Source organism: Actinomadura sp. RB99 (assembly GCF_014706005.1).
GTDB lineage: Bacteria > Actinomycetota > Actinomycetes > Streptosporangiales > Streptosporangiaceae > Spirillospora.
In genome coordinates, this window is record NZ_JABMCA010000080.1 from 1 (window position 1) to 42,405 (window position 42,405).

Here is a 42,405-nt window from a genome sequence, read left to right on the forward strand (position 1 = left end):
GCGGGCGGCGGCCCGGCGTAGCGCGGCGCGGCGGCCCCGGCCGCCCGGGCCCGCCACCGCGACGGCGGCACCGACGCGACGAGCAGCCCGACGCCGAGCAGCAGGAACACGCCGAACGTGGCGAGGTTCAGGTACGCCATGGTGAGGTCGTCGGGGAAGGACTTCTTGGCCGTATTCTGCATCGCCCACTGGGCGTCGGCGATCCACAGCAGGCCGACGGCCGTGTAGATGACGCCGGGGATCAGCGAGGCGATCGGCGACACCCGCGATCCCACGACGAGCCCGAGCACGACCGCCGCGACCACGAGGAGCCCGGCGCCGACCCACAGTTCACTGCCGTGATAGTTGCGGAAGGTCGCGGCATAGTAGCGCTGCGTCATGGACATCTTGTAGGTGCCCATGGTCAGGCAGTACGTGAGTACCGCGGTCGCGACGAGCCCGACCACCGCGCCGATTCCGTGGCGTGCGCCGTTGGACATGGCAACCTCCTCGCGTCCGGCGGGCGTGATCCCGTCGAACCTAACCCTGAGACGTGCGGGAACGCACGAGGGTTCAGGGCAGTTCTGCCGGATTTCGCCGCTACACCACCGGTTCGCCGGGTTTGGCGGGCGCCGGCTGGCCGAGCCGCGGCGGGCTGGTCAGGAACCCGACCCCCCAGGTCACGTGCATGGTCGCGAAGACCAGCGGGAGCCGGACCCAGGCGGACGGCGACAGCCCGCGCCCCTCGACGGCGGCGCCCACGATCATCGCGGCCGCGTACCCGCCGGGCAGGAGCCAGCCGGGCCAGAACCCGAACGCCCCGGCGACCACGCCCGCCGTCATCGCGACCACGGCGATCGGCGGCGCGAGGTAGCGCAGGTTGAGGGTGCCCTGGTGCTCGCGGCCGACGACGCGGCGCCACCGCCCGGTGTGGAAGTACTGCTTGGCGAGGGCGCGCAGGTTGGGCCGGGGGCGGTAGGTGACGCGCATCCGCGGGGTGAAGAAGATCCGCCCGCCGGTCTGCCGGATGCGGTGGTTCATCTCCCAGTCCTGGGCGCGGGTGAAGGTCTCGTCGTAGCCGCCGACCCGGTCGAGTGCGCTGCGCCGGAACGTGCCGAGGTAGACGGTCTCGACCTCGCCGGCCTCGCCGCCGGTGTGGAAGCGGGCGTTGCCGACGCCGATCCGGGACGTCATGGCGCGGGCGACGGCCTGCTCGAAGGGGGTGACGCCCTCGGCGGCCATGATGCCGCCGACGTTGTCGGCGCCGGTCTCCTCCATCGTCTCGACCGCGGCGCGGACGTAGTCGGGCGGCAGCAGCGAGTGCCCGTCCACCCGGACGATGATCGAGTACTGCGACGCCCTGATCGCGATGTTGAGGCCCTGCGGGGTGCGCCCGGTGGGGTTGGCGACCACGACGATGCGGGAGTCCTCGCCGGCGAGCCGGCGGGCGATCTCCTCGGTGCGGTCGCGGGACGGCCCGACGGCGAGCACGAGCTCCATCTCGCCGGGGTAGTCCTGGGTCATGATCCGCCGGACGGCGTCCGTCAGGTGGCGCTGCTCGTTGAGGACCGGCATGACCACCGACACCGCGGGCCAGGTGCGTTCGCCGCCGGTGCGCCGCTGCGTTCCGTGCCGTGTCGTGCGCTGGGCGTGGGGAGATGGATTCATGTGGGCTCGCGGGCGCACCTCGACCGTGGCGACGGGGTGCCGCGGCCGGAGGGGTGCCCCCCTTCCTCTCTCTCGCTTGCTTGTCTGACGCAGCCCACGCCACCCAGGTTTGCGTGCGGGCCGCCGGGGTGTGGTCAAGACGGCGCCACGTTACTGCAAGGACACGAGGTCCAGGTAGCGAACGGACGGGTGTTCCCCACTTTAGAGTGGTGTGGACCCACGCGAGAACGAGGTCTTCGGGAGGCGGGCGTCGGCATGGTGGACGGGCACGACTCGGGACGCGGCGACGCCGACCCGCTGGAGCGCTACTTCCGGCCCAGACCCGCAGGTGGGGCGGCCGAGGGCCCCGCCGACGACGGCGACATCGAGGGCGTCACCATCGACGGGATGCCGGCGCCGCGGGTGAAGGTGGACGGGCGCGGGCCGAGGCGCCCGGGCCGCCGGATCAGCCCGCGGGCGGCGATGAGCGCCCGTCGGCAGAAGCGTTTCCTCACGCTGACCGGGACGATGTCGGCGTTCGTGCTGCTGACCTCGGGCGGCGCGTGGGCGTTCCAGAACTACGTGACGGGCGCGATCGACAAGGTGCACGTCGGCGGGCTCGGCAAGGGCAAGGACGGCCCGAAGGGCGCGATGACGATCCTGGTGGCCGGGGTCGACCGCCGCGAGGGGCTGACGAAGGCGCAGCAGAAGGCGGCGAAGCTGGGCCACGATCCGGGCGAGCGCTCCGACACGATGGAGCTGGTGCACGTGTCCCGGAACCACGACCGGGTGTCGATCGTGAGCCTGCCGCGCGACTCGTACGTGACGATCCCGGCGCACCGGTCGAACGGCTCGGAGGGGGCGAAGGGGCAGCAGATCGGCGCCCGTCCCGGCAAGCTGACCTGGGCGTACCAGTTCGGCGGCCCCGACCTCACGGTGGCGACGATCAAGCAGGCGACGGGCGTGTCGATCGACCACTACATCGAGGTGAACTTCTACGGGTTCGTCAACATGGTGGACGCGCTCGGCGGCGTGGACGTGTGCACCGAGCAGGCGGTCGACGACCCGAAGAGCGGGCTGAAGCTGCCGCAGGGCAAGTCGCACGTGGACGGGCTGAAGGCGCTGGCGTTCGCGCGGGCCCGGTACACGCTGACCGGCGGCACCGACCTCGGCCGGATCGACCGGCAGCAGCAGTTCATGGCGTCGATGATGAAGCAGGCGCTGTCGTCGAAGACGCTGAGCGACCCGGTGAAGTCGACGAAGTTCCTGAACGCGGCGCTGAAGTCGCTGCGGGTGGACCCGGAGCTCGCCAAGAGCCTGCCGAAGCTCGCCGACCAGATGAAGGACCTGTCGACCGACAGCCTGACGTTCGCGAACGTGCCGCTGGCGAACCCGGGGTACAACGCGCAGCTGTGGAACTCGCCGACGCCGCAGTCGACCGTCCAGTGGGACGAGGCGAAGTCGAACGACCTGTTCGGCCGGATCCGGCACGACGAGCCGCTGACCGAGACGAAGGCGCCGAAGCCGAGCGCGTCGCCGTCGAAGAAGCCGTCGGACGGCCCGACCGTGCCGCCGGACGACATCAGCGTCCGCGTCCTGAACGCGATCGGGACGCCGGGGCTGGCGACGCGCGCGGGCTCCCAGCTGACGAAGGACGGCTTCCACGTCACGGTGGTGCCGGGGGTCGCGCGGCGCGGCCTGCAGCACACGCAGATCCAGTACGGCCCGGGCCGCGAGGACTCGGCGAAGACCCTGGCGGCGGCGATCCCGAACGCGAAGCTGAAGGAGGTCTCGTCGCTGGGGTCGCGGGTGCAGGTGATGGTGGGCGCCGACTGGGACGGCGTGAAGAAGGTGAAGGTGGCCTCGCCGTCGCCGGCGGCGTCGCCCGCGTCCGGTTCCTCGCTCGACTCCGGCACCGCCACGGAGAAGCTCTGCCACTGACGATCTAGAATATCGTTCTAGACAGTGGAGAGGAGCAGAGCGGTGGACGGTGACCTCCCCGAGGCGTTCTACGAGCCGCTCGGCGGCGGCCGGTTTCGCAGCACCCCGGCCACGGCGGGCCCGTGGTCGCCGTCGCTGCAGCACGCCGGCCCGGTCGCCGGCCTGATGGGACGGGTGTTCGAGCGCACCGACCCGGTACCCGGCACCCGGGTCGCGCGGGTGACGGTCGAGATCCTCTCCCCCGTCCCGGTCGCCGAGCTGGAGGTGACCGCGCGGGTCGTCCGCCCGGGGCGGCGGATCGCCCTGCTGGAGGGCGAGATGACCCACGAGGGGCGGCCGGTCGTCCGGGCCACCGCCTGGCGGATCCTGGCGGCGCCCGCCGGGGTGCCCGAGACCGTCCACGCGCCCGCCGCGCCGCCGCTGCCGGACGCCTCCCGGGCGTTCACGGCCGCGCCGGAGCTGCACACGCACGGCTACCTGTCGGCGATGGAGTGGCGGCTCGTCGAGGGCTCGTTCTTCGTGCCGGGCCCCGGGACGACCTGGGCCCGCGCCCGCGTCCCGCTGGTCGCCGGGGAGACCGACTCGCCGCTGGTGCGCGCGCTCACCCTGGCCGACAGCGCGTCCGGGATCGGCAGCCAGCTCGACCTGTCCAAGTGGATGATCATCAACACCGACCTCACCGTCGCGCTGCACCGCGACCCGGACGGGGAGTGGCTGTGCATGGGCGCGTCGCTGAGCGTCAGCCCGTACGGCAGCGCGCTGTGCGAGGCGACCCTCGCCGACGGTCACGGAGAGTTCGGCCGGGTGCTCCAGACCTTGATCGTGGACGAGCAGCCAACCTCCTGACCTGGGTCGATGGCCGCCCGGATGATCGGCGTCCGATTCTTGATCGACTACTCTGGGTAGTGAAAGGCGTGCACAGAGAAGTCACCGTCAGGAGTCCAGAGAATGTCGACAAGGTTTCTCGGCCTGATCAGCTCGACCGCCGTCGCCGCGCTCGCGGTGACCGGCTGCGCGGCGCGGACCGACGCGCGGCTCACCGCCGCGGAGGCGCCCGTCCCGTCGCCGAGCGCGTCCGCCGGGGCGGCCGGCGCGGCCGCGCCCGCCGCGGCCCCGAAGGGCAAGAAGAGCGAGGCGAAGGACGGCACCGACCTCAACGCCTGCCTCGACGCCGACTGCGAGGTGGAGGTGAAGAGCGGGCAGCGGATCCCGCTCGACCCGAAGTACGGCGTGGACGGCATCGACGTCCGCACCGACGGCCCGCGGGTCGTCTTCACCGCGAACGGCCGCGACAGCAAGATGGTCACCTCGATGGACGCCACGTGGGCGGGCACCGGCTCGTCCTCGACCGTCAACGGCCTGACCTTCCGCCCGCGCATGACCAGGGACGGGAAGATCATCGTCCAGGTCAGCCACGACTGACCGGCCGGCCCGGCGGGCGGCCACCGGACGTCCCGGTGGCCGCCCGCCGGCGTCTCAGCGGTTCGAGGCGAGGACCGGGCCGGCGGGGCTCGGCGCCGGGGCGGCCGCGCGGCCCGGGATCGCCAGCGCCGCGACCGCGCCGGCCAGCGACAGCGCCGCGCCGACCCCGATCGCGCCGCCGAAGCCGTCGCTGAAGGCGGACGGTCCCGCGTAGCCGCCGGCCTTGGCGAACGCCAGGGCGAGGACGGCGACGCCGAACACCCCGCCGAGCTGCCGTCCGGTGTTGAACACCCCGGACGCCTTGCCGATCTGCTGCGGCGCGACCGCGTTGAGCACGGCGGACTGCGCGGCGGGCATCGCCATGCTGACCCCGGCGCCCGCGATCAGCATCGGCGCGATCAGCTCCCAGTACGGCACGGACGGCGTCGCGGCGAGCGCGAGCCAGCCCATCCCCGCCGCCTGCATGGCCAGCCCCAGCGCCGCCAGCGGCCGGGCGCCGACCCGGTTCACCAGCCGGCCCGCGGTCGGGGCGACGACCGTCACCGCCGCGGTCCAGGCGAGCAGGTGCAGGCCCGCGGCGAGCGGCCGGTCGCCGCGTCCGGTCTGGAAGTACTGCGCCGCGAAGAACAGTGCCCCGTAGAGCGAGGCGTACAGGAACACCCCGGCGGCGTTCCCCGCCGCGAAGCCCCGCAGCCGGAACAGCCCCAGCGGCACCATCGGCCGCGCCGCGACCCGCTCCCAGGCCACGAAGGCGACGCCGCAGACCGCGCCCGCGGCCAGCGTGCCCGCGACCTCGGCGCTCCCCCATCCGGCGGCGTCCGAGCGGATCAGGCCCCACACCAGGCCGAGGGCGGCGCCGGTCACCAGCACCAGCCCGGCCGCGTCCACGCCGTCGCCGCCACCGCGGCTCTCCGGGACGCGGCGCAGCACCAGCGGCATGATCACCAGCCCGATCGGCACGTTCAGCCAGAAGATCCACTCCCAGGCGAGGCCCTGCGTGACGGCGCCGCCGACCACCGGGCCGCCGACCACCGCCAGCCCCGTCAGCCCGGCGAACAGCCCCAGCGCCTTCGGCCGGTCCGGCGGCGGATAGGCCGCGCTGAGCAGCGCCATCGCCAGCGGCATCACCAGGGCCGCGCCGGCCCCCTGCACCACCCGAGCCGCGATCAGCCAGCCCGCGTCCGGCGCCAGCGCGCACGCCGCCGACGCGGCGGTGAACAGCCCCAGCCCGGCCGTGAACACCAGCCGCCGCCCGAACCGGTCGCCCAGCACGGCACCGGTCATCAGCAGGACGGCGAAGCTCAGGCTGTAGGCGTTCACCGTCCATTCGAGCTGCTCCATCGAGGTGCCGAGATCCACCCGGATCCGGCTCAACGCCGTCGTCACCACGGTGGCGTCCAGCGCCACCATCACCGAGCCCGCCGAGGCGAGCCCCATCACCCATTTCCTGTTCATGTCCGTACCGACCCGCGGCCCGGCGGAATCGGCCGGTCCGGACCCGATGAATTCGGCGGCCCCGCGGGTCTGTACAAGAAAGGGAGGAGCGCGGAGTGACCGTGATCGAGCAACCGAGCGACGAGTTCGTCCGGCTGGCCGGGCCGTTCCGGCGCGAGCTGCTGACCCACTGCTACCGGATGCTGGGGTCGGTGCAGGACGCCGAGGACCTCGTCCAGGAGACCTACCTGCGGGCCTGGCGGGCGTACGAGGACTTCGAGGGCCGCGCGTCGATGCGGACGTGGCTCTACCGGATCGCCACCAACGCCTGCCTCAACGCGCTGCGGAACGGCGGCCGGCGGGTGCTGCCCGCCGGGCTGGGCGGGCCCATCTCCGACCCGGCCGCGATCGGCCCGCGCGATCCGGAGATCACGTGGCTGGAGCCGATCGCCGACGAGCAGGCCGATCCGGCGGCGATCGTGGCGGGGCGGGCGGGGCTGCGGCTGGCCCTCATCGCGGCGCTGCAGCACCTGCCTCCGCGGCAGCGGACGGTGCTGATCCTGCGGGACGTGCTGGCCTGGTCGGCGGAGGAGACGGGCGACGCGCTCGGCATCAGCGCGACCGCGGTGCACAGCACCCTGCAGCGCGCCCGGGCCAGGCTCGACCGGCTCGATCCGGCGATCGACGAGATCGCCGAGCCCGCGGAGCCGGAGCGCCGCGACCTCCTCGACCGGTACGCCGACGCGTTCGAGCGGGCCGACATGGGCGCGCTGGCCCGGCTGCTCACCGAGGACGCGGTCTGGGAGATGCCGCCGAACCCCTCGTGGTTCGCGGGCCGCGACGCCGTCCTGCGGCTGCTCGAAGCCCGGCTGTCGGCCAAGCGGAGCAGGCTGGTGCCGGTCCGGGCCAACGGGCAGCCGGGGTTCGCGATGTACGTGGACGGCGAGGCGTTCGCCGTGCAGGTCGTCACGCTGCGCGGCCCCGCCATCGCGGCGGTGACCGCGTTCCACGACGCCGACCTGGTCCAGCGCTTCGGCCTGCCGCGACGCCTGTGACCGCCGCTGCGGTCGCGGCCGATCCCACGGCGGCCGACGAGCGACACCCCCGCGCCCGGGATGGCGGGCGCGGGGGCGTGGGATGCTCTGGGGCTACTTGAGGAGCTGGCGGGCGATGACCATGCGCTGGATCTGGTTGGTGCCCTCGTAGATCTGGGTGATCTTGGCGTCGCGCATCATCCGCTCCACCGGGAACTCCCGCGTGTACCCGTACCCGCCCAACAGCTGCACCGCGTCGGTGGTGACGTCCATCGCCACATCCGAGGCCAGCGCCTTGCACGCCGAGGAGACGAACGTCAGGTCCGCGACCTTCTCACCGTGCATCGCCCGCTCGGACTTGATCGCCGCGTGGTAGGTCAGCTGCCGCGCCCCCTCCAGCCGCATCGCCATGTCCGCCAGCATGAACTGCACACCCTGGAAATCAGAGATCGGCTTGCCGAACTGCCTGCGCTCCTTGACATAGCCGAGCGCGAAGTCCAGCGCGCCCTGCGCGATCCCCAGCGCCTGGGCCGCGATGGTGATCCGGGTGTGGTCCAGCGTGGCCAGCGCCGTCTTGAACCCGGTGCCCTCGGCACCGATGATCCGATCCGCCGGGATCCGCACGTCCTCCAGGATCACCTGACGGGTCGGGGACCCCTTGATGCCCAGCTTGCGCTCCTTGGGCCCGAACGACACCCCCGGATCGGACTTCTCCACCACGAACGCCGAGATCCCCCGCGCCCCCGCAGAGGGGTCGGTGACGGCCATGACCGTGTAGTACTCCGACACCCCCGCGTTGGTGATCCACATCTTCGCGCCGTTGAGCACCCAGTGGTCACCGTCGCGGACCGCGCGGGTCTTCATCCCGCCCGCGTCCGACCCCGCATCGGCCTCCGACAACGCATAGGAGAACATCGCCTCCCCCCGCGCCACCGGCCCCAGGTACCTCTTCTTCAGCTCCTCCGAGCCCGACAGCAGCACCGGCACCGTGCCCAGCTTGTTCACCGCCGGGATCAACGACGACGACGCGCACGCCCGCGCGACCTCCTCGATCACGATCACCGTCGCCAAAGCGTCCGCCCCCGCACCCCCGTACACCTCGGGCACGTGCACCGCGTGCAGGTCATTGGCGACCAACGCGTCCAACGCCTCCTGCGGGAAACGCGACTCCTCGTCCACCTCCGCCGCGAACGGCGCGATCTTGGCATCCGCCAGCTCACGCACCGTCGCCCGCAGCAACTCCTGCTCCTCCGACGGCGCGTACGCGGGAAAGTCATGGCTCATGCCGCAAATGCTACCGGCCAGTAGACTCCGCTGCGCCCCCGCCGGTACCGGGCAGCACTTCGGGGAAGGTTGACTAGGGCGTACGACGGCGGCAGCGAACCGGAAGGAGCCCGCCTTGACCCAGCGGCTGACGGTCATCGGAACCGGTTACCTCGGCACCACCCATGCGGCCTGCATGGCCGACCTGGGCTTCGAGGTGCTCGGCCTGGACGCCGACAAGGACAAGATCGCCCGGCTCGCGGCCGGTGACCTGCCGTTCTACGAACCCGGGCTCGAACCCGTGCTGCGCCGCAGCCTGGCGAGCGGGCGGCTGCGGTTCACCACGTCCTACGAGGAGATCGCCGAGTTCGGCGACGTCCACTTCCTGTGCGTCGGGACCCCGCAGAAGGCGGGCGAGTACGCCGCCGACCTCGCCTACGTGGACGCGGCGGTCGGCGCGCTCGCGCCGCTGCTGCACCGGCCCTGCCTGATCGTCGGCAAGTCGACGGTGCCGGTGGGGACGGCGGCGCGGCTGGCCGAGACGGTCGCGAGGGAGGCGCCGGTGGGCGGCGACGCCGTCCTGGCGTGGAACCCCGAGTTCCTGCGCGAGGGGTTCGCCGTCGAGGACACCCTGCACCCGGACCGGATCGTCGCCGGGCTGCCCGCCGAGCAGGGCGCCGCCGAGCACGCCGAGAAGGTGCTGCGCGAGATCTACCGGACGATGATCGCCGACGAGACGCCGTTCATCACCGCCGACTACGCCACCGCCGAGCTGGTCAAGGTGTCGGCGAACGCGTTCCTGGCCACCAAGATCTCGTTCATCAACGCGATGGCGGAGGTCTGCGAGGCCGCGCACGCGGACGTGACCAAGCTGTCGGAGGCGCTGTCGTACGACGACCGGATCGGCGGCCGGTTCCTCGGCCCCGGGCTCGGGTTCGGCGGCGGCTGCCTGCCCAAGGACATCCGCGCGTTCATGGCGCGGGCCGGGGAGCTGGGCGCCGACCAGGCGCTGACGTTCCTGCGCGAGGTCGACGAGATCAACATCCGGCGCCGGATCCGGATGGTGGACCTCGCCCGGCAGCTGCTCGGCGGCTCGTTCGCGGACCGGACGGTCGGGGTGCTCGGCGCGGCGTTCAAGCCGAACTCCGACGACGTGCGCGACTCGCCCGCGCTGGACGTCGCGGCGTCGATCCGCGCGCAGGGCGGCCGGGTGACCGTCTACGACCCGCGCGCGATGGAGAACGCCCGCCGCGCCCAGCCGTCGCTGGCCTTCGCGTCGTCGGCGCTGGGCGCGGTCAAGGACGCGCACGTCGTGCTGCTGCTGACCGAATGGCGGGAGTTCCGCGACATGGACCCGGCGGACCTCGCCGCGGCGGTGGCGGAGCGCAACATCGTCGACGGCCGCAACGCCCTGGACCCCGAGCGCTGGCGGGCCGCCGGCTGGAACTACCGGGCCCTCGGCCGCCCCTGAACGGGAACGATCGGGGCGCCGCGGGTGTTGTCGCGGGCATGGGTGATGTCTACGCCGACCCGGACGTGATCAGCCGGCTGCTCAGCGAGTCCAGGACGTGGGCGTTCGTGGGCCTGAGCGACAACCCGGCCCGGGAGGTCCACAACCAGGCGCGGCTGCTGCAGCGGCGCGGCAAGCGGATCGTCCCGGTGCATCCGTCGGGCGCCACGGTGCTGGGAGAGCGGGGCTACGCGTCCCTGGCCGACGTGCCGGACGCGGCGGACGTGGACGTCGTCGGCGTCTACCGGCGCTCCGAGCACGCGGGCGCGGCCGTGGACGAGGCGATCGCGGCGGGCGCGAAGGCCGTGTGGCTGCCCCTCGGCGTGATCGACGAGGCGGCCGCCCGGCGCGCGCAGGACGCCGGGCTCGACGTGGTCATGGACCGCTGCCCCGCCATCGAGTGGAGCCGCCGGCACTGAAGCCCCCGGCCCCCGAGTGAGCCCCGTTCCTGAGTGAGCCCCGTTCCTGAGTGAGCCCGGCACCGGGTAAGCCCCAGCGCCGGGCCGCGCGCCCCTCGCAGGGCCGTCAGAGGCTCTGTCGGAGCCGTTCGCCCTTCGCCTTGGCCTGGTCGTACAGCGACTGCTGGAAGTCCTTCATCTTCGCCTGGAGCGCCTCGTCGGACGCCGCGAGGATGCGGACGGCCAGCAGCCCCGCGTTGCGGGCGGCGCCGACCGCCACCGTCGCGACCGGGACCCCGGCGGGCATCTGCACGATCGACAGCAGCGAGTCCATGCCGTCGAGGTACTTCAGCGGGACGGGCACGCCGATCACCGGCAGCGGCGTCACCGACGCGAGCATGCCGGGCAGGTGCGCGGCGCCGCCGGCGCCCGCGATGATCGCGCGGAGCCCGCGCCCGGCCGCCTGCTCGCCGTAGGCAATCATGTCGTGCGGCATCCGGTGCGCGGACACGACGTCGGCCTCGTAGGGGACGCCGAACTCCTCCAGGGCCTCCCCCGCCGCCTTCATGACCGGCCAGTCGGAATCGCTCCCCATCACCACGCCCACCAGCGCGCTCATGTGTGCTCCTTCATCGCCGTACCCCAGCGCAGGTAGTCCGCCGCGTGCCGGGCGCGCTCCCGCAGCTCGGGCAGGTCGTCCCCGAGCACGGTCACATGGCCGATCTTGCGGCCCGGCCGGGACTCCTTGCCGTACATGTGCACCTTGACGCCCGGGTCGTGCGCCATCACGTGGATGTAGCGGGAGTAGACGTCCGGGTCGTCGCCGCCGAGGACGTTCGCCATCACCGTGTAGGGGGCGGTGGGCTCGGTGGAGCCGAGCGGCAGGTCCAGGACGGCCCGCAGGTGCTGCTCGAACTGGGACGTGCGGGCGCCCTCGATCGTCCAGTGCCCGGAGTTGTGCGGGCGCATCGCCAGCTCGTTCACCAGCAGGCCGCGCCCGCTGCCCTGACGCCCGGTCTTCGGCGCCTCGGTCTCGAACAGCTCGACCGCGAGCAGCCCCGCGACGCCCAGCTCGTCGGCGATCCGCAGCGCGAGGCTCTGCGCCTCGGCGGCCAGCTCGCCGGACAGCCCCGGCGCCGGGGAGATCACCTCGACGCAGATGCCGTCCTTCTGGACGGTCTCCACGATCGGGTACGCGGCGCCCTGCCCGTACGGGGAGCGGGCGACGAGCGCTGCGAGCTCCCGCCGGAACGGAACATGCTGCTCCACCATCAGGGAGACGCCCTCGCCGATCAGCCGCTCCACCAGCTCGACGGTCCCGACGCCGAGGTTGTCGGCGATCCACACGCCCTTGCCGTCGTAGCCGCCGCGGGTCGCCTTCAGCACCACCGGCCAGCCGTGGTCCCGGCCGAACGCCTCCAGGGCGGGCACCGGGTCAGCCGAGGGCAGGGGCGCGTACGGGGGGCAGGGCGCGCCGAACGACGACAGCTTGTCCCGCATGACCAGCTTGTCCTGGGCGTGGGCGAGGGCCGCCGAGCCCGGCCGGCACGGCACCCCCGCCTCCTCCAGTTCCCTGATGTGGGGGCCGGGGACGTGCTCGTGGTCGAACGTCACGACGTCGCACCCCTTGGCGAACGCCGTCAGGTCGTCCAGGGAGCGGTCGTCGCCGACCCGGACGTCCGCGACGACCTTCGCCGCCGACTCGCCCGGCGATCCGGCGAGGACGCGCAGCGGCACGCCGAGGGCGATCGCGGCCTGCTGGGTCATCCGGGCCAGCTGCCCGCCGCCCGCCATCCCGACGACCGGTGTCTGAGGTGGATTGCTCACGTCAGAAGGCTATCGGCCCATGGAACCGAACAATTCCCCCGTTCCGGACGTCGGACCAGGTGTGGGCCTCCGGGCTCGGGGCAGGGAACGCGTGGAAAACGCAGAACGTTCATGTTCCGACGTCACGGGGCCGGGGGCGTCTATCCTCGTTGTGCCCCCGCACCGGCCGCGTCAACGACCGCGGCGCCACCCGCCGAGGTCCGGAAGGACGGTTCCCTTCGTGAACCTGGTCGCCACTCTCAACCGGCGTTTCGCGCACCTGCTGCGCGAGCTCGCCCAGTTCGGCAGCGTGGGCGCGATCGCCTTCGTGATCACGGTCGGCATCGGCAACGGGATGAACAGCGGCCTCGGCATGGGCCCGCTGACCTCCAACGGCGTCGCCACCATCGTCGCGACGACGTTCGCCTACCTCGCCAACCGCTACTGGACGTTCCGGCACCGCGACCGGACCGGGCTCGGCCGCGAGTACGTGCTGTTCTTCGCGCTGAACGGCGTCGGCCTGGTGATCACCGAGGCGTTCATCGGGTTCACGCACTACGTGCTGGGGCTGACGGGCGCGATCCCGTACAACATCTCGCTGGTGATCGGCACCGGCGTCGCCACGCTGTTCCGGTTCTGGTCGTACAAGAAGTGGGTCTTCCTGCCCGCGAGCGCCCCGCCCGTCGACCCGGCGTCCGGGCTGCCCGAGGGGCCCGGGGTGCACGCCGCGACCAGCCCGCACGCCAGGCACGGCGGGGCTGGCCCGGCGGGGCGGCTCGGGCACCCGCTCGACCAGGACGCCGCGGGCGACTACGCCCAGTTCTCCTGACCTCGCACGGCGTTCTGCCGATCTCGCACGGCTCCTGATCTCGCACGGCGTTCTCCCAGCCTCGCGCGCTCTCCGGGCCGCCCCGGGCACCGCCTCTCTGAGCGGCGGCCCCCTCTAGGCGGGCCCCAGGACGACGCGTTCACCGGCCAGCCGGGCCTCCGCGGCCTCGCGCAGGAACACCCCGAACACCGCCGGGCGGGACTGGAGCAGCTCCAGCCGCCCGCCGTCCACCACGGCCAGCGAGCGGGCCAGGTAGAGGCCGAGGCCGGTGCCGCGGCCGCCGCTGACGCTCCGCTCGAAGATCCGCGGCTCCAGTTCCGGCGGTATCCCGGCGCCCTCGTCGCCGACCTCCACCACCACCGAGCTGGCGCCCGGCTTGGTGTGGATGGTGACGGTCCCGGCGCCGTGCATCAGCGAGTTGTCCAGGAGCGTCGCGACGATCTGCGACAGCCCCTCCGGGTTGGTCATGCCGACCAGGCCCTGCTCGCCGACGATCCGCACGTCCCGGCCGTCCCGCCGGAAGATCGGCCGCCACTCCTCCACCTGCTGGCGGATGATGTCGTCGATCGGGGAGGCGACGGCGCCGCCCGTGCGGTCGTGGCGGGCGCGGGCGAGCAGCTGCTCGACGACGGCGACGAGCCGCTCGGCCTGCGCCACGGCCGCGGCGCCCTCCTCGCGGACGACGTCGGGGTAGTCGGCCGCCTCGATCATCTCCTCCAGCCGCATGGACAGCGCGGTCAGCGGGGTGCGCAGCTGGTGGGAGGCGTCGGAGGCGAACTCGCGGCTCGCGGCGAGCAGGTCGGCGATGCGGACGGCGCTGCGGTCCAGCACCTCGGCGACCCGGTCGACCTCCGGGATGCCGTAGCGGCGCCGGCGCGGCCGGGCGTTGCCGGTGCCGAGCCGGTCGGCGGTCTCGGCGAGGTCGCGCAGCGGCAGCGTCAGCTTGCGGGCCTGGACCATCGCCAGGCCGACGGTGACGGCGACGCCGAGCAGCGCGAGGCTGCCGATGAACAGCAGCAGCCGCAGTTCCTGGTCCTTCAGCTGGGAGGCGGGCCGCGACATCCGCACCCGCACGCCCTGCCCGGCCGCGGTCGCGGTGAGCTGCCGCGCGCCCGGACGGGGGCGCGCCCCCGCCTCGACGGCGGCGCCGCCCGGCAGGGTGACCGCGATGTACCGGCCGGGGTACTCCCGCGCGATCGCGGCGCCGGTGACCGGCTGGCGCGATTCGAGGGTGTAGGCGACCCCGCCGGCGATGGCGGACGCCTCCCGGTCGAGGGACTGCCCGGCCTCTTCGTAGATGAGCTTGTGGGCGGCGTAGGCGAGGGGTATGCCGAGCAACAGGATCGCGACCACCGCCACCGCGAGCGTCGACAGGAGGAGTCGGCGCCTCATCTGGGCTCCTTATGGTGGGGCCACGCCCGGGCGGGGCGCCCCGGGCCTCTCGGGAAGGCCCGGGGGCTGACCGCGCGGCCATGGCGGCCGGTACGGGGCTGTCAGTCGCCGCGTTCGAACCGGAAGCCGACGCCCCGCACGGTGGTGATGTAGCGGGGGCTGCCGGCGTCGTCGCCGAGCTTGCGGCGCAGCCAGGAGATGTGCATGTCGAGGGTCTTCGTGGAACCCCACCAGTTGGTGTCCCACACCTCGCGCATGATCTGTTCGCGGGTCACGACCTTCCCGGCGTCCCTGACCAGGACGCGCAGCAGGTCGAACTCCTTGGTGGTGAGCTGCAGTTCCTGGTCGCCCATCCAGGCGCGGCGCGACTCGGCGTCGATCCGCACCCCCTGGACGATCGGGGTCTCGGTGCTGCCGCGGCGCAGCAGCGCGCGGACCCGGGCCAGCAGCTCGGCCAGGCGGAACGGCTTGGTGACGTAGTCGTCGGCGCCCGCGTCGAGACCGACGACGGTGTCGACCTCGTCGGCCCGGGCGGTCAGGATCAGGATGGGCACTCCATGCCCCTCGGCACGGACCCGGCGGGCCACCTCCAGGCCGTCCAGCTCGGGCAGGCCCAGGTCGAGAACAATGAGGTCCACGCCGCCCCCGAGCGCCCGCTCGAGCGCCTGCGGACCGTCCGGGCTGACTTCGACGGTGTACCCCTCGCGACGCAGCGCGCGGGCGAGAGGCTCGGAGATGGACGTGTCGTCCTCGGCGAGCAGTACTGAGGTCATGAACCGATCGTATGACCATTCTTGAACGTTTCCCGGGTGCCGCCGCGCTCTTGACCTGCGGTTTGCCACTCGTAGTACATCCTCGAACACCCATTTTTCGGGTGGTAGCGGGAGTTAGGCGGACATCGCGCTTCGGGCCCTTGTCCGCCGGGCGGCGGGCGCGCCGCCGTGAACGGTCATCCGCAGACGGCGGCCGACGCGCCCGGGAGGACCACGACCGGGATTTTGGAATCGCCGTTGGCGCCGGTTTCCATCCGGATTGCCGGGTCTGACGCGAGCAGCAGGCGGGCCCCTCCCCCGATCCCGGCATCGGCATCGGGGAGTGGGAGCCGGACGGTCCCGTCGCCGAGATTCGCCGCCACGAGCACGCCGCCGCGCCGCATGACGAGCCAGCGGCCGGCCGCGCCGTCGCCGTCCGCCCGGACACCGCCATAGGCGGCGGACTCGCTGGTCACGACGGACGCGGCGGTCAGGCGCGGGTCGTTCAGCTCCGGCCGGGCGCGGCGCAGGGCGATCAGGGACCGGTGCCATTCCAGCAGGTCCGCGTGCGGTTCGGCGGCGGGCTCGGCCCAGTCGAGGACGGACCGGCGGAAGGTATCCACAGCCTGTGGATCGGGGACCTCGCCCGTCCAGCCGTGCCGGGAGAACTCCCTGCGCCGGCCCTCGCTGACGGCCCGCGCCAGTTCCGGGTCCTGGTGGTCGGTGAAGTAGCACCAGGGAGTAGAGGCGCCCCATTCCTCGCCCATGAAGAGCATCGGCGTGAACGGCGCCAGGACGAGCAGCGCCGCGCCGACTTTGAGCAGCCCGGGAGGGAGCCCGGCCCCTGCCAGGACGGCGCCTATACGGTCTCCTGCGCCCCTGTTACCGACCTGGTCGTGGTTCTGCAGAAAACCGAGGAACCGGTGGGCGGGCAGCTTTTCCACGTCCACGGGACGGCCGTGCCTGCGCCCCCGGTACGTCGACATCGTTCCGTCGTGGACGAACACCCTCGTCAATGCTTTCTTGAGGGTTTCCAGAGAGCCGAAGTCGCAGTAATAGCCCTGCCGTTCGCCGGTCAGCGCGGCGTGCAGGCAGTGGTGGAAGTCGTCGCTCCACTGGGCGTCGAGCCCGTATCCGCCCGCCTCCCGCGAGGTGACGAGGCGTGGATCGTTCAGGTCCGATTCCGCTATGAGGAACAGATGCCGTCCCAACTGCGCGGACAGGGCCGACACCGCCTGCGCCATCTCCTCCAGCAGATGGACGGCACTGTGGTCGGTGATGGCATGGACGGCGTCCAGGCGCAGCCCGTCGAAGTGGTAATCCCGCAGCCACATCAACGCGTTCTCTATGGCGAAGGCACGGACCTCGTCCGAGCCCTCCTGGTCGTAGTTGACCGCGTCGCCCCACGGGGTGCTGTGGGCGCTGGTGAAGTAGGGGCCGTAGTCGCCCAGGTGGTTTCCGTCGGGCCCGAGATGGTTGTAGACGACGTCCAGGACGACGGCGAGGCCGCGCGCATGGGCGGCGTCCACGAAACGCTTCAGCGCGTCGGGGCCGCCATAGGGCTCGTGGGGCGCCCATAGGAGAGCACCGTCGTATCCCCATCCGTGGTGGCCGGGAAAGGACGCGACGGGCAGGAGTTCGACGGCGTCGATCCCGAGCGCGACGAGATGGTCCAGCCGCTCGATCGCGGCATCGAACGTCCCCTCGGGCGTGAACGTGCCGACGTGCATCTCGTACAGGACGCTGCCGGGAAGCGGGCGTCCGTGCCAATGCCCGTCCGTCCAGGCGAACCGGTCGTGCTCGTAGACGCGGCTGAGAGCGTGCACGCCGGACGGCTGCCACGGGGAGCGCGGGTCGGGCAGGGGGTCTTCGGCGCCGTCCAGCGCGAACCCGTAGTCCGTCCCGTGGCCCGCGCCGGGCACGTCGGCCGTCCACCAGCCGGGGCGTCCCTCCGCCTCCGCCATGGGACGCCGCTCGCCTGCGACGACGACATCGACGCGCCGGGCCTTGGGGGCCCAGACCTCGAACCGCTGATTCATCGGCCGATCTTCCGGGGACTTCACCTGTCGATCTCCCGGGGGACGATCAGCGCGACGGGCAGATGCGCGAACACCTCGGCGGCGTCCAGGAGCGGGCCCCAGTGGGTGGCGCCGGTGAGGACGTCCCGCCAGCCCTGCCGGCCGACGTCCACCTCCGTCCCGGCCCAGCCGCCCCGTCGCTCCAGGCCGGCGGGGAGCCGGGTGGCGAGCGCGACCGCGCCGCCCCGCCGGAACGCGACGACGTGATCGGCGGCGGGCCCCGCCACCGGGACCGGCTCATAAGCCGCCGACGGCCCGAACCACTGCGGATGGGTGCGGCGCAGCCGCAGCGTCCGCGCCGTGACCAGGAGCTTCTCGTCGTCGACGTCCTTGGGCGGGCGGCCGGTGTCGAGCCGGTGCAGCCGCTCGCGGCGCCGCCCGTAGTCGACCGGCCGCCGGTTGTCGGGGTCGACGAGCGCCAGGCCGGTCAGCTCGCAGCCCTGGTAGACGTCGGGGACGCCCGGCATCGCGAGCTGGACGAGCTTCTGCCCGAGCCCGTTCACCCGCGCGTACGGCTCGAGCCGCGCCACGAACGCGGTCAGGTCGGTGACCAGGCCGGGGTCCTCCAGGACGCGCCGCGCGTACCCGAGCGCCGCGTTCTCGTAGGCGGTGTCCGGCTCGGCCCAGGACGTCCGGGTCTTGGCCTCGCGCATCGCCTTGACGAGGAACTCGTGCAGCCGGTCGGGGGTGATCGGCCAGGCGCCGGCGAGCGTCTGCCAGAGCAGGTACTCCAGGTCGGGTTCCATCGGCGACTCGGCGGGCCCCCACCAGGACCGCCACCGGTGGACCGCGTCGGCCCACTCCTCCGGCAGCTCCGACAGGACGGCCAGCCGCGCCCGCACGTCCTCCTGGCGCTTGGTGTCGTGCGTGGACAGCGTCGTCATCGTGGACGGCCAGTCCCGCGCGAGCCGGATGCAGTGCGCGTGGAAGTCGGCGGGGCTGACGGAGAAGCGCCCCGGGTCGCCGCCCACCTCGTTGAGGGCGGCCATACGGTTCCAGCGGTAGAAGGCGGTGTCCTCGACGCCTTTTGCGGCCAGCGGCGCGGCCGTCTGCTGGAACCGCACGATGAACTCGGGATCGGCGTTCTCGCCTCGCCCGAGCGCCATCTCCACCACCGTGTCGAGCGCCGGATGCAGCTTCTCGGGCAGGTGCCCGCGCGCTCTCTGCGCGGCCTCGTTGAGGACGTCCACGGCCTGTGGCGGCGGGTCCTCACCAGGGACGACGTACGCGCGGTACACGGGCATGGCCACGAGCAGCGCCTGCAAGGCCCGCTCCAGGTCCGCGTCGGGCTTCCCCACCACGCGGCCGAGGACGCGCATCAGCCGGTCCATCTCCGGCTTCATCCCGTGCGTCGCGGCATGCAGGCGGGCGTCGTGCTCGACCTCCTCGAAGGCCGCGGGGCCGCCCGTCAGCGCCGTGTAGAGCTCGGTGAGCGGCTCCTCACCGGCCGGGTCGACGAACAGGCCGCCGATCATCCCGAGCGAGTCGTAGCCCGTCGTGCCCGCACACGGCCAGTCCGCGGGCAGCCGCTCCGCCCCCTCGGTGATCTTCTCGACGAGCAGCCAGCGGCCGGGCGCGGCGCCCGCCAGCCGGCGCAGGTACCCGCGCGGGTCGGCCAGGCCGTCCGGGTGGTCGACGCGCAGGCCGTCCACCAGGCCCTGCCCGACCAGGCCGAGCAGCAGCGCGTGCGTCCGCTCGAAGACCTCCGGCTCCTCCTGCCGCAGCCCGATCAGCCCGGAGATGTCGAAGAACCGCCGGTAGTTCGGCTCGCCCTGGCCGGGCAGGACGATCCGCCCGCCGCCCGCGTCCCAGTCCACGTCGAACCACTTCGCGTACGGCGACGACGGCCCCTCCGCCAGGACCGCGTTGAGCGGCAGGTTCAGGTCGGGCGGCACCGGAACGGCCATGTGGTTGGGGACGATGTCGACCAGCACCCGCAGCCCGTGCGCGCGGAACCGCTCCGCCATCGCGCCGAACGCCTCACCGCCGCCCAGCTCGTCCGACAGCCGGGAGTGGTCGACCACGTCGTAGCCGTGCGTGGAGCCGGGAGCGGCCCGCAGGACCGGCGAGAGGTACACGTGCGACACGCCGAGAGCCGACAGGTACGGGGCGAGCGCGGCGGCCTCGGCGAACCCGAAGTGGTCCTCGGGAGTGCCGCGGAGCTGGAGCCTGTAGGTGCCGGACGGGGGGGTGTCGTGCTCGGGGGGAGGCATGTCAGACACGGCGTAGCACCTGCACGGAGCGGGCCGCGACCTTCACGGACTCCCCGGCCTTCACGACCGGCGACTCCTCCTCGGCGAGCAGCGGATCGGCGGTGTCCAGCACCTTGATCCACATCTGCCCGTACGCGGCGGGCGGCAGCGCGAACGCCAGCTCGCCGTCATGGGCGCTGAACAGCAGCAGGAACGAGTCGTCCCGCACCTGCCGGCCCCGCCGGTCCGGCTCGCCGATCGCCTCCCCGTTCAGGAACACGTTCAGCGACTTGTTGAACCCCGCGGACCAGTCCTTCCCGGTCATCTCCTCGCCGCCCGGGGTGAACCACACCAGGTCCGGCAGGTCGGAGGCGCCGCCCCGGCCCGTCCTGTCGTCCCCGGACGGCCGGTCGCCGACGAAGAACCGGCGGCGCCGGAACACCGGATGGTCCGTCCGCAGCTTCGACAGCCGCCGGACGAAGTCGAGCAGCGGGCCGCGCTCGTCGAAGAACGTGTCCTCGTGGAGGCCCGTCCAGTCGACCCAGGAGATCTCGGTGTCCTGGCAGTAGGCGTTGTTGTTGCCCTGCTGGGTGCGGCCCAGCTCGTCGCCGTGCAGCAGCATCGGGACGCCCTGCGACAGGAACAGCGTGGTCAGGAAGTTGCGCTTCTGCCGCTCCCGCAGCGTGATGACGTCGAGGTCGTCGACCGGGCCCTCGTGGCCGCAGTTCCACGAGCGGTTGTCGTCGCTGCCGTCCCGGTTGCCCTCGCCGTTGGCCTCGTTGTGCTTGCCGTTGTACGACACCAGGTCGTGCAGCGTGAACCCGTCGTGGCAGGTCGCGAAGTTGATCGAGGCGATCGGGCGGCGGCCGTCGTCGGCGTACAGGTCGGACGACCCGGTCAGCCGGGACGCGAAGTCGGGCAGCGCGCCCGGCTGCCCGCGCCAGTAGTCGCGCACCGTGTCGCGGTACTGGCCGTTCCACTCCGTCCACAGCGGCGGGAAGTTCCCGACCTGGTAGCCGCCCTCCCCCACGTCCCACGGCTCGGCGATCAGCTTGACCTGCGACACCACCGGGTCCTGCTGGACGAGGTCGAAGAACGCCGACAGCCGGTCCACCTCGTGCAGCTCGCGGGCCAGCGTCGCGGCCAGGTCGAACCGGAACCCGTCCACGTGCATCTCCGTCACCCAGTACCGCAGCGAGTCCATGATCAGCTGCAGCACGTGCGGGCTGCGCATCAGCAGGCTGTTCCCGGTGCCCGTGGTGTCCATGTAGTAGCGCTGGTCGCCGTCGGTCAGCCGGTAGTACTGGGCGTTGTCGATCCCCCGGAACGACAGCGTCGGCCCGAGGTGGTTGCCCTCGGCGGTGTGGTTGTAGACCACGTCGAGGATCACCTCGATGTCCGCCTCGTGCAGCGCCTTCACCATCGCCTTGAACTCCAGCACCTGCTCCCCGCGCTCCCCCGACGAGGAGTACTCGCCGTGCGGCGCGAAGAACCCGATGGTGTTGTAGCCCCAGTAGTTGCGCAGCCCCCGCTGGATCAGCGCGTCGTCGTGGACGAACTGGTGCACCGGCATCAGCTCGACCGCCGTGACCCCGATCGACTTCAGATGGTCGATGATCACCGGGTGGGCGAGGGCCGCGTAGGTGCCGCGCAGCGCGGGCGGGATGTCCGGATGCCGGGCGGTGAGGCCCTTGACGTGCGCCTCGTAGATCACCGTCTCGTGGTACGGGATCCGGGGCGGCCGGTCGTCGCCCCAGTCGAAGTACGGGCTGACGACCACCGAGCGCATCGTGTGCCCGGCCGAGTCCAGGTCGTTGCGCGACCACGGGTCGCCGAACCGGTAGCCGAAGCACGACTCGTCCCAGTCGATGCGCCCCTCGATCGCCTGCGCGTACGGGTCGAGCAGCAGCTTCGCCGGGTTGCAGCGCTGCCCGCGCTGCGGATCGTAGGGGCCGTGCACCCTGAACCCGTACCGCCGGCCCGGCATCACCCCCGGCAGGTACCCGTGCCATACGAACGCGTCGACCTCCGGCAGCGCCAGCCGCGTCTCCTCACCGCCGCCCGCCGGCCCGTCGAACAGGCACAGCTCCACTCGTTCGGCCGCCTCGGAGAAGACGGCGAAGTTCGTGCCCGCGCCGTCGAACCGGGCTCCGAGGGGGTATGCATCGCCCGGCCACACCTGTGCCACTTGTCCCGCCCTCCCGTCGTACCGGGTGAAGCCCTTCCCTCTGAGGGTTGAATCACACCGATTCGGAGACCACTGGCCAGAACGGACATCGCTGGGTTACCTTAGGGGAGCCTAACCTTCATAAGGGTGCCCTAAGGGTCCAGGTCAGGCGCTTTCGTACCGGCTAGTCGCAGGGAAGGTCCCCCAACCGGATGTACGTCTGCATCTGCAACGCGATCACGGAGGACGACGTCCACGGCTGCCTGGCCGGCGGCGGCTGCGGCACCGCCAAGGAGGTCAAGGCGGCCTGCGGCTTCAAGCCCGGCTGCGGCTCCTGCACCAAGCGGCTGCACGCCATGGTCAGCGAGTACCGCACCGCAGGGGAGCTCGCCGACGCCCTGACCGGCGGCCCGACGCCGCTCGCCGCCGTCCCCGACGCCGCCCCGGCCGCCTCGCCTGTCGCGGACGCCGGTGCGGCGCCGTCCGGCACCCTCTCCCGCCCCTCCGAGCCCGCCGCCGCGGACCGGCTCGTCCCGCCGGGGGCCGTCGCCGGAGCCGAAGCCGCCGCCTGAGCCGCCGCGGCGCCTTCCGCGCGGCCCGCCGGCCCGCGCCGCGAGACGCGCCGCTGCGGGGATCACCGCCGCCCCCTGTGCGAGCATGAGGTCCCATGGAAGGCGACAAGGACATCATCGCGCTGCTGAACGACCAGCTCACCGCGGAACTGACGGCGATCAACCAGTACTTCCTGCACTCCAAGATGCAGGAGAACTGGGGCTTCACGCGCATCGCGAAGCACACCCGCGAAGAGTCGATCGACGAGATGCGGCACGCGGAGCGGCTCACCGACCGGATCCTGTTCCTCGAGGGCCTGCCGAACTACCAGAAGCTCGGCACCCTGCGGATCGGCCAGACCGTCGTCGAGCAGCTCAAGGCGGACCTGGAGATCGAGATGGAGGCGGTCGCCCGGCTGCGCCCCGGCATCGAGCTGATGCGCTCGCGCGGCGACGTCACGTCCGCGCGGATCTTCGAGGACATCCTCGCCGACGAGGAGTACCACATCGACTACCTGGAGACCGAGCTCAGCCTCGTCCAGGCCCTCGGCGAGCAGAACTACCTGCAGCGCCTCACCGACTCGCCCGGCGAGGAGATCAGCAAGCCGGTCTGACGCGCCCTACCGGCCGCCGCCGTCCGGCGGCCCGTCCTGGGGCTCCGGCGCGCGCCGCAGCACGAACGGCTGCACGATCCCGAGCCCCTGGACGGGCCGCCGGACGATCCGCGTGATCCGGTACGCCGGCTCCTTCTCCAGCCGCGCCGCCAGCTCGCTGTCGATCACCACCGAGCCCGGCCGGGCCAGCGCCGTCAGCCGCGCCGCCAGGTTCACCGTGGTGCCGAACACGTCCCCCATCAGCGGCAGCACCGGGCCGTGCGCGACGCCGACCCGCACGTCCGGCACCTCGGTCTCGTCCTGGATCGCCGCCGCGATCGTCAGCGCGATCTCCGCGCCGATCGTCGGCGACTCCGCGCTGAACAGCACCTCGTCGCCCAGCGTCTTCACCAGCCGCCCCCCGCACGCGGCGATGATGTCGGCGGCGGTCTCCTCGAACCACTCCACCACCCGGGCCAGCTCGATCTCCTCCAGCTCCCGGCTGACCTGCGTGAACGACACCATGTCCGCGAACCCGACGGTGGTCGGCGGCCGCCCCGCGGGCTCCCCGTCGTCCCGGGTCGCCGCCGCCGCGATCGCCCGCGTCCCCGCCGCGGCGAGCTGCCGCCGCCACGCGTGCACCACCAGCGGCTCGAACTCCCCGATGTGCTTGTCGGCGATCTCCACGATCGTCCCGACCGCCTCCGCGGACGGCACGCCGTTCGGGTCCGGGGCGACCATCTCCCGCATGAGGTTGACCTGCCACTCCGCCAGCCGCGTCATGGTCTGCCCGAACGCGCGGATGAGGCGGATCACCCCGTCCTCGTCGAGCACGCCCTCCTCCATGAGGCGGCGGAGGCGGCACAGCGCCGCCACGTCGCCCTCGGTGTAGGCGACCGCGTCGTCCGGCATCGACGGGTAGCCGAACGCGCGCCACACCCGTCCGGTGAAGTCACGCGACACCCCCGACAGCCGGACGGCGTCGACGCGCGTGTAGCGGAGCTCGCCGCCGAGGAGCAGCTCCTCGATCTCCTTGGGATCCGGCAGTCCGCGCGCCATCATCCGCCCCTCAGTCCGCCGTCGCGCGGAGCCCCCGCCGCCGGCGTCGTGGATCGGTACACCCCATATCGTTGCAGATCCGACGTGACACAGCGCACCCACCTGCACTGTTCACCCCACGTGCACCATCCCCCATACCGCCGCAAAGCGACAAGGTTCCGTCCCCAAGGTCCAGTCCCTCAACGGACGTGGACCACGTCGCCCGCGCTCACGGCGACGTCGCCGCCCGGTCCCTCGACCACGAGGCGGCCCGACCCGTCCACGTCCCGCGCCGTGCCCTCCAGCGTCTCGTCCGCCGGCAGCTCCACGCGGACGCGGCGGCCGAGGGTCGTGCAGAGCTCCTTGTAGGCGGTGCGGAGCCCGCTGGACTCCGGGTCGCCGCCGAGCATCGTCCACTCGCCGTACCAGGTCCGCATCTCGCGCAGGATCGCGCGCAGCAGCGGCGCCCGGTCGGTGAGCGGCGCGCCCTCGATCGCCAGCGACGTCGCGGTCGGCACCGGCAGTTCCTCCGCGCGCAGCCCGACGTTCAGGCCGACGCCCACGATCAGCGCGTCGTCGACCTTCTCGGCGAGGATCCCGGCGAGCTTGCGGTCCCCGACCAGCAGGTCGTTCGGCCACTTCAGCCGGGCGTCCACGGCGACGTCGCCGTCGGCGCCGCCGAAGAACCGCTCCCCGGACTCGGCGAACGCGGTCATCCGGCGGATCGCGGTGGCGACCGCGACGCCGGTCAGCAGCGGCAGCCAGCCGAGCAGCGGCACCGGCACCGCCGGCCGCAGCAGCATCGAGAACATCAGCCCCGAGCGCGGCGGCGCCGTCCACGACCGGCCGAGCCGCCCGCGCCCGGCCGTCTGCAACTCGGTGACCAGCACCGTCCCCTCGGGCGCCCCCTCCCTGGCCCGGGCCGCGAGGTCGGCGTTGGTCGACCCCGTCTCCGGAACGACGCGCACCTCCCGCCACAGCCCGCCCTCCTGGACGAGCGCGCTCCGCAGCGCCGCCTCGTGCAGCGGCGGCCGGTCAAGGTCCCCATACGGTGATTCGCTCACCCGTCCATCCAACCTCACCGGCCCCGGCACTCTCCCGCCCACCACCGAACCTCGCCGCGAGCCGGCGCAGGGGCGGCCGTTAGGGTTCGCCGCATGGATGGTGTGACGCTGCGGCGCGACGGGCACGTCGCGGAGATCGTGCTGGACCGGCCCGAGGCCCTCAACGCCCTGTCGACGTCGATGGCGCGGCGGCTGGCCGCGGTGTGCCGCGAGGTCGCCGACGACGCGTCCGTCCGGGCGGTGGTGCTGAGTGCGGCGGGCGAGAAGGCGTTCTGCGTCGGCGCGGACCTGAAGGAACGCAACTCGATGAGCGACGAGGAGATCCTCGCGCAGCGGCCGGTTTTCCGGGCCGCATTCGGCGGCGTCCTGAACCTCCCGCAGCCGGTGATCGCGGCGGTGCACGGGTACGCGCTGGGCGGCGGCTGCGAGTTCGCGCTGTCCGCCGACATGATCGTGGCGGACGAGTCGGCCGTGTTCGGGCTCCCCGAGGTGAGCGTCGGGCTCGTCCCCGGCGGCGGCGGGACGCAGCTGGCGCTGCGCAAGCTCGGCCCCGGCAAGGCCGCCGACCTGGTGTTCACCGGGCGCCGCCTCGGCATCGAGGAGGCCCTGGAGTACGGCCTCGCCGACCGGAAGGTGCCCGCCGGGACCGCCCGCGAGGAGGCCCTCGGCATCGCCCAGGTGATCGCGCGGAACTCCCCGACGGCCGTCAGGGCCGCCAAGCGCGCGCTGCGCCTCGGCGCCGGCGTCTCCCTGGAGGCGGGCCTGGACCTGGAGGACAACGCCTGGCGGACCGTCGCGTTCTCCGCCGACCGCCGCGAGGGCATCGCCGCCTTCAACGACAAGCGCAAGCCCGAATGGCCGAGCTAGCCCACTCCGCTCGACGGGGGCGTCAGGCGCAGGCGACGCAGGTGCGGGCCATGGAGCGGGCCTCCAGACGCTCCGGCGCGATCGGGCCGCCGCAGCGTTCGCAGATCCCGTAGGCGCCCTCGGCGAGCCGGCGCAGCGCGCCGTCGATCTCGGCCAGCCGGGCCTCGGCCCGGCTCAGCGACGCCTCGATCCGGGCGCGTTCGAAGGCGATCGTGGCGCCCTCCGGGTCGTGCTCGTCGTCCGCGTTGCTCTGCGCCGACGCCTCGACGACGCCGTCCCAGTCGCGGCGCAGCGACGCCAGAAGCTCCAGCGTGCCCGCGCGGTCGGCGACAAGGCGTTCCTCCGCTGTGGTCACACCGCCTTCAACGCCGGCCGCGCCCGGCGCGATTCCTCACGCCAGCGGCTTGGCCATGTGGACGACGTTGCGGCCCTTGAGCACCTCGCGGCCGGTCTCCCGGTAACCGAGCCGCTGGTAGCGGTCGATGTTGCCGGTCATCCGCTCATTGGTGATCAGGCGGAGCCGGGGCAGGCCGAGGGCGCGGGCGCGGGCCTCGGCGAACGCGAGCAGCCGCCCGCCGATGCCCGTGCCGTGCAGCTCCGGGTGCACGGCCACGTTGTCGACGAGGAGGACGCCGTCCTCGGGAATGAGGACGATCAGGCCGTCCGGCCCGGGGCCGGTCACGAACACGTGCCCGGCCCCGATCAGCGCGGCGTAGTCGTCGTCCATGGGCATGGGACGGGTGCCGATGATCTCCGCCCACGGCGCGTAGGCGGCCTGGACGATCTCCTCCACGCGCGGCCGGTCGGCGGCGGTCGCGGGCCTGACCTCCGCCATCAGCCGGTGTTCTGCAGTCCGGCGGCGACCCCGTTCACCGACAGGAGCAGCAGCGCTTCGAGGTGGCTGCGCTCCTCCTCGTCGGTGACGTCCCCGGCGCGCAGCGCGGTGAGGGCGCGCAACTGGAGGTGCGAGAGGGCGTCCACGTACGGGTTGCGCAGCTCGACGGCGCGGGACAGCACGCGGCGGTTCTCCAGCAGCCGCTCGTGGCCGGTGACCGCGAGGACGAGCCGCCGGGTGCGGTCGTACTCGGCGAGGACGGTCTCGGACAGCTCGGGGCGCCCGCCGAGCGCGAGGTAGCGCTCCGCGATCGCCCGGTCGGACTTGGCGAGGCTCATCTCGGCGTTGTCGAGCAGCGTGTTGAACAGCGGCCACGCCTCGTAGGCCTCGCGGAGCCCGACGAGGTCGCGGCCGTCGTCGGAGACGGCGGCGAGGCCGCTGCCGAGGCCGTACCAGCCGGGCAGGTTGACGCGGGTCTGCGTCCACGCGAACACCCAGGGGATGGCGCGCAGGTCCTCCAGGCCGCGGGCGGCCTTGCGGCGGGCCGGGCGGGACCCGATCCGCAGCTCGGCGATCTCCTCCAGGGGGCTGACGCGGGCGAACCAGGCGGCGAAGCCGTCGGTCTCGATCAGCGCCCGGAACGCGTCCTTGGCCGCCTCGCCGATCTTGTCGGCGAGCGGGCGGAACCGGGCGGCGGCCTCCCGGGCGCGGTCCTGGACGGCGTCGGTCGAGGCCAGCAGGACGGCGCTGGTGACCTGCTCGACGTGCCGCTCGGCGATCTCCGTCCGGCCGTACCGGGCGAAGATCACCTCGCCCTGCTCGGTGACCTTGAAGCGGCCCGCCACGGACCCGGGGGCCTGCGCGAGGATCGCCCGGTTGGCGGGACCGCCGCCGCGGCCGAGGGACCCGCCGCGGCCGTGGAACAGCGTCAGCGTGATGTCGTTGCGGGCCGCCCACGCGGCGAGCGCCTCCTGCGTGTCGTACAGCCGCAGGGTGGCGCTGGCCGGGCCGAGCTGCTTCGCGGAGTCGGAGTAGCCGAGCATGACCTCCATGCGGCGGCCGGTGTCGTCCAGCCGGCGCCGGACGGCCGGGATCTCCAGCATCCCCTCCAGCACGGACGGGGCGCGCTCCAGGTCCTCGCCGGTCTCGAACAGCGGGATCACGTCGAGGACGGGCGCGCCCTCGCCGAGGGACGCGGCCAGCTCGTGGACGTTCGCCATGTCCTGCGCGGACCGGGTGAACGACACGATGTAGCGGTGGCAGGCGCGGACGCCGAAGCGCTTCTGGATCCACGCGACGACGCGGAGGGTCTCGAGGATCTCCTCGGTCATCTCACTGAGCTGTTGCCGGGGGGTGTGGGGGGTCGTCCCCCCTCGGGTAGCGCCGTCGCCGCCCGCGCGGACCTCGGCCAGGGCCTTCTCGTGCAGCTCGGAGTGCTGGCGGATCTCCAGCTCGGCGAGGTGGAAGCCGAACGTCTCGACCTGCCAGATCAGCTGCTGGACGCGCCCGTACGCCTGCCGGACGGCGCCGGCGGCGGCCAGGGACTCCTGGACGGTCCGCAGGTCGGCGAGCAGCTCGTCCGGGGACGCGTAGGCGAGGTCGGCGTCGCGTTCGCGGGTCGCGGCGATCCGCGCCGCCGCGTACAGCAGGAACTGGCGGTGCGGCTCGCCCGGCGACCGCTTGGTGCCCTCGGCGAGCCGGGACGGGTGCGCGGTGCGGGCGGCGGCGAGCGCGTCCCGCAGCTCCGCCGAGGCGGGCGTCGTGGACTCGTGGACGGTCAGCTCGCGGCCGACCCGCGCGCACGCGGTCTCCAGCGCGCGCAGCACGTGGTCCGCCTGGATCATGACCGCGTCGCGGGTGACCTGCGCGGTGACGTAGGGGTTGCCGTCCCGGTCGCCGCCGATCCAGCTGCCGAACCGCAGGTACGGGCGGGCCTTCGGCGGGCGGGTGCCGGTGTCCTCCCCGTCGAGGGCGCGGTCGAGGGCGCGGTAGACGTGCGGCACGACCCGGAAGATCGTCTCGTCGAACGCGGCCATCGCGGTGCGGACCTCGTCGAGCGGGTCCATCTGGGTGCCGCGGCGCAGCGCCGTCCGCCAGAGCACGTCGATCTCCTCGCGGAGCCGCCGCTCGGTCTCCTCCCGCTCGCTCGCGCCCTGCCCGGCGTTCAGCGCCGTCAGCAGGTCGCTGATCCGCTGGATCGCGGTGACGACGGCGCGGCGGCGGGCCTCGGTCGGGTGCGCGGTGAAGACGGGCCGGAACTCCAGGCCGTCGATCATCTCGGCGAGCCGGTCGCCGCCGGCGGCGCGGATCTCCTCGACGGCCGCGGCCACCGAGCCCGGGACGCTCCCGCCGGTGTCGCGCTCGCGGAGCGTCCGGATCCGGTGGTGCTCCTCGGCGAGGTTCGTCAGGTGGAAGTACACGGTGAACGCGCGCGCGACCTGCTCGGCGCGCTCCAGCGTCCAGCCGTCGACGATCGCCGCGACCTCGTCGGCGGACGTCTCGCCCCGGCGGGCGGCGATCACCGCGTGGCGCAGCCGCTCGACGTCGTCCAGCAGCTCCCGCCCCCCGTACTCCACCAGCCCGTCGCCCAGCATCGCCCCGAGGAGGCGGACGTCACGGCGCAGCGGTTCCGGCATGTCCTGCCGCAGGGTGTCTCGCGTCTTCGTAGCCACGCGCCCAGCGTAACGAGCCCCGGTAAGGCGGAGTTCATCCCGGTCAGCGGGCCCCGCCCGCAGGTCCGGGGTCAGCGTGCGGTTACCCTGGCCCGCATGGCGATGGAAGCCCCTGAACCCGCGGTCGAGTACGACATCCACACGACGGCGGGAAAGATCGCGGACCTGGAACGACGCCGCTACGAGGCGGTGCACGCGGGCTCGGCGCGCGCCGTCGAGAAGCAGCACGCCAAGGGCAAGATGACGGCCCGGGAGCGGATCGACGCGCTGCTCGACCCCGGCTCGTTCGTCGAGTTCGACGAGATGGCGCGGCACCGGTCCACCAACTTCGGGATGGAGAAGAACCGCCCCTACGGCGACGGCGTCGTCACCGGGTACGGCACGGTCGACGGCCGGCCGGTCGCGGTCTTCAGCCAGGACTTCACCGTCTCCGGCGGGTCCCTCGGCGAGGTGTTCGGCGAGAAGATCGTCAAGGTCATGGACCACGCGCTGAAGACGGGCTGCCCGGTGGTCGGGATCAACGACTCCGGCGGCGCGCGGATCCAGGAGGGCGTGGTCGCGCTCGGCCTGTACGCGGAGATCTTCAAGCGGAACGTGCACGCCTCCGGCGTCATCCCGCAGATCTCGCTGGTCCTCGGGCCGTGCGCGGGCGGCGCGGTGTACTCCCCCGCGATCACCGACTTCATCGTCATGGCCGACCAGACCTCGCACATGTTCATCACCGGCCCGGACGTCATCAAGACGGTCACCGGCGAGGAGGTGACCATGGAGGAGCTCGGCGGGGCGCACTCGCACAACTCCAAGTCGGGCGTGGCCCACTACCAGGGCTCCGACGAGGAGGACGCGATCGAGTACGTCAAGGCGCTGCTGTCGTACCTGCCGTCCAACAATCTCTCGGACGCGCCCGCGTTCGACGTGCCGGTCGACCCGTCCGAGCCGGTCGAGGACCTCGACACCCTCATCCCGGACTCGCCGAACCAGCCGTACGACATGCACACGGCGATCGAGCACGTGGTCGACGACGGCGAGTTCCTGGAGGTCCAGGAGCTGTTCGCGCCGAACATCATCTGCGGGTTCGGGCGCGTCGAGGGCCACTCCGTCGGCATCGTCGCGAACCAGCCGATGCAGTTCGCCGGGACGCTCGACATCGACGCCTCCGAGAAGGCCGCCCGGTTCGTCCGGACCTGCGACGCCTTCAACATCCCCGTGCTGACCTTCGTGGACGTCCCCGGCTTCCTGCCCGGCACCGACCAGGAGTGGAACGGGATCATCCGGCGCGGCGCCAAGCTGCTGTACGCCTACGCCGAGGCGACCGTCCCGCTCGTCACCGTGATCACCCGGAAGGCGTACGGCGGCGCGTACGACGTCATGGGCTCCAAGCACCTCGGCGCCGACATCAACCTGGCGTGGCCGACCGCGCAGATCGCCGTCATGGGCGCGCAGGGCGCGGTCAACATCCTGTACCGGCGCGAGCTGGCCGCCGCGGACGACCCCGACACCCGCCGCGCCGAGCTGATCACCGAGTACGAGGACACCCTCGCCAACCCGTACGTCGCCGCCGACCGCGGCTACGTCGACGCGGTGATCAAGCCGTCGGAGACCCGCGGCCAGGTCGTCAAGGCGCTGCGCGCGCTCCGCGAGAAGCGCAAGACGCTGCCGCCGAAGAAGCACGGCAACATCCCGCTCTAGAGCACCGAGACGGACGCCCGTTCCGGGGCCGGACCGCCCGCCGCGTCCGGCCCCGGGGCCGCCGAGGAGAACCCGTGACCGCTGAAGACAAGCCGTTCCTGCAGGTGGTGCGGGGCGACCCGTCCCCCGAGGAGGTCGCCGCGCTGGTCGCGGTGCTGACCGCGCGAGCCCGCGCCGCCGCGGCCCGCGACGGCGGAGAGCCCCGGACGTCCCGCTGGCCCGCGTCGGCGGCCACCGCGCGGGCCCGCGCGACGCGCCCGGGATGCGTCCGATCTCCCGTCCTATGGGGTGTGTTGATCCCCGGACGGGGAATGGGATCGGGCGACACGTAACCGTGGTTCGCGCCCAGCGGGGGTCTCCGCACGAATAAGGTGGAAGGCCATGGCCACCTCGGAGTTCGTCCCACAGCCCGCGCGATACGCCATCTTCGTCGACGCGGGGTACCTTTACGCGGCCTCCGGGGCTCTGCTGCTCGGCTGCGGCTCGCGGCGCGAGTACCGGGTCGCCGCGGAGCAGCTGATCAAGGCACTGACCAGCCACGCGGACGACCAGTTGCTGGGCGAGCTGCTGCGCGTCTACTGGTTCGACGCCGCGCCGAAGAAGCAGCCCACCGTCGACCAGCGGGTCATCGCGAACCTGCCGCTGGTGAAGCTGCGGCTCGGCAACCTGAACGCGCAGGGCCAGCAGAAGGGCGTGGACGCGCAGCTCCGCGCCGACCTGGAGGCCCTCGCCCGGCACCGCGCGATCACCGACGCGGTGCTGCTGGCCGGCGACGAGGACATGCTGCCCGCCGTGGAGGCCGCGCAGCGCTACGGCGTCCGCGTGCACCTGTGGGGCGTGGAGCCGACGCACGGCTCCAACCAGGCCGAATGGCTGGTGTGGGAGTCCGACCGGGTCGAGGTGCTGTCCGCCGACTTCCTGCGCCCGTACTTCACCAAGGCCAAGGTGCTGCCGGTGCCCGCGCCCGGCACCGCCGCCGCCGTCCGCGACGCGGCCGCCGCCGCGCAGCGCACGTCGCCCGTCCCGTCCCCGTCCCAGGTGTTCGCCGGGCGCCCCCCGGCGGTCAAGCCCGCGCCCGCCGCGGCCGTCCGCACCGCCGTGCCCGTCCCGGGCGGCGCCCCGGTGACCCCGGCGACCGTGGCGGCCTCGATGAACGCGGCGTCCGCCGCCCAGTCCGACGGCCGCCTCGGCCCGGACCGCGACCACATGCTGGAGATCGGCGAGCACGTCGCCCAGAAGTGGATCTTCGAGCGGGGCCGCGACAACATCCGCGACCTGCTCCCCGGCCCGATCCTGCCGCCCGTCATCGACAAGGAGCTGCTGATCGAGGCCGAGAAGGAGCTCGGCGGCTCCCTGCGCCCCTACCAGGAGGCCCGGACCTGGCTCCGCGACGGCTTCTGGGAGCGCGTCTACCGGGAGTTCGGCATCGGCTTCGGCAAATCCGACTGACCTCCGCCACCCCGCACGTTCCGCATTCCGGCTGACAGCCGCTGGGTCGCCGCGTCCCCGCGATGGACACGTTTGGTAGTTATTCGGGCGCGGGGAGTCGCGGACGGGTACAGTCGGCGGCCGTGATGGGGAGAGGCCGTGCCAGAGGACGGCGCCGACGGGCGGCCGGCGCGTTCGCGCTCGCCGGGGTCATGGCGCTGGTCTCGGGGTGCGAGCCGCCCGTCGGCTTCTACCGGCCCGGCGAGGGCGGCCCGGACGATCCCGTGGTGGGCCTCGGCGGGCCCGCGCCCTACGTGCGGCCGGGCACGGAGCGGCCCAAGACCGCGGACCCGCCGGTCGTGCCGGCCGGCGGACGGGTGTACGCGGCGACCGGGCCCGGGATGATCGCTCCGGGCGCGCGGAGCATGCCGGCGCGGCTGTACGTCGCGGACGGGCGCGGCATCGAGGTCATCGACCCGCGGACGCTGCGGCTGGTCGGACGGGTCGGCGCCGGGGCCGGGGCCGGGGCCGGGGGCGGGGGCGCCGCGGCGCGGGTGGTGCCCTCGTGGGACCTGCGGCGGCTGTGGATCGCCGACACCGTGCACGACGTGCTGGTCCCGGTGTGGGCGCGGACGGGGCGGCGGGGCCTGCCGGTGCCCGCCGTCGACCCGGCGGGGCTGTACTTCACCCCCGACGGGCGGACGGCGCTGGTCGCGGCGGGGCGGCCGAGGCGGATCGAGGTCCGCGACCCGCGGACGATGCGGCCCCGGGCGTCGGTGCCGCTGCCGTGCGCGGCGGCGGACGGCGACTTCACGCTCGCCGGGACGTCCCTGGTGATGAGCTGCACGTCGGCGGGGGCGCTGCTCCGGGTGGACGTGCCGGGGCGGCGGGTCGCGGGCGCGGTCCGGCTGCCTGCGGGGGCGCGGCCGGGCGACGTGCGGCTGTCCCCCGACGGCGGGACGTTCTTCGTCGCGGACGCGGCGAACGGCGGGGTGTGGGCGGTGGACGCGCGGACGTTCGCGCCGCGCGGGTTCGTCCGGACGGCGCCGGGCGCGCGGGGCCTCGCGATCAGCCGGGACGCGCGGCGGCTGTTCGTCGCGGGCGGCGGGACGCTCGCCACCGTGGACTTCCGGACCCGCCGCGTCACCGCGCGGTGGCCGCTGCCGGGCGGCGGGGACGCGATCCCGGGCGGTGTGTCGTCGGACGGGCGGGCGCTGTGGCTGGCCGGCGCGGAAGGGCTCGTCTACGCGGTGTCGACGCGGACGGGCCGGGTGCTGCGGCGGGCGCGGCTCCGGAGCCGCCCGGCGGCCCTGGCCGTGCATCCGCAGCCGGGCCGGTACTCGCTGGGCGGCACCGGCCTGTACCGCTGATCAGGACCCGACCCGGTGCCATTCCGGGATCAGCTCCTCGACCAGCGCCTCCGTCTCCGGCTGCAGCTGGTCGATCATCGGGTCCCGGCCGACGCGGCCGCGCAGCTCGTCGACCGCGATCCTGACCTGCGCCTCGTCACCGGTCGCATGGGTGGCACGGAGCAGGTCCCGCCACAGGCCCTCGTCGTCGGGCGCGAGCCGGAGCCCGGCGCGGGCGGCGGCGACCGCGCCGCGCGCGTCGCCCTCGTCCAGCCGCAGGACGGCGAGCCGGTGCGCGACGTCGACGACCCGGGCCGTCGCCTCGTACTCCAGGTCGTGCGCGGCGAGCCAGGAGTAGCGGCCGCGGGGGCGGCCGGAGAGCAGGGGGCCGCGGACGAGGTCCAGCGCGTACGCCATGTAGGCCATCTCGGAGGCTGGTTCGGCGGCGGACCGCCACACCAGCCACCGGAACACGGCGAGGTCGACGCGGACCTCCGAGCCGAGCCTGATCCGGCCGCGCTCGTCGTAGTACAGGTTGGGTCGGCCGCGGGCGTCGCGGCCGAGCCAGTCGGACACGCGGGCCACGCACGCGTCGCGGACGCCCGCGGTGACGCCGCGCGGCCAGATCGCGCCGGACAGCACGGTCGGGTGCACGCCGTTCGGGTGCGCCGCCAGGTAGACGAGGACCTCGGTGCAGAGTTCGCGGCGGCTCTCGTCCATCGGCCCCGGCGCCTCGACCTCGATCGGGCCGAGCAGCCGGACGTCGACCGACGACTGCTGCGCGTCGGGCGGCTGCGGCGCGTCCACGGGGTCCGCCAGCGGCACCGGGTCGGTCCGCCCGGCCGTCTCGAACAGGTCGAACACCGCGCGGTACTGGTCGTCGCGGACGAGCTGCGCGTCCACCTCGAAGCCGAGGACGCCGGCGTGCAGCCGGGCGCGCTCGTCGACGTCCCAGGTCCAGGTGGCGCCGGGGACGTCGCCGGGGACGAGGTAGCCGGCGGCCATCCGGGTGCCGGTGCGGGCGAGGGCGACGAGCCGGTCCGCCTCCCAGTCCGCCGGCGGGTCCGCCATGATCAGGTAGTGCGGCATCCACGCCTCGCCGAACACGCCGCGGCAGCGCCCGGTGAGGACGGAGTCGACGCCGGACGCGGCGAGCGCCTGCCGGACCTCCTCGGTGCGGCCCTCCAGCTCGGGCAGCGCGTCCGCGAGGTTCGGCACGGACCGGACGCGGTCCGGGGCGATCCGGGCGAGGCCCTCGCCGAACTCGGCGCCGAACCCGACGAGCGTGATCCGCATGTGGTCGGACCAGCGGTTGGTGGCCAGCTCCATCGCGATCGCGGCGAGGGCGGCGCGCCGGTCGTCGTCGGGGCCGCGCAGCGCGACCAGGCCGTGCGCCGCCTCCAGGTCGACGAGGATGCGGCCGTTGTCGTTGGTGCCGATGGAGACCAGGCCCGGGTAGGGGGCGAGGACGTCGGCGAGGTCGGCGGCCTCCAGCCCGGCCGCCGCGTCGGCGCGCAGCCGCCACACCTGCCCGTCGTCGAACGCCTGCCAGGGCGCGGGCGGGTTGCGGTCGGCGGGCGCGATCCACAGGTCGAGGCTGCCCTGCCCGTTCTGCGCGTGGCCGAGGTGCACCCCGTAGACGGTCGGGAGGGCGCGCCCTCCGGCGGCCATCGACTTCGACAGGTGCCGCAGGCCGAGGTCGAGGAGCCGCGCGCCGTCCTCGTCGGCGCCGAACCGCAGCGCGCGCTCCGCCTCCGCCGCCGCGCCCTCCGGCCGGGCGATCATGTGGCCGAACGCGCGGTTCCACATCTGCGTCCGGCGGCGCCGGCCGAGCACGCTGAGCAGGCCGGCGGCCAGCAGCGACGCGGCGGCGAGGCCCTGCGGCCATTTCAGCTCGAACGACGGGCCGGGGTCGTCGTAGGAGGTCCGGCTCTGGCCGGGCAGGCTCGCGCCGCCGGTGCCGGCGCCGCCGCCCATCTCGCCGGACGGCCCGCCCGCACCGCCGCCGCCGTGCGCGGGCGGATGCGCCGGGGTCTCGGCCCCGTGCGACGGCGCGGCGGTGTGGGACGGGGACGGCGCGGCCGTGTGGGACGGGGACGGCGCAGCCGTGTGGGACGGGGACGGGCTCGGCGCCGCGGTGTGGGGCGGCGACGGCGTGGGGGCGGCCGTGTGCGCGGGCGGACGCGCGGGCGCCGGCTTCTGCGGCTGCGGTGTCGCGGTGTGCGCCGGCGCCTCGGTGTGGGACGGCCGCGGTGCCGGAGTCGCCGGCGCCGAGGGCTGCGGCGCCGGATTCTGCGGCGCGGGCGTCGAGGGCGCCGGGTCCTGCGGATGCTCCGGACGGTCCGGGACGGCGTGCCCGAACCGGTAGTAGTCGTGCAGGTCCTTCACGGGGACGGTGTGCGCGTGCTTGGCGTCCGCCGGCATCTCCAGGACCCAGCCGGGACGGATCAGGCTCGCGATCGTGAGGCGCGTCCCGTCCGGCTGCACGTGCCCCTTGTTGAGGTCGTAGATCTCCTTGTAGCGGCGCCCTTCGCCGAGGCACTTCTCGGCGATCTCCCAGAGGCTCTCGTGGTGCCGGCCCTCCGGCGGGTGCACCCGGTAGATCTTGGTGGTGTCCGGTTTCTCGCTGAGCGTCTCGGTGCGGGACTCGGCGGGCGCGGGCGGCGCCTCGGCGGGACGGTCCGGCGCGTCCGGGACGCGTTGGTACTCCTGCGCCGAGGCGTGCGCGGGACGCTGCGACAGCCCGCCGGAGAGCGCCGGCATGATCACGGACGTGGCGGTGAACAGCAGCAGCGCGGCGACGACGAGCCGGTGCACCAGCGACTGCGTGCCGCCCGCGAGCGGCACCCGCGCGGGCACGCCGACCCCGCGGATCCCCGCGTACACCTCGACGACCACGCACAGCGCGAGCTGGATCCAGGCGAGCCAGACCAGCACGACGAGGATGCCGATGAGCGAGCCGGGCCCGATCCGGTGCGAGAGGTCGGACGCGGCGGGCAGGTGCGACGGGATCGGCGACCCGAAGAACGTCAGCAGCGCGTAGGGGACGCCCGCGAGGAGCGCGGCGAGCGCCGCGAGGGCGCCGATGCCGGCGAGGACGTCGCCGGAGCCGCGGCGCGCCCGCACCCGTACGGGGGTCCGCCGCCCATGCCCTGTCACCATCGCGCCCCCACGGTTCGCCGGGTCTCGGACGTAGCCTCGATCGTAAGGCCGTTCTCCGCCGCCCTCATGGGCCGTTTCCTCCGGTGACGGGGCGGGCGGTCTCGGTGGAGGTCAGGGTGAACGAGCCGAACCCCGGGACGATCCCGAGGATCTGCGGCTTCACCGTGATCTCGACGCTGACCGTCACCTGCTGCTGGTCGGCGTCGCAGCGCGACGCGGCGACCTGGGTGCCGAAGTCGCCGAGCAGGCCGCAGGCCGCGGCGCGGGCCCGTCCCGGGTCGAGGACGGGCTCGCCGGTCGTGCGGAGCGCCTCGGTGTCGATCTGGTTCGCCCCGGCGCGCGCCGCCTGCTCGGCCATGTCGGCGGCGCGCTGCCGCGCGTGGATGGCGAGGCCGCCGTCCACCAGCAGGCCCGCCAGCATCAGCACGATCGGGGTGAACAGGACGGTGTACATCGCGATCGTGCCCCGGTCGGCGCCGCCCTGGCCCGAGAGCCGGGTCCGGGTCCGGGCGCGGAGCACGCGGAGGGCGCGTCTCATCGGCCGTCCCCCGGTTCCGCCGGTCCGTCGCCGCCCCGGAAGGTGAAGGTGTCGATCGGGGCGACCGACCGGCCCTGCAGCCGCTTGGTGCCGGGCAGCCCGATGAACGCCAGGTCGGACAGGTTCACGTCGCACACGATCGTCACCTCGACGTGCCCGCCGGGCGCGAAGTCCGACACGTCCGTCTGGACGGACGGGCCGCCGGAGCACCAGCGCGAGTCGCGCAGCCCGGCGGTGGCGGTCTCCTGCGCGAGCTCCTGCGCGGATCCGGCGTCGCGGGCGATGGACGCGGCGCGGACCGCGTCGCGTGCGGCGCCGTCCACCTGGCTCTGCGCGTCCACCATCCGCCCCGCGCCGGCGAGGAACAGCAGGAACGCGACGAACAGCGGCGTGACGAGCACCAGCTCCAGCGACATGGAGCCCCGGTCGCCGCCGGCCGCACTCCGCCGCCCCCTCCCGATCCGCCCGAGCCTCCCGGTCACGGGCCCGCTCCTCGCTGGCAGGCGAGGCCCGTCCCGACGTCCGGCCGGAAGCACTCGATCGGCCCCTGCGACCGCTGCGACACGTGGAAGGTCAGGAACGGGATGACCTGCACGGCCTCGCCGCTGACCTGCACCCACCGCTCGTCGTTCACCTCGCCGGTGTCGACGTGCAGGCCGCTGATCAGGTGCGGCCCGATGTGGTCGATGTCGCCGGTCGCCTTCGTGACGGCCGCGTCCTGCCAGCCGCCGCCGACCGGCTGGGTCCGGGCGACGCGGGCGCCGGACTGCGCGGCGGCCAGCGCGACCTGCCGCGCGTGGAACACCATCGTGAACTGGACGACGGCGAGCAGCACGAGGATGAGCACCGGCGTGAGCAGCGCCCACTCCATCGACGACACGCCCGCGTCCGGCCCGAGCCGGCGGCGGGCGGCGGCGAGGGCGGCGGCCGCCCGCGCGCGTCCACGGCACCGCATCGCGGTCAGCCCGTGTTGATGCTGTTGGCCTTGTCCTGGATCTTTTTCTGGATGATCGCGCCGATGGTGATCGCGATCAGCGCGAGGATCGCGGTGATGATCGCCCATTCGATCGCCGAGGCGCCCTTGCTCCGCTCCTCCTCGTCGCGCAGCCGCGCGAGCCGCGTGCCGAGCAGGGCCCGCAGGTAGACGAGGGCCGGATCGTTCAGCGGGTTCATCGAGACTCCTTCAAGGGGACGGGCCCGGAGGCGATGCGGGGTCACGAGGCGAGCACCCGCATCAGGGCCGGATAGGCCAGGAAGACCAGGAAGCCGGCGCACAGGAACAGCTGCGCGACGAGCATGGACTGGGACCGCTCGCCCGCCTTGCCCTCCAGCTCCGACAGCTCGCGGCTGCGCATCGACGCGGCGCGGGCGGACAGCGACCGGCGGATCTGCGCGCCGTCGTCGGACACCAGCGCGAGCGCGCCGGCGAGGTCGCGCAGCTCGGCGATGTCGAGGTCGTCGCCGAGGCCGCCGAGCGCCTGCCAGGGCGTCTGCCCGGTGAGGCGGGCGTTGCCGAGCGCGTCGCGGATGCGGCGCATCGCCGGGCCGTCCCCGACGTTCGACGCGGTCATCAGCGCCTCCGGGACGCCGCGCCCGCCCGCGAGGTTCATCGAGACCAGGTCGAGGAACGCGCCGACGACGTGCCGGAAGTCCTGCCGGCGGGCCTGCGCCTCCTGCCGCAGCTGCATGTCCGGGAAGAAGAAGAACAGCGCGGCGAACAGCACGCAGATCCACACCGGGACCTGCACGGACGACCCGAAGCCGAGCAGCGCGAAGTAGCCGACGACCAGCGGGATGAACAGCAGCGCGGCGGCGGGCAGCAGGAACTTGGTCGCGAGGAACGCCTCCAGCGACCGCTCGGTGATGGCGAGGTCCGCGCGGACCGAGCGCAGCTTCCAGCCGCGCGACTCGCAGAACGCCACCAGCTCCCGCCCGAGCCGCGCCCGCATCCCGCCGAACCGGCCGGCGGGCCGGACCGTCCCGGCCCGCGCGTCCTCCAGGTCGCGGCGGCGGGCGGCGTCGAGCGCGGCCATCCGCGCGGCGAGGCCGGGACGCGCCGGGAACAGCGCCCGGACGAGCGCGTACAGACCGAGGCCGACGACGGCGCCAGCGAGGATCGCGCCGGTCACGCGGCATCACCCCCGGTCATGCCGCACCACCGCCGCCCGCGTCCATGGTGTGCCGGCCGCGCAGCGGGAGGTCCTGGGCGCCGGTGGCGGCGCGCCCGGCCTGCCAGCCCGCGACCGTGCTCGGCACCTCGCCGGGCACGCCGGGACGGGCCTGCCGCGGCTCGCCGAGGAACCGTCCGGGCAGGTCGTACTTGGCGAGGCGGCGCAGCCACAGGAACGCCGCGCCGTACAGGGCGACGACGATGCACAGCACGAGCTGGCCGAGGAAGTCGTCGTAGGGCTGCACGTAGGAGTGGTTGAACACGGCGAGCGCGAGGGCCGTCCCGACCGAGACGCCGACGACGATCCGGACGCTGCGGCGGGTGGAGCGGCGGTCGGCCTCGACGCGGCGCCGCATGTCGAGCTCCGCGCGCGCGGACGTCGCGAGCGCGCTGAGCATGTCGCGCAGGCCGGGGCCGCGCAGCCGGGCGTTCAGGATCAGCGCGGCGATCACGAGGTCGGCGGACGGGTCGTCGATGTCGTCGGCGAACCGGCGCAGCGCCTCCGGCATCGGGACGCGGGTGTGCAGCCGGTCGACGAGGGTGCGCAGCGGCTGCTGGAGCGCCGGGGCGGCGGCGCGCTGCGACGCCGGGATGGCCTGTTCGAGGCCGACCGCGCCCGCGATGGTGTCGCGCAGCGACTCCGTCCACGCGGCGAGGCCCTCCAGCCGCGCCATGCCCTTGCGCTCCTCGGCGGCGCCGCCGGCGAGGCCGTCCCAGGCGAGGACGAGCGCGCCCGTCCCGGCGGCGGCGATCGGCCAGCGGGTCACCGCGAGCACGAGCACGCCGACGATGACCGCGACGGCGGTGCGGGTGGTGAGGGTCCGGACGAGGTCCTCGCGGCTGCGGCCGCGCACCGGGCGGGTCCGCGGCGGCAGGCCGCGGATCGCGACGGCGAGCAGCAGGAGCCCGCCGCCGGCGACGGCGCCGGCGACGACGGCGAGCAGCACGTCGGCGGAGTACATCACCGGCCCCCGCTCCGCGCGTGCCGCGCGCGCCGCACCCCGCTCGCAGTGATCACCAGGCACCCCCGTGGGACGGGTCGTAGCCGTACTCGGCGAGCTCGTCGACGCAGGCGATCGGCGCGGACGGCACCGCGAACCCGCCGGGTCCGAGCGCGAACACCTCCGACGACAGCACCCGCCCGTCCACGCCGGTGACCTCGCGGACGCTCGCGACGTAGCGGCGCAGCCGCCCGCCGGAGGCGTAGTCGTTGCGCTTCTCGATGAACACCACGAAGTCGATCGCGCCCGCGATCAGCATGTGCGTCGCCTCGACGGGCAGCCGCTCCTCCGACTGGATCGCGTAGGTGGAGATGCGGTTGAACACCTCCGCCGACGAGTTCGCGTGGATCGTCGACAGCGAGCCGTCGTTGCCCTGCGTCATCGCGTTCAGCATCGTGACGATCTCGTCGCCGAGCACCTCGCCGACGATGACGCGGGACGGGTTCATCCGCAGCGACCGGCGGACCAGCTCCGCCATCGAGATCGCGCCCTGCCCCTCGGAGTTCGGGAGCCGCTGCTCGAACGCCACGCAGTTCGGGTGCAGCTCGGGGAAGGCGTCCAGGCCGAGCTCCAGCGCCCGCTCGACCGTGATGAGCCGCTCGTTCGCCGGGATCTCGTTGGCGACGGCGCGCAGCAGCGTCGTCTTCCCCGCGTTCGTCGCGCCGGCGATCATCACGTTCTTGCGGGCGAGGACCGCGGCGCGGAAGAACCGGCCCAGCTCCTCGGTGAACGTGCCGTTGCCGACCAGGTCGGACAGGAACACCTTGCCGAGCCGGGCGCGGCGGATCGACAGCGCGGGGCGCAGCGTCACGTCCATCACCGCGGAGAGGCGCGAGCCGTCGGGGAGCCGCAGGTCCAGCTGCGGGTTCGCGGTGTCGAACGGCCGCGACGACAGCCCGCTGTAGGCGGCGAGGATCTGGATCAGCTCGACCAGCTCCTCGTCGGTCTCGGCGACCGGCTCGCCCATCACCTCGCGGCCGTCGGCGTAGCCGATGAACACCCGGTCGCAGCCGTTGATGTCGATGTTCTCGATCTCCGGGTCCTCCAGCAGCGGCTGGAGCCGGCCGACCCCGAACAGCGCGGCGTGCACGCCGGCGGCGAGCGCCTCCTCCTCTTCGGCGTTCGGCGGGCGCCGCCCGGCGGTGATCTCGCCGCGCGCGAACTCCTCCAGCACCTGGCCGATCAGCGCGCGGGCGAACTGCCGCTCGTCCTCTCCGGACATCGGCGGCAGCCCGTGCGCGGCGTCCATCCGGCGCTGCTGGGCGAGCCGGTCGCCGACCTCCTGGCGGAGCCGTTTGACGAGGACGTGGTCCACCTAGCGCCCCCGCTCCTCGTGCCGTCCGCCCGCCGGGACCTGCTCGGACCGCGCGTCCGCGGGCGGGACGGGACGCCCGTTCCCGGCGGCGTGCCGCGCATGCGGCGCCGGCTCGCCGGCCGCGTCCGGCATCGAGGGCATGGGCGGCGCGGCGGGCGGTGCGGACGCGGACACTTCCAGTAAGAGCTTCAAGAACACGGCGAACTGCCGAACGCCGGAGCGTGTCCTTGGCCTTGTCGATAACCAGGCTGTAGAGCCAGCCAGACGAAGGCCAGCAGCAGAGCATCGC

General features: G+C 73.6%; 38 protein-coding genes and 1 pseudogene. 14 read left to right on the forward strand and 25 right to left on the reverse strand.

Going from position 1 to position 42,405, the window contains the following annotated elements; genetic code table 11:
• Positions 1–479: pseudogene (locus tag amrb99_RS41640) on the reverse strand (hypothetical protein); the annotation flags it as partial.
• A 100-nt stretch (positions 480–579) separates the two neighbouring features.
• Positions 580–1,647: a glycosyltransferase family 2 protein gene (locus amrb99_RS41645; RefSeq protein WP_190867023.1), complete on the reverse strand. Its 1,068-nt coding sequence runs from the start codon at positions 1,645–1,647 to the stop codon at positions 580–582.
• Positions 1,648–1,902: 255 nt separating this feature from the next.
• Between amrb99_RS41645 and amrb99_RS41650 the strand changes: the two genes are divergently transcribed.
• From amrb99_RS41650 to amrb99_RS41660, 3 genes are all read left to right on the forward strand, one after another.
• Positions 1,903–3,567: an LCP family protein gene (locus tag amrb99_RS41650; protein WP_190867025.1), complete on the forward strand. Its 1,665-nt coding sequence runs from the start codon at positions 1,903–1,905 to the stop codon at positions 3,565–3,567.
• A 42-nt stretch (positions 3,568–3,609) separates the two neighbouring features.
• On the forward strand, positions 3,610–4,413 hold the full coding sequence (locus amrb99_RS41655; protein WP_190867027.1) for an acyl-CoA thioesterase domain-containing protein: 804 nt from the start codon (positions 3,610–3,612) through the stop codon (positions 4,411–4,413).
• Between the two features lie 102 nt (positions 4,414–4,515).
• On the forward strand, positions 4,516–4,989 hold the full coding sequence (locus amrb99_RS41660; protein ID WP_190867029.1) for a hypothetical protein: 474 nt from the start codon (positions 4,516–4,518) through the stop codon (positions 4,987–4,989).
• A 54-nt stretch (positions 4,990–5,043) separates the two neighbouring features.
• Here amrb99_RS41660 and amrb99_RS41665 read toward each other — a convergent pair whose 3' ends face one another.
• On the reverse strand, positions 5,044–6,444 hold the full coding sequence (locus amrb99_RS41665; protein WP_190867031.1) for a DHA2 family efflux MFS transporter permease subunit: 1,401 nt from the start codon (positions 6,442–6,444) through the stop codon (positions 5,044–5,046).
• A gap of 95 nt (positions 6,445–6,539) precedes the next feature.
• Here amrb99_RS41665 and amrb99_RS41670 point away from each other — a divergent pair, with 95 nt between their 5' ends.
• Positions 6,540–7,478 carry an RNA polymerase subunit sigma-70 gene (locus tag amrb99_RS41670; RefSeq protein ID WP_190867034.1) on the forward strand — a complete coding sequence of 313 codons (939 nt, stop codon included), beginning with the start codon at positions 6,540–6,542 and terminating at the stop codon, positions 7,476–7,478.
• A 93-nt stretch (positions 7,479–7,571) separates the two neighbouring features.
• Here the strand turns inward: amrb99_RS41670 and amrb99_RS41675 are convergent, their stop codons facing one another.
• Entirely contained in the window at positions 7,572–8,741 is a 1,170-nt protein-coding gene (locus tag amrb99_RS41675; protein WP_190867036.1) for an acyl-CoA dehydrogenase, read from the reverse strand.
• A 115-nt stretch (positions 8,742–8,856) separates the two neighbouring features.
• On the opposite strand from amrb99_RS41675, the gene amrb99_RS41680 reads away from it, so the two are divergent.
• Together amrb99_RS41680 and amrb99_RS41685 are read left to right on the forward strand one after the other, a co-directional pair.
• Positions 8,857–10,191, forward strand: coding sequence for a UDP-glucose/GDP-mannose dehydrogenase family protein (locus amrb99_RS41680; RefSeq protein ID WP_190867038.1), 1,335 nt, complete (start codon positions 8,857–8,859; stop codon positions 10,189–10,191).
• Between the two features lie 38 nt (positions 10,192–10,229).
• Positions 10,230–10,649 carry a CoA-binding protein gene (locus amrb99_RS41685; protein ID WP_190867040.1) on the forward strand — a complete coding sequence of 140 codons (420 nt, stop codon included), beginning with the start codon at positions 10,230–10,232 and terminating at the stop codon, positions 10,647–10,649.
• A 106-nt stretch (positions 10,650–10,755) separates the two neighbouring features.
• Here the strand turns inward: amrb99_RS41685 and purE are convergent, their stop codons facing one another.
• Both purE and amrb99_RS41695 read right to left on the reverse strand, forming a co-directional pair.
• Entirely contained in the window at positions 10,756–11,247 is a 492-nt protein-coding gene (gene purE / locus amrb99_RS41690; RefSeq protein ID WP_190867042.1) for a 5-(carboxyamino)imidazole ribonucleotide mutase, read from the reverse strand.
• Entirely contained in the window at positions 11,244–12,455 is a 1,212-nt protein-coding gene (locus amrb99_RS41695; protein WP_190867044.1) for a 5-(carboxyamino)imidazole ribonucleotide synthase, read from the reverse strand. Before amrb99_RS41695 ends, purE begins: the two co-directional genes overlap by 4 nt.
• 220 nt (positions 12,456–12,675) lie before the next feature.
• Here amrb99_RS41695 and amrb99_RS41700 point away from each other — a divergent pair, with 220 nt between their 5' ends.
• Complete coding sequence (locus amrb99_RS41700; RefSeq protein WP_347257084.1) at positions 12,676–13,263, forward strand: GtrA family protein; 588 nt, start codon at positions 12,676–12,678, stop codon at positions 13,261–13,263.
• Between the two features lie 114 nt (positions 13,264–13,377).
• Here amrb99_RS41700 and amrb99_RS41705 read toward each other — a convergent pair whose 3' ends face one another.
• The 5 genes from amrb99_RS41705 to glgX form a co-directional block, all read right to left on the reverse strand.
• Positions 13,378–14,655 (reverse strand): ATP-binding protein, encoded by a 1,278-nt coding sequence (locus amrb99_RS41705; protein WP_190867047.1) that lies wholly within the window; start codon positions 14,653–14,655, stop codon positions 13,378–13,380.
• A gap of 101 nt (positions 14,656–14,756) precedes the next feature.
• Positions 14,757–15,428 carry a response regulator transcription factor gene (locus tag amrb99_RS41710; RefSeq protein WP_019629095.1) on the reverse strand — a complete coding sequence of 224 codons (672 nt, stop codon included), beginning with the start codon at positions 15,426–15,428 and terminating at the stop codon, positions 14,757–14,759.
• A gap of 176 nt (positions 15,429–15,604) precedes the next feature.
• The gene (gene treZ / locus amrb99_RS41715; protein WP_190867049.1) at positions 15,605–17,446 is read right to left on the reverse strand and encodes a malto-oligosyltrehalose trehalohydrolase; all 1,842 of its coding nucleotides are present in this window, start codon (positions 17,444–17,446) and stop codon (positions 15,605–15,607) included.
• 20 nt (positions 17,447–17,466) lie between these two features.
• Complete coding sequence (gene treY, locus amrb99_RS41720) at positions 17,467–19,698, reverse strand: malto-oligosyltrehalose synthase (RefSeq protein ID WP_190867086.1); 2,232 nt, start codon at positions 19,696–19,698, stop codon at positions 17,467–17,469.
• A gap of 1 nt (position 19,699) precedes the next feature.
• On the reverse strand, positions 19,700–21,865 hold the full coding sequence (glgX, locus tag amrb99_RS41725) for a glycogen debranching protein GlgX (RefSeq protein WP_190867051.1): 2,166 nt from the start codon (positions 21,863–21,865) through the stop codon (positions 19,700–19,702).
• Positions 21,866–22,056: 191 nt separating this feature from the next.
• On the opposite strand from glgX, the gene amrb99_RS41730 reads away from it, so the two are divergent.
• Together amrb99_RS41730 and bfr are read left to right on the forward strand one after the other, a co-directional pair.
• Positions 22,057–22,416, forward strand: coding sequence for a (2Fe-2S)-binding protein (locus amrb99_RS41730; RefSeq protein ID WP_190867053.1), 360 nt, complete (start codon positions 22,057–22,059; stop codon positions 22,414–22,416).
• 95 nt (positions 22,417–22,511) lie between these two features.
• The gene (bfr, locus tag amrb99_RS41735; RefSeq protein ID WP_190867055.1) at positions 22,512–23,009 is read left to right on the forward strand and encodes a bacterioferritin; all 498 of its coding nucleotides are present in this window, start codon (positions 22,512–22,514) and stop codon (positions 23,007–23,009) included.
• A gap of 6 nt (positions 23,010–23,015) precedes the next feature.
• On the opposite strand, the gene amrb99_RS41740 is transcribed toward bfr, so the two are convergent.
• Positions 23,016–24,050: an adenylate/guanylate cyclase domain-containing protein gene (locus amrb99_RS41740; protein ID WP_190867058.1), complete on the reverse strand. Its 1,035-nt coding sequence runs from the start codon at positions 24,048–24,050 to the stop codon at positions 23,016–23,018.
• 176 nt (positions 24,051–24,226) lie between these two features.
• Complete coding sequence (locus amrb99_RS41745; protein ID WP_190867060.1) at positions 24,227–25,090, reverse strand: biotin--[acetyl-CoA-carboxylase] ligase; 864 nt, start codon at positions 25,088–25,090, stop codon at positions 24,227–24,229.
• A 93-nt stretch (positions 25,091–25,183) separates the two neighbouring features.
• Between amrb99_RS41745 and amrb99_RS41750 the strand changes: the two genes are divergently transcribed.
• A complete protein-coding gene (locus amrb99_RS41750; RefSeq protein ID WP_190867062.1) occupies positions 25,184–25,957 on the forward strand; it encodes an enoyl-CoA hydratase-related protein in 774 nt (257 codons plus the stop codon).
• Between the two features lie 22 nt (positions 25,958–25,979).
• Here the strand turns inward: amrb99_RS41750 and amrb99_RS41755 are convergent, their stop codons facing one another.
• From amrb99_RS41755 to amrb99_RS41765, 3 genes are read right to left on the reverse strand one after another with little or no spacing between them, the layout of a single operon-like run.
• On the reverse strand, positions 25,980–26,312 hold the full coding sequence (locus amrb99_RS41755; RefSeq protein ID WP_190867064.1) for a TraR/DksA C4-type zinc finger protein: 333 nt from the start codon (positions 26,310–26,312) through the stop codon (positions 25,980–25,982).
• 36 nt (positions 26,313–26,348) lie between these two features.
• Entirely contained in the window at positions 26,349–26,792 is a 444-nt protein-coding gene (locus amrb99_RS41760) for a GNAT family N-acetyltransferase (protein WP_190867066.1), read from the reverse strand.
• Complete coding sequence (locus amrb99_RS41765) at positions 26,792–29,428, reverse strand: phosphoenolpyruvate carboxylase (RefSeq protein WP_190867088.1); 2,637 nt, start codon at positions 29,426–29,428, stop codon at positions 26,792–26,794. Before amrb99_RS41765 ends, amrb99_RS41760 begins: the two co-directional genes overlap by 1 nt.
• A 132-nt stretch (positions 29,429–29,560) precedes the next feature.
• On the opposite strand from amrb99_RS41765, the gene amrb99_RS41770 reads away from it, so the two are divergent.
• From amrb99_RS41770 to amrb99_RS41785, 4 genes are all read left to right on the forward strand, one after another.
• Positions 29,561–31,153, forward strand: a complete 1,593-nt coding sequence (locus tag amrb99_RS41770) for an acyl-CoA carboxylase subunit beta (protein WP_206700316.1) — start codon at positions 29,561–29,563, stop codon at positions 31,151–31,153.
• Between the two features lie 74 nt (positions 31,154–31,227).
• A complete protein-coding gene (locus tag amrb99_RS41775) occupies positions 31,228–31,485 on the forward strand; it encodes an acyl-CoA carboxylase subunit epsilon (RefSeq protein WP_190867068.1) in 258 nt (85 codons plus the stop codon).
• Positions 31,486–31,534: 49 nt separating this feature from the next.
• Positions 31,535–32,602, forward strand: coding sequence for an NYN domain-containing protein (locus amrb99_RS41780; RefSeq protein WP_190867070.1), 1,068 nt, complete (start codon positions 31,535–31,537; stop codon positions 32,600–32,602).
• A 125-nt stretch (positions 32,603–32,727) separates the two neighbouring features.
• A complete protein-coding gene (locus tag amrb99_RS41785) occupies positions 32,728–33,951 on the forward strand; it encodes a hypothetical protein (RefSeq protein ID WP_206700317.1) in 1,224 nt (407 codons plus the stop codon).
• On the opposite strand, the gene amrb99_RS41790 is transcribed toward amrb99_RS41785, so the two are convergent.
• The 9 genes from amrb99_RS41790 to amrb99_RS41830 all read right to left on the reverse strand — a co-directional run bounded on the left by amrb99_RS41790 (position 33,952) and on the right by amrb99_RS41830 (position 42,290).
• Positions 33,952–37,092, reverse strand: a complete 3,141-nt coding sequence (locus amrb99_RS41790) for a BTAD domain-containing putative transcriptional regulator (protein WP_190867074.1) — start codon at positions 37,090–37,092, stop codon at positions 33,952–33,954.
• 64 nt (positions 37,093–37,156) lie between these two features.
• Entirely contained in the window at positions 37,157–37,630 is a 474-nt protein-coding gene (locus tag amrb99_RS41795) for a TadE family protein (protein WP_241756442.1), read from the reverse strand.
• Positions 37,627–38,112, reverse strand: coding sequence for a TadE family protein (locus amrb99_RS41800; protein ID WP_347257085.1), 486 nt, complete (start codon positions 38,110–38,112; stop codon positions 37,627–37,629). The genes amrb99_RS41795 and amrb99_RS41800 overlap by 4 nt, the downstream gene beginning before the upstream one ends.
• Positions 38,109–38,585 carry a TadE family protein gene (locus amrb99_RS41805; RefSeq protein ID WP_190867076.1) on the reverse strand — a complete coding sequence of 159 codons (477 nt, stop codon included), beginning with the start codon at positions 38,583–38,585 and terminating at the stop codon, positions 38,109–38,111. The genes amrb99_RS41800 and amrb99_RS41805 overlap by 4 nt, the downstream gene beginning before the upstream one ends.
• 5 nt (positions 38,586–38,590) lie before the next feature.
• On the reverse strand, positions 38,591–38,803 hold the full coding sequence (locus amrb99_RS41810) for a hypothetical protein (RefSeq protein ID WP_190867078.1): 213 nt from the start codon (positions 38,801–38,803) through the stop codon (positions 38,591–38,593).
• 41 nt (positions 38,804–38,844) lie between these two features.
• Positions 38,845–39,759, reverse strand: coding sequence for a type II secretion system F family protein (locus amrb99_RS41815; RefSeq protein WP_190867080.1), 915 nt, complete (start codon positions 39,757–39,759; stop codon positions 38,845–38,847).
• Positions 39,760–39,775: 16 nt separating this feature from the next.
• Positions 39,776–40,762 carry a type II secretion system F family protein gene (locus amrb99_RS41820; protein WP_190867096.1) on the reverse strand — a complete coding sequence of 329 codons (987 nt, stop codon included), beginning with the start codon at positions 40,760–40,762 and terminating at the stop codon, positions 39,776–39,778.
• A 52-nt stretch (positions 40,763–40,814) separates the two neighbouring features.
• Positions 40,815–42,116 carry an ATPase, T2SS/T4P/T4SS family gene (locus amrb99_RS41825; RefSeq protein ID WP_190867082.1) on the reverse strand — a complete coding sequence of 434 codons (1,302 nt, stop codon included), beginning with the start codon at positions 42,114–42,116 and terminating at the stop codon, positions 40,815–40,817.
• On the reverse strand, positions 42,117–42,290 hold the full coding sequence (locus amrb99_RS41830) for a hypothetical protein (protein WP_190867084.1): 174 nt from the start codon (positions 42,288–42,290) through the stop codon (positions 42,117–42,119).
• Between the last annotated feature and the right edge of the window lie 115 nt (positions 42,291–42,405).

What these genes read in the sequence shown, in the direction of transcription:
- amrb99_RS41645 (WP_190867023.1), bottom strand. Translation starts at nt 1,647, where the DNA reads ATGAATCCATCTCCCCACGCCCAGCGCACGACACGGCACGGAACGCAG.
- amrb99_RS41650 (WP_190867025.1), top strand. Translation starts at nt 1,903, where the DNA reads ATGGTGGACGGGCACGACTCGGGACGCGGCGACGCCGACCCGCTGGAG.
- amrb99_RS41660 (WP_190867029.1), top strand. Translation starts at nt 4,516, where the DNA reads ATGTCGACAAGGTTTCTCGGCCTGATCAGCTCGACCGCCGTCGCCGCG.
- amrb99_RS41665 (WP_190867031.1), bottom strand. Translation starts at nt 6,444, where the DNA reads ATGAACAGGAAATGGGTGATGGGGCTCGCCTCGGCGGGCTCGGTGATG.
- amrb99_RS41675 (WP_190867036.1), bottom strand. Translation starts at nt 8,741, where the DNA reads ATGAGCCATGACTTTCCCGCGTACGCGCCGTCGGAGGAGCAGGAGTTG.
- amrb99_RS41685 (WP_190867040.1), top strand. Translation starts at nt 10,230, where the DNA reads ATGGGTGATGTCTACGCCGACCCGGACGTGATCAGCCGGCTGCTCAGC.
- purE (WP_190867042.1), bottom strand. Translation starts at nt 11,247, where the DNA reads ATGAGCGCGCTGGTGGGCGTGGTGATGGGGAGCGATTCCGACTGGCCG.
- amrb99_RS41705 (WP_190867047.1), bottom strand. Translation starts at nt 14,655, where the DNA reads ATGAGGCGCCGACTCCTCCTGTCGACGCTCGCGGTGGCGGTGGTCGCG.
- amrb99_RS41710 (WP_019629095.1), bottom strand. Translation starts at nt 15,428, where the DNA reads ATGACCTCAGTACTGCTCGCCGAGGACGACACGTCCATCTCCGAGCCT.
- treZ (WP_190867049.1), bottom strand. Translation starts at nt 17,446, where the DNA reads ATGAATCAGCGGTTCGAGGTCTGGGCCCCCAAGGCCCGGCGCGTCGAT.
- treY (WP_190867086.1), bottom strand. Translation starts at nt 19,698, where the DNA reads ATGCCTCCCCCCGAGCACGACACCCCCCCGTCCGGCACCTACAGGCTC.
- amrb99_RS41730 (WP_190867053.1), top strand. Translation starts at nt 22,057, where the DNA reads ATGTACGTCTGCATCTGCAACGCGATCACGGAGGACGACGTCCACGGC.
- bfr (WP_190867055.1), top strand. Translation starts at nt 22,512, where the DNA reads ATGGAAGGCGACAAGGACATCATCGCGCTGCTGAACGACCAGCTCACC.
- amrb99_RS41740 (WP_190867058.1), bottom strand. Translation starts at nt 24,050, where the DNA reads ATGATGGCGCGCGGACTGCCGGATCCCAAGGAGATCGAGGAGCTGCTC.
- amrb99_RS41750 (WP_190867062.1), top strand. Translation starts at nt 25,184, where the DNA reads ATGGATGGTGTGACGCTGCGGCGCGACGGGCACGTCGCGGAGATCGTG.
- amrb99_RS41760 (WP_190867066.1), bottom strand. Translation starts at nt 26,792, where the DNA reads ATGGCGGAGGTCAGGCCCGCGACCGCCGCCGACCGGCCGCGCGTGGAG.
- amrb99_RS41765 (WP_190867088.1), bottom strand. Translation starts at nt 29,428, where the DNA reads ATGCCGGAACCGCTGCGCCGTGACGTCCGCCTCCTCGGGGCGATGCTG.
- amrb99_RS41770 (WP_206700316.1), top strand. Translation starts at nt 29,561, where the DNA reads ATGGCGATGGAAGCCCCTGAACCCGCGGTCGAGTACGACATCCACACG.
- amrb99_RS41780 (WP_190867070.1), top strand. Translation starts at nt 31,535, where the DNA reads ATGGCCACCTCGGAGTTCGTCCCACAGCCCGCGCGATACGCCATCTTC.
- amrb99_RS41785 (WP_206700317.1), top strand. Translation starts at nt 32,728, where the DNA reads ATGGGGAGAGGCCGTGCCAGAGGACGGCGCCGACGGGCGGCCGGCGCG.
- amrb99_RS41790 (WP_190867074.1), bottom strand. Translation starts at nt 37,092, where the DNA reads ATGGTGACAGGGCATGGGCGGCGGACCCCCGTACGGGTGCGGGCGCGC.
- amrb99_RS41795 (WP_241756442.1), bottom strand. Translation starts at nt 37,630, where the DNA reads ATGAGACGCGCCCTCCGCGTGCTCCGCGCCCGGACCCGGACCCGGCTC.
- amrb99_RS41805 (WP_190867076.1), bottom strand. Translation starts at nt 38,585, where the DNA reads ATGCGGTGCCGTGGACGCGCGCGGGCGGCCGCCGCCCTCGCCGCCGCC.
- amrb99_RS41810 (WP_190867078.1), bottom strand. Translation starts at nt 38,803, where the DNA reads ATGAACCCGCTGAACGATCCGGCCCTCGTCTACCTGCGGGCCCTGCTC.
- amrb99_RS41820 (WP_190867096.1), bottom strand. Translation starts at nt 40,762, where the DNA reads ATGTACTCCGCCGACGTGCTGCTCGCCGTCGTCGCCGGCGCCGTCGCC.